General features: G+C 46.5%; 45 protein-coding genes (2 of these 45 running past the window's edge). 30 read left to right on the top strand and 15 right to left on the bottom strand.

Annotation, left to right across the window (positions count from 1 at the left end):
* Nucleotides 1-634: the 5' portion of an LbetaH domain-containing protein gene (locus J2736_RS21120; RefSeq protein ID WP_310500555.1), read on the bottom strand. It extends 92 nt beyond the left edge of the window; the window shows 634 of its 726 coding nt (coding positions 1-634); its start codon is at nt 632-634; the stop codon falls past the left edge of the window.
* Between the two features lie 407 nt (nt 635-1,041).
* Between J2736_RS21120 and J2736_RS21115 the strand changes: the two genes are divergently transcribed.
* From J2736_RS21115 to J2736_RS21100, 4 genes are all read left to right on the top strand, one after another.
* A complete protein-coding gene (locus J2736_RS21115) occupies nt 1,042-1,965 on the top strand; it encodes an NAD(P)/FAD-dependent oxidoreductase (RefSeq protein ID WP_310500554.1) in 924 nt (307 codons plus the stop codon).
* Nucleotides 1,966-1,991: 26 nt separating this feature from the next.
* A complete protein-coding gene (locus tag J2736_RS21110; RefSeq protein WP_310500553.1) occupies nt 1,992-2,231 on the top strand; it encodes a glutaredoxin family protein in 240 nt (79 codons plus the stop codon).
* Between the two features lie 31 nt (nt 2,232-2,262).
* Nucleotides 2,263-2,832 (top strand): peroxiredoxin, encoded by a 570-nt coding sequence (locus J2736_RS21105; protein WP_310500552.1) that lies wholly within the window; start codon nt 2,263-2,265, stop codon nt 2,830-2,832.
* 78 nt (nt 2,833-2,910) lie between these two features.
* Nucleotides 2,911-3,213 (top strand): hypothetical protein, encoded by a 303-nt coding sequence (locus J2736_RS21100; protein WP_310500551.1) that lies wholly within the window; start codon nt 2,911-2,913, stop codon nt 3,211-3,213.
* Nucleotides 3,214-3,292: 79 nt separating this feature from the next.
* Here the strand turns inward: J2736_RS21100 and J2736_RS21095 are convergent, their stop codons facing one another.
* Entirely contained in the window at nt 3,293-4,363 is a 1,071-nt protein-coding gene (locus J2736_RS21095; RefSeq protein ID WP_310500550.1) for a LacI family DNA-binding transcriptional regulator, read from the bottom strand.
* Nucleotides 4,364-4,611: 248 nt separating this feature from the next.
* On the opposite strand from J2736_RS21095, the gene J2736_RS21090 reads away from it, so the two are divergent.
* Nucleotides 4,612-7,728: a beta-galactosidase gene (locus J2736_RS21090; protein WP_310500549.1), complete on the top strand. Its 3,117-nt coding sequence runs from the start codon at nt 4,612-4,614 to the stop codon at nt 7,726-7,728.
* Between the two features lie 661 nt (nt 7,729-8,389).
* On the opposite strand, the gene J2736_RS21085 is transcribed toward J2736_RS21090, so the two are convergent.
* A complete protein-coding gene (locus J2736_RS21085; protein WP_310500548.1) occupies nt 8,390-8,626 on the bottom strand; it encodes an AbrB/MazE/SpoVT family DNA-binding domain-containing protein in 237 nt (78 codons plus the stop codon).
* A gap of 277 nt (nt 8,627-8,903) precedes the next feature.
* On the opposite strand from J2736_RS21085, the gene J2736_RS21080 reads away from it, so the two are divergent.
* The 3 genes from J2736_RS21080 to J2736_RS21070 are packed head-to-tail and all read left to right on the top strand — an operon-like array spanning nt 8,904 to nt 11,584.
* Nucleotides 8,904-9,758 (top strand): sugar phosphate isomerase/epimerase family protein, encoded by an 855-nt coding sequence (locus J2736_RS21080; protein ID WP_310500547.1) that lies wholly within the window; start codon nt 8,904-8,906, stop codon nt 9,756-9,758.
* 2 nt (nt 9,759-9,760) lie between these two features.
* Nucleotides 9,761-10,777 (top strand): Gfo/Idh/MocA family protein, encoded by a 1,017-nt coding sequence (locus J2736_RS21075; RefSeq protein WP_310500546.1) that lies wholly within the window; start codon nt 9,761-9,763, stop codon nt 10,775-10,777.
* 18 nt (nt 10,778-10,795) lie between these two features.
* A complete protein-coding gene (locus J2736_RS21070) occupies nt 10,796-11,584 on the top strand; it encodes a glucosamine-6-phosphate deaminase (protein WP_310500545.1) in 789 nt (262 codons plus the stop codon).
* A 24-nt stretch (nt 11,585-11,608) separates the two neighbouring features.
* Here J2736_RS21070 and J2736_RS21065 read toward each other — a convergent pair whose 3' ends face one another.
* Nucleotides 11,609-11,737: a hypothetical protein gene (locus J2736_RS21065; RefSeq protein WP_310500596.1), complete on the bottom strand. Its 129-nt coding sequence runs from the start codon at nt 11,735-11,737 to the stop codon at nt 11,609-11,611.
* Here J2736_RS21065 and J2736_RS21060 point away from each other — a divergent pair.
* From J2736_RS21060 to J2736_RS21045, 4 genes are all read left to right on the top strand, one after another.
* The gene (locus tag J2736_RS21060) at nt 11,718-12,758 is read left to right on the top strand and encodes an N-acetylglucosamine-6-phosphate deacetylase (RefSeq protein ID WP_310500594.1); all 1,041 of its coding nucleotides are present in this window, start codon (nt 11,718-11,720) and stop codon (nt 12,756-12,758) included. The genes J2736_RS21065 and J2736_RS21060 overlap by 20 nt on opposite strands.
* Nucleotides 12,759-12,853: 95 nt before the next feature.
* A complete protein-coding gene (locus J2736_RS21055; protein WP_310500544.1) occupies nt 12,854-13,762 on the top strand; it encodes an AraC family transcriptional regulator in 909 nt (302 codons plus the stop codon).
* Between the two features lie 26 nt (nt 13,763-13,788).
* The gene (locus J2736_RS21050; RefSeq protein WP_310500543.1) at nt 13,789-14,868 is read left to right on the top strand and encodes a Gfo/Idh/MocA family protein; all 1,080 of its coding nucleotides are present in this window, start codon (nt 13,789-13,791) and stop codon (nt 14,866-14,868) included.
* A 359-nt stretch (nt 14,869-15,227) separates the two neighbouring features.
* The gene (locus J2736_RS21045; protein WP_310500542.1) at nt 15,228-16,196 is read left to right on the top strand and encodes a GNAT family N-acetyltransferase; all 969 of its coding nucleotides are present in this window, start codon (nt 15,228-15,230) and stop codon (nt 16,194-16,196) included.
* A gap of 60 nt (nt 16,197-16,256) precedes the next feature.
* Here the strand turns inward: J2736_RS21045 and J2736_RS21040 are convergent, their stop codons facing one another.
* The gene (locus tag J2736_RS21040; protein WP_310500541.1) at nt 16,257-18,530 is read right to left on the bottom strand and encodes a helix-turn-helix domain-containing protein; all 2,274 of its coding nucleotides are present in this window, start codon (nt 18,528-18,530) and stop codon (nt 16,257-16,259) included.
* 336 nt (nt 18,531-18,866) lie between these two features.
* Here J2736_RS21040 and J2736_RS21035 point away from each other — a divergent pair, with 336 nt between their 5' ends.
* The 5 genes from J2736_RS21035 to J2736_RS21015 all read left to right on the top strand — a co-directional run bounded on the left by J2736_RS21035 (nt 18,867) and on the right by J2736_RS21015 (nt 28,501).
* Nucleotides 18,867-19,772 carry an ABC transporter permease gene (locus J2736_RS21035; protein WP_310500540.1) on the top strand — a complete coding sequence of 302 codons (906 nt, stop codon included), beginning with the start codon at nt 18,867-18,869 and terminating at the stop codon, nt 19,770-19,772.
* 18 nt (nt 19,773-19,790) lie between these two features.
* On the top strand, nt 19,791-20,651 hold the full coding sequence (locus J2736_RS21030) for a carbohydrate ABC transporter permease (protein WP_310500539.1): 861 nt from the start codon (nt 19,791-19,793) through the stop codon (nt 20,649-20,651).
* Between the two features lie 93 nt (nt 20,652-20,744).
* On the top strand, nt 20,745-22,295 hold the full coding sequence (locus J2736_RS21025) for an extracellular solute-binding protein (RefSeq protein WP_310500538.1): 1,551 nt from the start codon (nt 20,745-20,747) through the stop codon (nt 22,293-22,295).
* A gap of 72 nt (nt 22,296-22,367) precedes the next feature.
* Nucleotides 22,368-27,755: a cadherin-like beta sandwich domain-containing protein gene (locus J2736_RS21020; protein ID WP_310500537.1), complete on the top strand. Its 5,388-nt coding sequence runs from the start codon at nt 22,368-22,370 to the stop codon at nt 27,753-27,755.
* Nucleotides 27,756-27,778: 23 nt separating this feature from the next.
* Entirely contained in the window at nt 27,779-28,501 is a 723-nt protein-coding gene (locus J2736_RS21015) for an S-layer homology domain-containing protein (protein WP_310500536.1), read from the top strand.
* Nucleotides 28,502-28,782: 281 nt separating this feature from the next.
* Here J2736_RS21015 and J2736_RS21010 read toward each other — a convergent pair whose 3' ends face one another.
* Nucleotides 28,783-30,030, bottom strand: coding sequence for a carbohydrate-binding protein (locus tag J2736_RS21010; protein ID WP_310500535.1), 1,248 nt, complete (start codon nt 30,028-30,030; stop codon nt 28,783-28,785).
* A gap of 301 nt (nt 30,031-30,331) precedes the next feature.
* Here J2736_RS21010 and J2736_RS21005 point away from each other — a divergent pair, with 301 nt between their 5' ends.
* The 3 genes from J2736_RS21005 to J2736_RS20995 all read left to right on the top strand — a co-directional run bounded on the left by J2736_RS21005 (nt 30,332) and on the right by J2736_RS20995 (nt 34,330).
* Nucleotides 30,332-31,522 carry a GNAT family N-acetyltransferase gene (locus J2736_RS21005; protein ID WP_310500534.1) on the top strand — a complete coding sequence of 397 codons (1,191 nt, stop codon included), beginning with the start codon at nt 30,332-30,334 and terminating at the stop codon, nt 31,520-31,522.
* A 301-nt stretch (nt 31,523-31,823) separates the two neighbouring features.
* Complete coding sequence (locus tag J2736_RS21000) at nt 31,824-32,537, top strand: MOSC domain-containing protein (protein WP_310500533.1); 714 nt, start codon at nt 31,824-31,826, stop codon at nt 32,535-32,537.
* 221 nt (nt 32,538-32,758) lie between these two features.
* Complete coding sequence (locus tag J2736_RS20995) at nt 32,759-34,330, top strand: type 2 periplasmic-binding domain-containing protein (protein ID WP_310500532.1); 1,572 nt, start codon at nt 32,759-32,761, stop codon at nt 34,328-34,330.
* A gap of 125 nt (nt 34,331-34,455) precedes the next feature.
* On the opposite strand, the gene J2736_RS20990 is transcribed toward J2736_RS20995, so the two are convergent.
* Genes J2736_RS20990 through J2736_RS20980 form a run of 3 tightly spaced genes read right to left on the bottom strand, consistent with a single transcriptional unit; the run spans nt 34,456 to nt 37,764 of the window.
* Nucleotides 34,456-35,319, bottom strand: coding sequence for a transglutaminase family protein (locus tag J2736_RS20990; RefSeq protein WP_310500531.1), 864 nt, complete (start codon nt 35,317-35,319; stop codon nt 34,456-34,458).
* Nucleotides 35,316-36,275, bottom strand: coding sequence for an alpha-E domain-containing protein (locus J2736_RS20985; protein WP_310500530.1), 960 nt, complete (start codon nt 36,273-36,275; stop codon nt 35,316-35,318). The genes J2736_RS20990 and J2736_RS20985 overlap by 4 nt, the downstream gene beginning before the upstream one ends.
* Nucleotides 36,276-36,309: 34 nt before the next feature.
* Nucleotides 36,310-37,764, bottom strand: a complete 1,455-nt coding sequence (locus tag J2736_RS20980) for a circularly permuted type 2 ATP-grasp protein (RefSeq protein WP_310500529.1) — start codon at nt 37,762-37,764, stop codon at nt 36,310-36,312.
* Between the two features lie 345 nt (nt 37,765-38,109).
* Here J2736_RS20980 and J2736_RS20975 point away from each other — a divergent pair, with 345 nt between their 5' ends.
* Nucleotides 38,110-40,323, top strand: a complete 2,214-nt coding sequence (locus J2736_RS20975) for a methyl-accepting chemotaxis protein (RefSeq protein WP_310500528.1) — start codon at nt 38,110-38,112, stop codon at nt 40,321-40,323.
* Nucleotides 40,324-40,473: 150 nt separating this feature from the next.
* Entirely contained in the window at nt 40,474-41,016 is a 543-nt protein-coding gene (locus J2736_RS20970) for a hemerythrin domain-containing protein (protein ID WP_310500527.1), read from the top strand.
* A gap of 247 nt (nt 41,017-41,263) precedes the next feature.
* On the opposite strand, the gene trhO is transcribed toward J2736_RS20970, so the two are convergent.
* Nucleotides 41,264-42,169 carry an oxygen-dependent tRNA uridine(34) hydroxylase TrhO gene (trhO, locus tag J2736_RS20965; RefSeq protein ID WP_310500526.1) on the bottom strand — a complete coding sequence of 302 codons (906 nt, stop codon included), beginning with the start codon at nt 42,167-42,169 and terminating at the stop codon, nt 41,264-41,266.
* Nucleotides 42,170-42,251: 82 nt separating this feature from the next.
* Nucleotides 42,252-46,043 carry a response regulator gene (locus tag J2736_RS20960; RefSeq protein ID WP_310500525.1) on the bottom strand — a complete coding sequence of 1,264 codons (3,792 nt, stop codon included), beginning with the start codon at nt 46,041-46,043 and terminating at the stop codon, nt 42,252-42,254.
* A 160-nt stretch (nt 46,044-46,203) separates the two neighbouring features.
* Here J2736_RS20960 and J2736_RS20955 point away from each other — a divergent pair, with 160 nt between their 5' ends.
* The 6 genes from J2736_RS20955 (at nt 46,204) to J2736_RS20930 (ending at nt 52,823) form a co-directional block, all read left to right on the top strand.
* The gene (locus J2736_RS20955) at nt 46,204-47,907 is read left to right on the top strand and encodes a methyl-accepting chemotaxis protein (protein ID WP_310500524.1); all 1,704 of its coding nucleotides are present in this window, start codon (nt 46,204-46,206) and stop codon (nt 47,905-47,907) included.
* Between the two features lie 111 nt (nt 47,908-48,018).
* The gene (locus J2736_RS20950) at nt 48,019-49,137 is read left to right on the top strand and encodes a stalk domain-containing protein (protein WP_310500523.1); all 1,119 of its coding nucleotides are present in this window, start codon (nt 48,019-48,021) and stop codon (nt 49,135-49,137) included.
* Between the two features lie 138 nt (nt 49,138-49,275).
* A complete protein-coding gene (locus J2736_RS20945) occupies nt 49,276-49,596 on the top strand; it encodes an SPW repeat domain-containing protein (RefSeq protein ID WP_310500522.1) in 321 nt (106 codons plus the stop codon).
* A gap of 190 nt (nt 49,597-49,786) precedes the next feature.
* On the top strand, nt 49,787-50,335 hold the full coding sequence (locus tag J2736_RS20940) for a cysteine hydrolase family protein (RefSeq protein ID WP_310500521.1): 549 nt from the start codon (nt 49,787-49,789) through the stop codon (nt 50,333-50,335).
* 39 nt (nt 50,336-50,374) lie between these two features.
* Complete coding sequence (locus J2736_RS20935; RefSeq protein ID WP_397341212.1) at nt 50,375-51,844, top strand: nicotinate phosphoribosyltransferase; 1,470 nt, start codon at nt 50,375-50,377, stop codon at nt 51,842-51,844.
* A 199-nt stretch (nt 51,845-52,043) separates the two neighbouring features.
* A complete protein-coding gene (locus J2736_RS20930; RefSeq protein WP_310500592.1) occupies nt 52,044-52,823 on the top strand; it encodes an aldo/keto reductase in 780 nt (259 codons plus the stop codon).
* 129 nt (nt 52,824-52,952) lie between these two features.
* Here the strand turns inward: J2736_RS20930 and J2736_RS20925 are convergent, their stop codons facing one another.
* Together J2736_RS20925 and J2736_RS20920 are read right to left on the bottom strand one after the other, a co-directional pair.
* Nucleotides 52,953-53,753 carry a hypothetical protein gene (locus J2736_RS20925; protein WP_310500520.1) on the bottom strand — a complete coding sequence of 267 codons (801 nt, stop codon included), beginning with the start codon at nt 53,751-53,753 and terminating at the stop codon, nt 52,953-52,955.
* A 160-nt stretch (nt 53,754-53,913) separates the two neighbouring features.
* Nucleotides 53,914-54,126 (bottom strand): hypothetical protein, encoded by a 213-nt coding sequence (locus J2736_RS20920; RefSeq protein ID WP_173111184.1) that lies wholly within the window; start codon nt 54,124-54,126, stop codon nt 53,914-53,916.
* Between the two features lie 245 nt (nt 54,127-54,371).
* Here J2736_RS20920 and J2736_RS20915 point away from each other — a divergent pair, with 245 nt between their 5' ends.
* The gene (locus J2736_RS20915) at nt 54,372-55,319 is read left to right on the top strand and encodes an ABC transporter ATP-binding protein (RefSeq protein WP_310500519.1); all 948 of its coding nucleotides are present in this window, start codon (nt 54,372-54,374) and stop codon (nt 55,317-55,319) included.
* Complete coding sequence (locus J2736_RS20910; protein WP_310500518.1) at nt 55,316-56,419, top strand: ABC transporter permease; 1,104 nt, start codon at nt 55,316-55,318, stop codon at nt 56,417-56,419. The genes J2736_RS20915 and J2736_RS20910 overlap by 4 nt, the downstream gene beginning before the upstream one ends.
* Nucleotides 56,420-56,542: 123 nt before the next feature.
* Here J2736_RS20910 and J2736_RS20905 read toward each other — a convergent pair whose 3' ends face one another.
* Nucleotides 56,543-56,719, bottom strand: a complete 177-nt coding sequence (locus tag J2736_RS20905; protein ID WP_310500517.1) for a YjfB family protein — start codon at nt 56,717-56,719, stop codon at nt 56,543-56,545.
* A gap of 105 nt (nt 56,720-56,824) precedes the next feature.
* Nucleotides 56,825-57,671 carry the 3' portion of a SpoVR family protein gene (locus J2736_RS20900; RefSeq protein ID WP_310500516.1) on the bottom strand. Its footprint extends 587 nt past the window's final position, so 847 of the gene's 1,434 nt are visible here — the last part of the coding sequence; the start codon falls outside the window, past its right edge; it ends in the stop codon at nt 56,825-56,827.

Below are 57,671 nucleotides of genomic sequence, written 5' to 3'. Positions count from 1 at the left end.
AAACACGGATAACCTGTTGGGCTAACTCTTCAGAATCCTTGGGTACTGTGCTAAGTGAATCGGCTTTAGCCTGGGTGTCAATATGCGCACCTGGCGGTACAAACATGTTGGGGGCAAGCCGGACTCCATTGGTCAAAAGCGCATCATTCGAAATATAGGAGCCTCGGCCAACATACGCATTAAAGACAATAGCCTTGAAGCCGACGAATGCATCATCTTCAATCAGGCAAGGACCGTGAATAATGGCCCCATGTGCAATAGAGACTCTGTTGCCAATGAAGATGGAATACGGCTTGTTGACCACCTGAATATTTTGATTGGCTAATCCGTGCAAAATCACGCCGTCCTGAACGTTAGAGCTCGAGCCGATAAAGAATGGCGTTCCTTCATCGGCGCGAAGCGATGCGCTTGGCGCAACAAACACGTGGTCAGAGATACGCACATCGCCGATAACACTGGTGAACGGACCAAGAAAAGCCGTTGGATGGATGGAAGGAAACCGCGGAACGGTATTCGCCGCTGTTATAGGATTGGGGCCAATAAACCTTGCGAATAGATTAACAGGACCTCTCGGAAGAGGATCGTGACCTTGCTGCCAGGTGTCGCCCCGGATAAACGAATGGTAGAATGCCATTTTAAAGTCTCCTTGTTAACGTTTTGGGAATGCTCTTGGTACTAAGGTATTCCGCATATAGGCAAATGTCACTATAGGTGGGCAACAGAAAAGTATACAACTCAAATCATATAGTTATTAAAGCAACAAGGCACCTAAAGGACTGGAAAACATCCTTGTAGGTGCCCTTTTATTATTAGCATATCTCATCATTAAACTATAAGCATCACGCTGCATCGTTAGACTTTTATGTAGGCACTTTTTTGTCGTTTATGTAGGAACATTTGTGTCGTTATTAGTTAGAATATTTATTAATTAGAATTATTATAAATAAGGTTGACTTTGTCTCTATTTTATTTATAATAATTATTATCTGATATCAATTATCAATGAAAAAAGACAGGCCGTAAGGAAGGAGTGCATCACCGATGTATGATGTCATTATTGTTGGAGCCGGTCCCGCAGGAGCTTCGGCGGCGATTTATACAGCAAGAGGGAATTTAAAAACGTTAGTTATTGATAAAGCACCGAATACAGGAGCACTCGCCATTACGCACAAAATTGCGAACTACCCCGGTGTCATTGGTGAATTATCAGGCAAAGATTTGCTAGATACGATGCGCGACCAAGCCAAGAGCTTCGGCGCTGAGTTCATCCAGACGACCATTACGGATGTCGATGTAGAAGGCGAGACAAAGTATGTGTTTACTGCAGATGGGATGTATGAGGGCAAGTCGATCATCATTGCAACTGGCTCTAAAGGACGCAATCGTATGCTGCCAGGTGAGGAAAATCTGATGGGGCGCGGCGTAAGCACGTGTGCGACTTGTGATGGTGCTTTTTTTGAAGGGAAGACGGTCGCTGTAATCGGTGATTCTGAAGAGGCATTGGAAGAAGCACAAGCGTTGAGCAAGTTTACTAAATCCATCCATTTCGTTGTTCCTCGACCTGAATTGCAAGGTGTTCATCACGTTCCAGATCTGAAAGGTACGAACATTCTTTACAAAACGAAGCCCCTTGAGGTGCTGGGAGATAAGCAAGTACAAGGTCTCCGAATTCGTACAAGCTCTGGTGGCGAGGAAGTGCTGGATGTGGATGGCGTCTTCGTTTTCTTATCTGGCAGTAAGCCAGGCACAGATTTCTTACAGGATCAAGTTCCTCTTGATGAGGAAGGCTTTATGATTTTGGATAGCTCCATGCAGTCTCCAGTTGCAGGTGTGTTCGGGGCTGGCGAAGTAAGACGCACACCGGTTAAGCAAGCAGTTGTTGCCGCTGCGGATGGTGCGATTGCCGCTATGGCAGTCGATAAATTTATTAATAAACGGGCTCAATTGATCCCGCAATATAAATAATTCTACTTATTAGGAGATGACCAACTATGTCTAATGTAATCGTATATTCCAGTACCAACTGCCCTTATTGTGTGCAATTAAAGAAATATTTAACGGAGCAACAAGTCGGTTTTGAAGAAAGAAACATTGATTTAAATGACCAATTCGGACAAGAGCTGCATGATATGGGCCTCATGTCACTACCTGTTACTGTCATCGGTGAGCACAAAATTCTTGGCCTCAATGTCACTAAACTCAAAAAAGCACTAGCCGAAATCGCTAGCTAAACTATACTAACACTCAAAGGAGAATCACATCATGACACAACAACTAACCGTTCAATCACCTGCTACTTTTGCTAAAATAGGGCTGCCAGCTCCAAGTTTTTCCCTGCTCTCTACAAAAAATATGGAAACGCTCGAGGAAAAAATCTCGCTAGAAGATTACCGCGGCAGATGGCTCGTATTCTTTTTCTGGCCATTCGACTTCACTTTTGTGTGTCCGACAGAAATCACAGCATTCAGTGACAATTATGAACAGTTCCTTGACCTAGACTGTGATATTGTAGGTGCGTCTGTAGACAGTGTCTACACGCATCGTGCTTGGACACAAACACCGCGCGATCAAAGCGGCATCGGCCCTGTGAAGTTCCCATTGGTGAGTGATTTCTCCAAAGAAACAGCACGTGCCTATGGCGTCCTAGATGATGAGACAGGTGCGGCGCATCGCGGCTTGTTCATCATTGATCCGGATGGCGTGCTGCGCTACCAAGTAGTGACGGACATGAATGTAGGACGTTCCGTTGACGAGACACTTCGTGTGCTACAAGCGCTGCAAGCAGGCGGGCTATGCCCAGCTAACTGGAAGCCCGGCGATCGCACACTATAAGCGAGATGAAGTAAGGAAGTCCCAATCGACATGTTGTCGATTGGGACTTCCTGTATTCTGTTCACCTTTTGAAGTATAATGAAGAAATTACAGTTAGATAGTGAGGTTGAGTGCAGCATGGCGTCCATTGCGGACAAGGTATTTATGGGTTCTTTAATTTTGATGATGGTAGCGGTTGTCGTTAGCGGGGTTGGCTTCCAATTCATTAATTGGAAATCGCAAGTGAACAATGAGCTTGAAGAAGAAACGAAGACGAGCAGCAATCGCAAGAAATCCGTTATGGATCGACAAGATAAAAGTCTCAAACGAATCGGGCGCTCTTACTTATTTTGGATTGCGGTAGCGGGCATGTTGATTTCGATAGGGTTAAGTTATTTATAATGTGTCTGTTAAAATAGGCATACAAAAAAGCACGCCGAATGCGGTGTGCTTTTTTGTCATGGTCAAGCTTATCTCTGAATTAGCCAGAATCCCGCGCAATAAACCGTGAGGACAGCACGACTTTCTCCACTTGTCTGCCCGGGTGCTGAAGGCGGTAAAGCAGCGTTTCAACAGCTCGAATGCCTAGCGCTTCCTTGCCGAGCTCGATGGTGCTTAGGGCTGGAGTCGCGTAGGCGGCTGCTTCAATGTTGTCTAGTCCGATGACCTTTACCTGACTCGGTACCTCGAGACCATGCCGTTTCAAAATAGGCAGCAGCGCTAGAGCAAGGTGATCATTGGCGCAAACAAAACCATCTGGCATGGTTTCCGGGGTCAAGGCCGCTACTTTGCGATCCAACTGGTGAAGCATGTGTGGGTGGGAGTAGGCTATTTGCCATTTCTTCAAATGGTAGTGCTCAGCAGGTCCAGCCATATCCTCGAGTGCCATGCGGCAGCCCCACCAACGCTCTTTGAAGCTTACGGCGAATTGATCATCGCCAATGAAAATAACACGCTTCGCGGCAGTGGAGAGCAAGCGTTGACATGCCATTTTGCCAGCATCCAAATTATTATTAAGCACACTATCTACTTCGATTAGCGGCTCATTATGGTCGATGAGGACGAGTGGAATCCCACTCTGCTTTAATGAAACGACGGATTGCGTTGGAAAAGTTCCTGCTAACAGCTGGCCAATACAATGCGAAAGATCAATATAGGATGGGATCTGCAGTTGGGGCTGGTGATTAGGTGCGATGGGGACGATCAGATGCTCATAGCCTAGCTCTTTACTGGCCGTGGCGATACCCGTGAGAACCTTTCCCCAGAAAGGGTTGTCCTGCAAATAGGTAGACTGAATCCACACCAAAATATAGGGAGTGAATTCGGTTGTCGTGTGCGCACCCTCAATGGCAGTAAGTTTGACGGCTTGATGAGTTGATGAGCGTGCAGTTTGAGTTTGCTGGAGGGTATAGCCCATCGCTTTCGCAGTCTCTTGAATACGAAGCCGGTTCTCTTCACTAACGCCTGATTTACCTGATAACGCTTGGGAAACCGTATATTTAGACATGCCGAGTCGGTCGGCGATTTGCTGCATGGATACTTTTTTGCTCATGAGAGACATCCTTTATATTGAAAATACGTTATGTACCTCGTTCGTTCGGAACCTAACAAATCTATTGTTCCTGATTATGTAGGAATTGTCAATGCAGCCGATCTACTAGGTTTACGCAAAAAAAAGATTGACCGCACCTAAGAAAGTGAGTAAATTATGCTCATGAATAAATATTGTTAGCCTAACAAAAATAACAAAATAAACAATAAGACATTGAAGAAACACACACCGACTTGGAGGATGAAAGCATGCTTACTACCATCATTTTTTACGATCCCAGATTTCCGTATGAAGGGAATCGGCCAGACAATAAAGCGGTTGCACAGCTAGGAGAAATAGGAAGAGTAGTTGGAGCCGAGGGGCTGGCAGATGCGCTGCAGCAGGGGGCAGATAATTTCATTCATCTACATGGACGTTATTTTCCGAAATCAGCGTGGCAGGCAATCGTTACTCATGCGCGTAAAGGCAAAGGTTTTGTACATCTAGGAAGCGCGCCATTCCGAGTACCTGCCTATCTAGGTGCAGAAGGCTGGGAGCTGGAAATAGAGCAAACAACGTATCACCAGGAGCTTCAAATTCATGAAATTCTGTCCGTGGACGACGCTCTCATCGTCAGTTATGCCGCACATTCCGAGTTACCATTGCTGGCAGGTAAAGAAGATCTATTTGCCATTCAGCCAACCGTTGGATTCGCACTGCATGTGACACGGACCGATGATCATCCAGGTCAAATTGGTTCCAGTGGTCCGATGGATGCTCATTTCACGCCGCTGCTGAAGGGGATTTCAAAGGATGGACGTGAAGTTGCAGCACCGATCGTACTTCTTGAGAATACGAAGGGGGCATTCGCGGGTGGCCGTTGGATTTTTGCCAATGTGGTCACGGATGAAACGTTCTGGAGCAATGGAGGAGTCTCGATAATCGCCGATTTGGCTGCATACACGAAGCGAGGCGTGACGGAAATTTGGTTCAAGCCTAATTACGCCTGTTATGATCCGGGCGACCGTGCAGCTTTGACAGTTCAATTGCAGACACTTGCGAATCGTACAGGTGCCGTGTCAGAGAATGCATCATGGACATTCCACGTTCAAGTAACGAAAGCGGGGCAGTCGGAGCCGATCTGGACGACGAAATTCGTGATGAATGCGTCGCGAGAGCTCTCTTTTAAAAAGGTAAACATGCCCATTGATATCGAAGCCGGTTACTATACAGCGGTGTGTAAAGCCGTAGCGAATACGGGGGAGACGCGCACGTTTAACCAAGGTTTCTGGGGGTATGATGCAGACTTGCTGCGCGAAGGGACGCCGATGTCTTGTGATCGCGACTACTTCTGGAAGGATGGACGTCCGCTTCCGATTGTTGGGATGACGTATATGACGAGCGATGTGGCGAGGAAGTTTTTGTTCTTGCCGAACGTTTCCGTGTGGGACCGAGATATTACGCAAATGGTCAAAGCGGGCATTAACCTGTTGCGTACAGGCGTCTGGTCGGCATGGCGTCAAATTATGTTCGTGGATGGACATCCCTATGAGGAAGTGCTGCGCAGCATCGATGCGTTCATTTTGACTTGTAAAAGACACGGCATTGAAGTCACGTTCAATTTCTTCTCGTTTACACCAGAGCTGTGGGAGGGCGTGAATCCATATTTGGATCCCCGCAGTGTGGAGGCGCAGAAGCGGTTTATTTCTTCCGTGGTGTCCAGACATAAGGAAACGACGAACGTGCATTGGGATCTGATTAATGAGCCGTCGATGTTTAATCCGAGCAAGCCTTTTGCTGGGCCGCAGTCGGCACATGATTCTTTCGAGCACGAGGCTTATGTGGCTTGGCTGGAGGAGCGTCATGGGGATATTCGCAAGCTGCAAGAGCGGTGGAATATGTCTCCAACGGAGCTGCCGAGCTTCGCTAGCGTCCGATTGTTGGATCCATCCGAGGTGAACATGAGTACGACGGAGACTGTGGAGAAAAAAGGTTCCCCATGGCTGGACTACACCCTATTCACCATGGACATGCACAATCGCTGGGCGAAGGAACTCATCGCGACGATTCGCAGTATTAACCCAGCCCAACTGGCTACAGTCGGGCAAGATGAGGGCTTAGGCGCGCAGCGGCCATCCCCATTCTTTTACGCAGAAGCTGTGGATTATACGACGGTGCATACATGGTGGTTGATGGATCAACTGGTGTGGGACGGGATTTTCTCCAAGGCGCCAACGAAGCCAAGTTTGATTCAAGAGACGGGCATTATGTACGTGGAGACGGCGGATGGTCGTGCGAAGCGTTCGGAATATGAGCTGCGTAATATTTTGGAGCGAAAATATGCTTATGCGTTCTCCACAGGTGGAGCAGGTGCTGTTCAGTGGATTTGGAATATCAATTTCTATATGAACAACATCAATGAGTCGCATATTGGGGCGCTGCGGGCAGATGGGACAGAGAAGCCGGAAGCTGATGTTTCTTATGATTTCGGGTCGTTCATGGCAGAGATTCGCGATCTCTTTGTAGGACGCAAACTAGAGGATGTCGTGGCTGTATTCCCGTATTCGAATGATTTCTCCACGCGCAAATTAGCCGGTGATGCAACGGCGAAGTTAACTCGCACACTGGCTTATGGGATGAATGTACCGTTCCGCGGCTTGAGCGAGTACCATTTGGAAGCTCTGGCGTCGGATCAGCCGAAGCTGATTATCGTGCCGAGCGCACATAACTTCAGTGATGCTGCTTTGGATAAGTTAACATCGCATGTGCGTGAGAATGGCGGAACACTGCTCTTTACCGGGCCGCTTGGTTTGAATGAATACTGGGCGCCGGTCGCTCGGTTGACCGATATCGTAGGTGAAACCGTGCTCAGCAACATTGTGCGCGAAGAGGCGATGGTGTTGGACGATGAGATGGTTCCTGTTTCTTTCGGTGGAGCGCGGATCGCTCAGCTGAACAAGGAAGTCGCGCTTGCAGGTGATGGCGGCTGGAACTCACAGCATGGTGTTGTTCGCAGTTACGAGCTGGGCAAAGGGCAGCTGATCTGGTGTCCACTCCCAGTGGAGTTAGGTGAGCGGAGCGATGTGTTGGAGAAGCTGTACACGTATGCGCTTAAATCAGCTAGTGTTGAGGCGGAACTGAACTGGGTCAAAGGCGGACAGTTGCCAGGGGTTTATGGGCGGAAGCTGAGCTTTGATAGCGGCGCGTTGTTTATCTTTGTCTCGGAGTTTGGCGTGGACACGCAGATCGAAGTAACCGATCCGGCAACGGGCCGGAGCTACGCGTTCGAGCTGGAAGCTGAGCGAACGGTCATGTTCGCCGCGAACTCAGCGGGCGAGTTGTTGGCGGTGTATCGACCTGAACAGGTGCAGGTTGAAGTGAAGTAACAATTGGCGTCAGGAACGCTATCACAAAAGACCTTAAATGACGCAACTACTTTAAACAACGTTACGGGAAAATGCTAATCCGTGCAAATGGACGATGGGCTGAACAATAACGTTATGCGATAATACTAAAAGCTCCAAAATCGAAGTTTCCTGCGTATTTCAACACTTTAGCGTTATACCATCACTTTATTTCCAGTAAAAATGACAAAACACGCAAGATAAGATGATGCCATCACCTTACCTTGCGTGGTCTTCCGAGAAGCGGAAACTAAAAGGAACTTAGCAGGTACAAGTACCAACCGCTAAGTTCCTTTTTCATATCCCTATTTACTTTTCCAGCGTATATATTTGCCTCGATCATTAACCTAACTTACTTCTGGGACAGACCTTTTTGCGCGTGGAGGGAGTAAGTAGGGATGCGTTAGGTGGGAACGCTGGGGTAGGAGTAGGGAAGTCAATTAGGTAGAATGAATGGTTTGTTAGATTCAGAAGGTATTAACTGCATGAAATCCATCTATTCGTTCTTATTACACAATATAGGTGAAAATAACTATATCGCATACATGTAAATGTGTTTTGAACATCAGACAGAATGGTGGGGGTCAAACTATCAAACCCCCTCAGTGTTTTTCACTGAGGGGGCTAGTGCCACGCTATATAATTATGTAATTTGATCAATACAGTTACTGCAAACGAGCTTCCCTTTGAAATACGTCATATCCTCGAAATTACCACAAAATACGCAGGCAGGCATATACTTTTTTAATGTGATTCGCTCAGGATCCACGTAAACTTCAATAGCGTCACCGATTTCAATGTGCAGCGTCCGACGCAGCTCAATAGGTAAAACAATCCGTCCCAGCTCGTCCACTTTTCTTACAATTCCCGTCGACTTCATACAACAACCTCCCTTTTTTTATGAACCAACGAACTACTTCATCTAGTTACAAAGACTCATATTCTGTATATACATCTATTCCACATATGCACTCAAATCCCTTTTATTTACTGATTGAGTTTTCGATAAAGTTGACAATTTCTTCAAACCTCATGCAAACCGAAAAAAATGTAAACTTAGTTCGATAGAAACGTCAACTTTCCCCAAGACAATCTTGTTATAGTTAAGAAAATAAGAATAATAAAACGAAACCATAAGCGAAGGTGGAGGTTTTTCATTGATTTGGAACCGATTAGGTGTATTAACGGATGAAGTATCTGCTGATTTCGAAAAAGCGGTAAAGTGGGCTGCCGAACAGGGCTTACGACATGTCGAAGTAAGAGTTGTGAATGGCGTCAATGTTGCGGAACTGGGAAATGCTCAGCTCATCGACATCCGCAAATTAGTGGAAGATCACGGATTATACGTGTCAGCAATTGCCTCTCCTTTGTTCAAATGCGCACTAGATCCGCAGCGATTGGTTGAATCAGGAGATACGTTTGGGCAGAAGGAACAGAGTGTGGAGGAACATTTTAAAAAACTTCATAGGGTTATTGAGATTGCGAAGCTGCTCGGGACATCTCGTATCCGGATTTTCTCGTTTTGGCGGGAGCTTGATCCACAAAAACATCGAAATGAGGTTATTCATCATCTAAAAAGAGCAGGAGACATCGCCGAGAGAGAAGGCGTGATGTTGCTGTTAGAGAATGAGCCATCTTGCAATGGAGGCTTTGCTGAGGAAGTCGCTTCGCTTGTTTCTGGTATTGATTCCCCAGCGGTTAGGGGGCTATGGGATCCAGGGAATGAAGCGTACGGGGCGAAGGAGGCATTCCCGAGAGGCTACCAATTCATGAAAAAAAGTTTAGCACATGTCCATCTAAAGGATGCTTATATTCGTCATGATGGAACGCCCAAATGTGTGCCTCTTGGCTCTGGTAATGTGTCAATAACCGCTCAGATTAAGGCGCTCGAAGCAGATGGGTACACAGGTTTATATACAATAGAAACGCATTTTGTCCCAGATAGCGGCAGTCAGCTGACAGGCACGCGCATGACGCTAGATGCACTTCGCGCTTTATTAGAGGAGGTGTAGCATTGGCTAACTGGAAATTTGGCATCATAGGTTGCGGTTCGGTGGCAGATTTTCATATCGAGGCTATCCGGCAAATTGAAGAGGCAAGCCTGGTTGCGGTAGCCAGTCGTACGGGGGCGAAGGCGCAAGCCATCGCTGAGCGTGAGGGATGCGCTTGGACGACGGATTATCGTGAGCTTCTTGCCAGGAACGATGTTGATATTGTGTGTGTTACAACCCCAAGCGGCAGCCATGCGACGATCGGGCTGGAGGTCGTGAATGCGGGCAAGCATTTGATTATTGAGAAGCCAATTAGCATGAATGTGGCGGACGCTGAGCGGCTAGTCCAAGCGGCACGAGCGAAGAACGTGACACTCTCTGTCATCTCACAGCGTCGATTCGAGGCGCAGAATCAAGCGATCAAACGGGTACTAGACGAAGGGGCTCTCGGTAAACTCTTGCTAGTCGAGGTATCACTGCCCTTCCATCGATCTCAGTCTTATTACGACAGCGCGCAGTGGCGCGGAACGATCGCAGAAGATGGCGGTGCCCTGATGAATCAAGGGATTCACTGCTTAGATTTGCTGTTATGGTTCGCAGGTGAAGTTCACACGGTTTTCGGCAAAGTCGCGACGCAGACGCACGAGATGGAAGCTGAGGATTTAGGTCTGGCCATTTTGCAATTTAAAAATGGGGCATTTGGGACGATCATGGCATCGACCAGCATTCGTCCAGGCTTCGCCGCAACCATCCATTTGTACGGGGAGAAAGGGACGATTAAGCTGGAGGGCTCGACGATTGTCCATTGGACGGTGCCAGGTCGAAGTGAACCGACTTGGACAGAAGAAGGAGCCTATGGCGGTATTACGGATCCACGCAGCATTGCATCGGATTTTCATCAAAGCCAGTTGTTGGATGTCATGGCTTCTATCGAAGCCGGCGAAGAGCCGCTGGTTACGGGGGAAGCTGGGCTGCGAGCAGTGCGGCTAGTTGAACAGATTTATAAGAGCGCGGCGGAAGGTCGGCAGTTAACTTTATAGTACTGGAGGAACTTAACTATGCAGGAGCCACAATCACAGGTGCAACCACAACCAGTCAGCCAAGTACAAATCGATGAGTTGCAGGTTAATGTATATCAGAACCGGAAAGCATTGGGGCAAGCTGCGGGATTAGATGCAGCCACAAGGATCAAATCGCTGCTTGCAGAGAAAGCGGCAGTTCGCATTATTTTCGCGGCAGCGCCTTCGCAGAATGAAATGCTCGAAACGCTGGCACAGGATGAAGCCATCGATTGGTCGCGGATCACCGTGTTCCACATGGATGAGTACATCGGACTCAGTGAGGAAGCGCCGCAGAGATTTGGAAGGTTTTTAACCGATCGTTTATTCCATCTAGTTAATCCGGGCACCGTTCACCTCATCAATAGCTCGAATGAAGCGGAGGACGAGTGCAGACGGTATAGCGCACTTTTGGAAGAGGCTCCGATCGATGTGGTATGCCTCGGTATTGGTGAGAACGGTCACATTGCCTTCAATGACCCCCCTGTTGCTGATTTTGCTGATCCGTTGTGGATCAAGCGTGTAGAGCTGGATGATATTTGCCTGCAGCAGCAGGTGAATGATGGATGTTTCGACCGTATTGCAGAGGTGCCTACGCATGCGTTAACCCTGACCATCCCAGCGCTGATGTCGGGTGCACATTTGTTCTGCTCTGTACCTGGTGTTACGAAACATCAGGCAGTTCAACGCACATTGAGCGGATCCATCTCAACCGAGTGTCCTTCGACGATTCTCCGCAGGCATCCGGACTGCACGATGTATCTGGACCTAGATTCCTATGGCCGATAGTACGAACGTTATTCATGCGCGCCATTATGTTACAGGAGCACCTGTCGCGATGACCGTCCGCGATGGACGGATTGCGAATGTGGAACCGCTTGCTGCATCTGAATCGGTAGATCTGCCGATTGTCGCGCCTGGCTTGGTTGATCTGCAGATCAATGGCTATGCGGGAAGCGACTTCAACACATTGCCGCTTGAAGCGGAGACGGTCAGTGGCATCGTTCGCATGCTATGGCGGGAAGGGGTAACTGCTAGTTACCCCACCGTCATTACGAGCAGCCCCGAGGCGATCGCAAGCGCGCTCGGCAGCATAGCTAGCGCCTGCGAAGCGGACCCTGCGACGGAGCAAGGCATTGCGGGCATTCACTTGGAAGGCCCGTTCATTTCGCTCGACGACGGGGCACGCGGAGCACACCCGCGTGATGCCGTAAGGCCGCCGGATTGGGACCTCTTCTGCCGCTGGCAGGAAGCGGCTGGCGGCCGCATCAAGCTTGTGACGCTGTCGCCGGAATGGCCGGACAGCGCCACATTCATCAAGCGCTGCGTCGATAGCGGCGTGATCGTGTCCATCGGCCACACGGCAGCAGACGCTTCGCAGATAGGGGAAGCCGTCGCGGCAGGCGCTCGGATGTCGACGCATCTGGGGAATGGGGCGCATCTGATGCTTCCGCGCCATCCGAATTATCTGTGGGAGCAGTTGGCGCAGGATGAACTGTGGAGCTGTGTCATTGCCGACGGCTTTCATTTACCGGACCAAGTGCTGAAGGTTGTGCTGAAAGTGAAGGGCGAGCAAGCGCTGCTAGTTAGTGATGCTGTAGCGATCAGTGGTCTTGAACCTGGCGTCTACAAAACGCACATCGGAGGCGACGTTGTGCTTACCTCAGAAGGCAAGCTTCACCTTGCTGCTGATCCTCGTCTCCTAGCGGGCTCCGCTCAGATGCTGCTGTGGGGCATTGCCCATTTGAATCGACGGGGGCTGGCCGATTTCCCAACAGCGTGGGAAATGGCATCGACACGCCCGGCTCGTTTGATGGGTTTGCCTGTCGCAGAGGGCTTATCGATTGGGGCACCGGCCGATTTCGTCCTCCTGGACAGCATGCAAGCTGACGGCCGCATCCCACTGAGGCAGACCTACAAAGCTGGCAAGATCGTCTATGATCGAAGCCAGCAGAGCTTATAAACATACTATTTTGCGCGTCTGCACAGAAGGGTTGTTCTATTCCGTTAATTGACATATGCTTGAATGAAATATGGCATCGGATAGGTGGTAATCGTATGAGCATGGAGAAGGGAATGTCCTATTTTCAAAGCAAATCCACACTGAAAAAGGAATTTCCTTTTAAAATATTCCGCTACTCCAGCCTAGCGCTGAAGCAGCCCTTGCATATCCACGACTATACGCAGATTGCTTATGTGCTCAAAGGGGTGTGCAACCATCAGCTGCGCGGCAAATCGCTGAATGTCAGCAGAGGGGATATGTTCATCATATCGCCTGGGGTGGAGCACAGCTTGAGCGCGATTGAGGAACGGGAGTTCGAGGTGGTGCTGATTGATTTCCTCCCTTATTTGGTGAGGGAGCAGTTGAAGCCTTTCTCGGATACCTTGCAGCCCTTTCTGCACAATACGGTTGACGAAATGCCAGAGTTAGGGACCATGCCACAGCCGTGGCTGCATATCGCCAAGCCAAAGCAACTGCTAGTGGAGCAGCTTCTGCAAGATATACAGGATGAATTTGAGCATCGTGAAGCGGGTTATGAATATGCCATCTGTACGAGTCTAGTCAAGCTGCTCATCCTTATGGATCGCGAATATCGCAGGGCTCGGCGTAAGCAAAGTGTAAAGTCGACGTCCACGAGCCAGCATCCGATCGAAGAAGTAAAACGATTCATTCATGACAATTACAGTCAGGATATTCCCCTTGAGCAAGGGGCATTTCTAGCCAATATGGCTCCAGCTTATTTCAGCACGATTTTCAAAAAAGAAACAGGCCAGAACTTCGTCGATTATGTCAATGAGGTACGCATTGAAAGAGCGATGGAGCTCATTCAACGGAATATGCATACCATTACGCAAATTGGCTTTCAGGTTGGGTTTCATCATCTCAGTCATTTCATCCGAACATTCAAAAAACGAACCGGCATCACGCCTACTGAATATAAGAAAACGTTTGGAAATACCCCCTAAATGGATAAAGGAAAGAGGGAATCACGATGACTAAGAAAATAGTGAAGGTTGGTATTATTGGGCAAGGGCGCAGCGGGCGCGACATCCACGGTAATTTGCTTGTGCAGCTTCCTGAGCATTACCGCATTACAGCGGTTGCAGACTCCATAGCAGAGCGTCAGGAGCTTGCGAAACAAGAATATGGCTGCACAGCGTACGCATCTTGGGAGGAAATGGTGACGAATGAGGAGCTGGATTTGATTGTGAATGCTTCTCCGAGCCATCAGCATTTTCCGATCACATTGGAGCTGCTTAATCGCGGACTGGATGTCTTGTGCGAGAAGCCGTTGGCGAAGACAACGGAGGAAGTCGATCAGTTGATTGCAGCGTCCGAGCGAACAGGAGCTGTTTTGGCCGTATTCCAGCAATCCCGTTACCAGCCGGCTTTCGTCCAGCTGAGTAAAGTGATCGAATCAGGCGTGCTAGGGCGCATCGTGCAGATCGATTTCAGCCTGAACGGCTTTGCACGCCGCTGGGATTGGCAAACGCTGCAAAGCAATAATGGCGGAAGCTTAATGAATACGGGACCTCACCCGTTGGATCAGGCGCTGCAGCTATTTGGGGCGGATGCGCAGCCAGAAGTCATGTGTATCATGGACAGAACAAATACCTTTGGTGATGCGGAGGATTATGTGAAGCTGATGCTGCGCGGAAAAGGAAGACCTACCATTGATCTGGAAATTTCATCCAGTTGCGCCTTCCCACATGAACAGTTCAACATTCAAGGAACGAATGGCGGCCTTCACGGAACAGGGAACAAGCTGGAGTGGAAATATTTTAAGCCGGAAGAAGCGCCTGAACAGAAGTTAATCCGTGAACCGTTATTCTCAGCGGAAGGGAAACCTGCGTATTGCAGTGAAACGCTGCCATGGCAAACAGATAGCTGGGAGGTTGCGATTGCAGACGGGAAGTCAGCTTTCGAACATATGACAGAGAAGCTGTATCTGATGTTGTATGAGACCCTCACCGAGGGCAAAGAACTGGAAATTACGCCTCAGCAGGTGCGCAGGCAGCTATGGGTCATAGAGGAGTGCCAACGCCAGAATCCGCATATCTACGCGCAGTAAATGATAGGCAAGCCCCGATCTCGCGTGTTGGCGGGGGAGGGGCTTTTTGTGTAGTGGCGGAGGCAGGAGTATGGAGAAGAGCGTGGGTATAGTCGGTAAAAGCGACTAACTCGGGAGCGAGTGGGGTCTAAGGCGTGGAGATAGTCGGTGAAACCGACTATCTCGAGTGAGATCGAGGCCCAGCGCGTGCAACTAGCCAACAAAACCGACTATCATAATTGGGGTAAGCACCAAGATAGTCTCTAAGGTTAATGAATTCTTATCATCAAGCAACATTCAAAAGATTTACTTATTTGCGTAATCGCCAGGATGCCCTATATTTTTCATAGTGGATTACACGTATTTAAAGGAGGAGCACGATGAGCATTAGTTACAACCAGTTGGAAGCATCACACTTGAGTGAAATCCTTGCGCTATGGAATAAGGAACTGTCCGATTTGTTTCCAATGAGACTTAGATTGCTGCAGCAAAATATCGTAGAAGATCAGCTGTGGCTGCGCGAGGGTTCATGGGTGGCTGTGGAGCAATCGTCAGGGCGAGTGGTTGGGTTCGCTGTTGCCAAAATCGCGTCTGCAGCAACGGAGGGTTTCGGTATTCCTCGTGACTTGGGATGGATTCATGCCCTCATGGTCGACGGTTCGTACAGGCGGAGCGGAATCGGGACAGCCCTTCTTCGCAAAGCTGAGGAGGCGCTCCTGAACGCAGGAGCCAAACGGGTCATGCTCGGTAACGACCTACACCGTCGCCTGTTTCCAGGAATTCCCGCTCAGCTTGAGGAAACGAGACAGTGGTTCGAGAAGAGAACTTACACGTTCAAGGAGATCTCTTACGACCTGATGAACGATTACGGAGACGATCAAGTCGTCACGTTGCCCACAGTCCATGAGGCAACATTCCGGCTCGCAAATCCTAGCGACAGAGAAGCCTTAACAGCTTTCATGCATCGCTGCTTCCCTGGCAAATGGGATTACCAGCATCGCAACTATTGGGAGCGCGGTGGAACAGGAAGAGAATTCGTCCTGCTTGAGCGGGACGACGCAATCATTGGGTTTTGCCGGATGAATGATGCCGAGTCCCCATTACTGGCGCAGAACATCTATTGGTCAGGCCTCTTTGAAGGTGAGTTAGGCGGTTTGGGTCCGCTGGGAATTGATGAGAGCTTCCGGGGGCATAAGTACGGGATCTCGATTGTACAAGCAGCGATTCATTATTTATTGCAACGTGGCGTACGTAACGTGGTGATTGATACGACACCTTTCGTAGATTTCTACGGAAAGCTGGGCTATCAGACTTGGAAGAGTTATGCGAGATATGCCAAGGATCTATAAGGTTCATAACCAAGAGGGAGCAACTACGTCATCAAGACGTAAATGCTCCCTCTTTCTCATTTAGTTCTTATTATTCAGCCTACGGAATTCGCTTGGTGTAATTCCTGTATGCCGTTTGAAAACGCGATTGAACGAGGCCGCCGTAAAGTAGCCAACAAGCGATGCAATCTCCTGCACCTTCAAATCGGTATCCCGCAGCATCTCAATCGATTTATTCATTCGGACGGTAAAGATGTAATCGCTGAAATTGGTACCTGTTTTTTCTTTAAAGTAAGTGGACAGATACGGCCCTGTGATCCCCAACTTGGCAGATATAGCTTCCAGTGACAGGTCATCTCCGAAATTCGACTCCACATATTCCATAACGAATTTGGTCATGACGTCGGTTTCGGATTTTTTCTCTCTAATGGCTGCAGCAGATTGCGCAAGGAACCAATGTAAAAACGCTTTGTATTGTTCTAAGGTATGACAAGCCTTCAATAGATCATAAGGAGACCCTCTGTCTGAGAACGTATGAATGGAAATATTTTGCGCATACATGCTCTTCAATGCTTTGTTGACGATATCTTTGGTAAAGTCTTGGAACTGCTGGGCGAGTGCGCCAGCTTTGGCAAGTTGATCGAGAAGCTTGTCAGCTAATGGAATTGTGACTGCATCAGAACCGGCGTGCAGATTGACGGTTAGCTCATTCTCCTCCGATGGCGTAGGAATCAGTAAAGCAGGCTGTGGCAGCCATTCTGTGATGATCTGAACACCTTCGCCCAACCGTCGCTGTTTGATCAGATCCAGCGCGTTCTGGTAGGTCTCGACGAAGTCAGACGAATGCTTGTGAATAGGGCTTGGTGCAATCGTGAAGTTGCCATATGTCGCATCGATATCCAGCATTTGCACAAGTCGTTCTAGATCGTCAGAACGTGCTTCTTCCTGCTCATTTTCGACAAAAATAATGGATAAGATCTGATCCTTTTCTAATTGGAAGGTCAACGAATCTGTGTATAGGCTCGAGAAATGGGCATCGATTAACTCTTTATAGGTGTTAAATGTGCGCTGATGCGCGTTTGTAATCTCTGTGAGGAATTTATCATTAAAATCAATCTGAATCAGCACGAGCTTGTAAGGCTTGTTCGAGTCGATCAAGGTGTGTAGCTGGGAGCCCTTTCCATCAAGTTTTTTTAAGCGTGTCATGTATGCGAATTGCTGTAATAGGGTGTTTTTGGAGCGAAGGTCGTTATGGAATTCTTGATTGGAACGGGATAGATTATTGAGTGTGTTGTGCAGCACATTGAATTCTCTAATTCGACTATTTTTAATCCCTTGTAAACCAATTGGATTATAAGATTCCAGTGAACGAAGCATGTTCGCTAACGGATTATGGAATCGCTTGGCAATCAGATAGGATACAGCGAGTGAAATGAACAAAGACAAGATGATAAGCGCAAGCATATTCAAGTTAAGCCTGTGAATTTGTTGCGTTAGTCCTTTATCGGAAACAATCTCGATGTATGTGAGGCCGGTCTCTGCACTGGTACGGTAGAAATAATAGGTATTCTTGATACGCGTGTAACCACTACCTGTTATTCCTTTGATTTCTTCGGGCAATTCCGATTCCACGGAAGAGAAAACAAGGTTGTGAGTGCCATCCACGATCATTAGGCTGCTTTCAGGCTGCGATTGGTGAAACGCTTCAAACACCTTCGAGCTCTTCATAAAGACGATAAAAGCAAAATTCGTATCATAGGCATTCTTAATCATGATGGGCATAAGGCTGCCGATTGGCTTATGTTCAAATGCGGTGAGAGAGTTAAAAATGGCAGAAGGATAAATTTTGAAACTCTGTGAGCTTTCAATTTCCTTCTTCCAGAAATCGACGGTGTAAGCAGATTGGGCATAAAACTTGTTGAACATGGTCTCGGCATTCCGGGTGCCATCTTTTTCAATGATGAAACGACTATCTTTGAAGTAATAGATGATGTTGTCTAAATAGAGCAAGGAATTGTTAAGCGAGTACTGTAAGTCATTTTGCGCTTTAATCACAATATCGTAGTGGGATAAGGGGTTCCCATTTTTAAGTAATTCTGTCTCATTGCTGAACAGATAACCAACCATGATACTGCGAATCAGCTTAATATGTTTCTCATAATTAGCGAATGTTGTGTTCAAATTCAGACCGCTATTGACGATAATCTCATCCTTAATCCGATCGCGAAAGAAGGAATAGGACCACGCATTAATGGAAACGAGCAATAGAATAATCGCGATGAAGCTGCAGAACAAGGTGTAGAACAGTGATACTTGATTTTGAATTTTTGTCGAAAATCGTGCTATCCACTTCATCGTGTCATTCCTTTCTTTACGAGAGATTAACAATATTGAGTATAGCATGGAGGAGTAGGAGGGGTTCAATACTCTGACCTTTAAAAAGTTATCCATTTTCATGATTCAGGCATTATAGGGTGTATGTAAGAGGGAGATTGGTGACAGATCATGGATGAGATTGTGGAATTTTCCAATGGAACTGGAAGGAGGTATCTTCACCTTCCTTAAGATAATACGTCATTTTGGGGGAATGCAGAAAATAGTGAGGAATCGAAATTATGACTCATTGCCCGGTATTCACCGTTCCTTTAAAGTTGGATGCATAGACAGGATAATCAGACAGGAGGTCAAGGGATGCATCCATTCCTAAAGAGATGGCATAACAGCAAGTATCTCATGCTTTTGTTTTTGCCGGCTCTTATTTACTACGTATTATTTAAGTATGTGCCGATGTTTGGGATTTTGATTTCGTTTAAGGACTATAACACCTTCAAAGGGGTGTGGGCGAGTGAATGGGTCGGTATAAAATACTATTCGTTGTTTTTCCATAGTCCTGATTTTCTGAAGTTGCTGAAAAACACAGTGCTCCTAGGGGTGTACAAAATTATTTTCGGGTTCCCTGCACCTGTTATTTTAGCTCTCTTATTAAATGAAGTGCGCAAGGCGACATTAAAACGTTTTGTTCAATCGGTTAGTTATTTACCTCACTTTATTTCCAATGTAGTTGTTGTGAGTATGATGTTCTTATTTCTCTCGCCAACGAGTGGATTAGTCAATAAAGTGATCCAGTGGTTCGGATATGATGCCATGAACTTTATGCAAAATGAAAGTTATTTTCGAGCAATCTACATATTATCAGAGATTTGGCAGCATGTCGGTTGGGAAACGATCATTTATTTAGCAGCTCTAAGTGCAATTGATCCTCAATTGTATGAGGCAGCAAGAGTGGATGGTGCGAATCGCAGACACCAATTGCTTCATATTACAATTCCGGGCATTATGCCGGCGATTATTATTCTGTTTATTTTGAACATCGGACATGTCCTAGATATCGGTTTCGAGAAAGTGCTATTGATGTTGAATCCTTCCATCTATTCGACTGCCGACGTACTATCTACCTACGTGTATCGGACGGGTATACAGTCATTGAACTACAGCTATGCGACAGCCATTGATTTATTCAGCTCTATCATTAACCTCATCTTCATTCTGACTGCCAATTGGATTAGCCGCAGAACGAGCGAGACAAGCTTATGGTAACGAAGGGAGTGCACGAGTATGAAAAGAAAATTTGGTCTCTTTGATGTTGTTTTATTTGTGAGTTTGCTAGGCGTGGTCGTATCGGCGCTGTATCCCTTCGTTTATATGATAGCGGTTTCGTTCAGTGGCGTTGTTCCTGTCCTTAAGGGGCAAGTCTTCCTATGGCCAAAAGAGTTTAATTTGAACACGTATGTCTCCGTTTTTGAAAAACCAGAAATTGGAAGAGCTTACCTCAATACGATCTTGTATACCGTACTAGGTACGACGCTTTCCTTGGTCGTTAGCGCAGCAGCTGCTTATGCCCTTTCGAAGAAACATATGTTGTTTCATCGTGGCTTCATGATCATGATTGTCATTACGCTATTCTTCAGCGGTGGCTTGATTCCGACGTTCCTAGTCGTCAAGAGCTATCATCTTATTGATACGATTTGGGCCATGATTCTGCCGACGTTGGTAAGTTCTTGGAACCTCATTGTGATGAGGACATTCTTTGCAGGCATGCCGCAAGAGGTTGAGGAATCTGGCAAAATGGATGGACTTACGGACATCGGCATCTTTTTCCGACTTGTATTACCACTATCTAAAGCAATTCTGGCGACGATTGGCCTATTCTACGGCGTTGCCATCTGGAACAATTTCTTCTCTGCACTTTTATATTTGCGAGATGCCGACTTGTTCCCTTTGCAAATCATCGTCCGCAACATGGTGCTGCAAGGACAAGGCACCGGCGCTGGAAATATCGGCGGCGACAGCATGATTGTGGATGAATCCATAAAGTATGCAACCATTATCATTACAACGGTTCCCATCCTGATGATCTACCCGTTCCTGCAGAAGTATTTTGCTAAAGGAGCGCTAATTGGGTCGATCAAAGGTTAATATAGAGGTACAAGAACAATGGGATGTAAGAAAAGTATGGCAAGCGAGACATGGCAAGCAAATTCAAGGAAATTAGGGAGAGTGGGTCAACGTATGAAGAAAAAGTCAGTCGTGATGTTAGCAACAATTTTGAGCATGAGTTTCGTTATGGGTGCATGTTCCAAAGAAAGCAGTGTAGCAACGCCATCCGCAGCATCGACAGCCGCAACCTCATCGTCATCTGTACCAAAAGCACAAACCTTTAAGTTTCTAGACTATAGCAACCCAAGTTGGCCGTATGATGCGAATTGGAAAGTATGGAGCTATCTGACGGAGAAAACGGGCGTGAAGCTGGATATCCAATTGCCGCCAGGAAACCTGCTGGAGGATGCGCTCGCAATGACTGTTGCTTCTGGTGATATGCCGGATCTGATGTGGACACAGACGAAAGCGATAGCGGATAAATTTGGTCAGCAAGGTGCCCTGGTCAACATTCTTGATTATGTAAAGGACATGCCGAACCTGAAGGCTTGGATGGAGAAGTACCCAACAGAAGCACAGAACGTCCTCTCATCTGATGGCAAAATGTATGTGTTCCCTAACCAAGGTTTAGGTGAATCTAACCGTCGTACCTGGATGTATCGGGAAGATGTATTCAAGAAGCTCGGCTTAGCCGCACCAACAAACTGGGATGAATTGTATGAGACGTTGAAAAAGTTGAAAACCGCCTATCCGGACAGCTATCCGTTGACATTCCGTAATGGCTTGCGTTATATGTACGATTTCGGAGCGGGCTTCAATGTACCTGCAGAAGTAGAGAAACGTAAAGCGTCCGTGTTCTTTGACAGCGCATCTAAAGATTGGAAGTATGCACCGATCCAGAACGAATACAAGACACTCTTGACGTATATGAACAAGTTCTACAAAGAGAGCTTGATCCCGAAAGATTTCTTAACGATTGATACGAAAATGTGGCAGGATATCGTGTCTACAAATCGTGCATTCGTGACACTTGATTACATGGGACGTATTGACTTCTATAACAGCGCATTACGTAAAGACAATCCGCAGTTCACAATGAATTATATGGCGCCGCCAGCAGGTTGGGCAGGTGGACCTCGTAAGACTGCCTTTACAGCTGTCACAGAAGAAGGCTTCATGGTTTCCTCCAAGTCGAAACAAATCAAAGAAGTCATGAAGTATCTGGATTTCTTCTACTCAGAAGAAGGGAAGAAGCTCGTTTCCTGGGGGAAAGAAGGAGAAACAGTTAATGGCAATGCGTTCACAACGAAGTATGCGGACATTGCAGATTTGAGAAAGAAAACCGGCTTGTCCACAGATGGTGCTTATACTTGGTTTGATTTTAATGCACATATTTCCGTATCTTCACCAGAGTTGCAAGCGGCTTATAAAGAAGCACCTAAGTATGATGGCGAGAAAAATGGTACGCTTTCTTTCACGCTGGAGGAGCAACAAATCTTGGATACGAAGGGTGATTCCTTGAACGCTAATCGTGATGAGAATTTCTCCAAATTCATCATGGGTTCACGTAACTTCAGCGAGTGGGATAAGTTCGTTGAAGAGCAGAAGAAGCTTGGTTACGAGGATATCGTGAATATTTATAGAAATGCGGACAAACGCGCGAAAGCAGCAGTGAAAAAATAAGTCTTTACCAATCAAAGCCCCGCCTGCTAGAGCGGGGCTTTGTATTATCTCGCGATAGAGAGGAAGATACAAATGGCTATTCATTCGTTTAAGAAAAGGTTATCAACGATACTGACAGCACTGCTCCTTGTAAGCATGATTCCTTTATTCGTAGCACCACCAGTAGTGGATGCTGCGGTTGCTCCTTTTCCAATTTCGCAACAACTCAACAATATGGATTCAGCGACGAATGCAACGGGCGATACAGTAGGTACCTCAGGAGTGGCAGTTATTGCGAATACGGATTCGCAATATATTAAGGAAGGCACAGGCTCGAAGAAGTGGCTATTAGCTTTTAACAATGGCACTATAGATGTTGCAGGCTCGGCTCTCATGTATCCTAAAGCCGCACCAACTGTTGATTTGAGGGGCTATAGCACACTTAAAGTGTGGGCCTATTCCGTTAAAGCTAGAACGGGGGACCAAGCGGATAAGCCAATTCAGATTCGATTTTTCATGAAAGGGGATACAAGTAATTATTATTACTACAGAGTCCCATTGGATTGGACGGGATGGAAAGAAATTGAGGTTCCGCTAAGTACTGTCCAAACTCAGAAAAGCATTGATTCATTAAATAATTGGGGACCTTTGGATTATGTACGATTCGATCAAGCTGCGGTTTCAGGAACAACACTTGATTTAGGTTTGCAAATCTACTTAGATGATCTTCGGTTAACGAATACGGCAACCGTTATGCCAGCCCTAGCTGACAAACCGTCCGGTGAATATGTCAACAAAGTAATGGTTAGTTTAACTAGCCAATCTACTCCAGCACTACTGGCCAAAACGTATTACAAAAGAGTGGGCATTGATAGTGTTTTTCAACTCTATACGACTCCTATCACGCTTACATCCGATGTTACACTTATTACTAAATCATCCATTTCGAATGTAGATAGCGAAGAAACAACGTATAATTACACATTCGTCTATCGCGATTTTGTTGAAAATGTAGTTGCAAATCCACCTGCAGGAACGTATGCAGAAGTAAAGAACGTTACATTGACCTCTGAAACCGCAGGTTCAGCGATCTATTATAAAGTGGAAGGCGTAGATGCATCTTACAAGCTGTACACGGCACCGATCTTGGTTGATCAATCACAGACGATTATGACCAAAGCGGAATTTGATGGCAAAGCGAGTGAAGTGACGAGCCAAGCGTACAATATTGATCTATCTGGCAGCTCGAGTACGCCAATCGGGAATATGGAGACGTTTACTGGGTGGACGAATACAACAGCAAGTTCGACCATTGCTGTGCAAGGACTGAAGTCGGGCCAATGGACGAACCCAGCAACAGCCATTAACATCGCGGGTCTTACAGCACCATGGAGCCAGAATGACCAGATCGAATTCTGGTTGTATTCAGAGAAGGCATCGAATAAAAAGGTGTATTTTATCTTAGACGCTAACATCGCATCTACACCTAGCTTCGATTATTTCATGTCCACGTTCTATGTGGATTGGACAGGATGGAAGAAGGTTGAAATTCCATTTAACAAAATGCTGAACTCTACGGGATCAGCCAACTTGGCTAATTTTAACCAGATTATAATTCACCCTAAATGGTATGATTCAGATCCAGCACCAGATCCGACAGATAAGCTGTATTGGGATGGCTTCGCCTTGGCTAAGAACGCGGTTGAACCTTCTATTAAGCAAATTGATAAAGCTGCGTTGCCAGACAGCACGTTGCACTATACATTCTCACTCAAGAATATCAGTAACGTAGATACAACTTATCAAATTACACCGAAAGCGGCGTTTGGTGCGGGCTATAACGTAACGCTAACAGGAACTACGCCTATTGTCGCGCAAGGTGCTGAAACGGATGTAGATATCGAAGTAAAAGTACCTGCCTCTGCACAAGCGGGCGAGACAAAGAAAGCGATATACACCGTCAAGCCTTTGGCAGGTGGTAAGGAAATAAATATTGAGTTAAACATCAAAGTAGGCGCATCTCGTGTACCTACGAAGCAACATCCTTATATCATGACATCGCAAACTCAACTGGACGAGGCAAAAGCTAAGATTCAGTCCTTTGGTTGGGCTGAGGATTACCTAGATGCGATAAAGGTGAAGGCGGATAGCTGGTTGACTAAGACTGTATATTATCCATCCAAACCAGCAGGCGAGAGTGGGAAATTCGTCTGCGGGGATACGCCACTTGTATTTAATTATGAAAGTCCTAATGCTCATTTGTGTCCGACGAACAACCAAGTGTACACAGGCGCGGATATCGATGGTGGCTGGCGGTTTACGGCGCATACAGTGAATATTGAAGCGGTACGCAATCTTGCACTAACGTATGCGTTAAGTGGAGAAACGAAGTACGCACAGAAAGCCAAAGATATGCTGCTCCATTATGCGGAACTGTATCCAAGCTACGCTTTGCAGGCGCAGAACGGCAGACTATATTACCAATCGCTAGATGAGGCAGTTCAAATGATTATGCTGGTTCAAGCCTTCGATTTGGTTGAACCTAGCGGATTGTTTAATGCTGCTGAGAAATACAATATGGAGCAAAATTTGTTCGCTCCATCAGCGAAGACGTTGCAAGGTTATGACGTGGGTAAATCCAACTGGCAAACATGGCACAACGCTGCAATTGGCGCTGTCGGGGCTTTGTTGGAAAATAAAACTCTGATGGATTTCTCTGTCCTAGGACGTAGTGGATTCAATTTCCAAATGGCGAATAGCGTATTGTCTGATGGCTTCTGGTATGAAGGTGCAATTGGGTATCATTTCTATGCACAGTCCGCATTATTTTTCCACGCACAGGCCTTGAAGAATATGGGATATGATCTGTTTGCTAGTCCGAACTTTAAGAAAACATTCGATGTAACGCTGCAATACGCATTCCCAGATCTCGGCATCATTAACAGCAACGATTCTGGTAAATATCCAACGAATTTAGGGGCGCCAGGAAGAGTCGTGCCTATAGATTACGAAAGCGTGTATGCGCAGTACAATGATGCAGCTTACGGAACGTTGTTAAGTATTTTGTATAATGACAGGCAGCGGGCTAGAGGCGGATTTATTGTGCCAGGCAATACAAACTCAGGGATTGTTGGCGAACAGGCCGTTTTCTATGGGAAGACTGTCATTCCAACTGGAGGCACATTGCCGTCTGAAAGCATGAATTTCACAGGACTCGGGCATTCTGTTTTGCGAGCGGGTAGTGGAGATGAGCAAAACTTCGCGCTCGTTGATTACGGTGTGCATGGCGGTTATCACGGTCATCCGGATAAGCTGCATTTAGAGGTATTCGGGAAAGGTGAGCGTCTGGCTCCCGATCTGGGGATTCCTCCTTACAGTAATTCCATGTACACCTCTTATTACAAAACAACATTTGCTCATAACACCGTCATGGTTAATGGTGATACACAGGCCATTCCGTTGGTGAACAATGTGGAAGTGTACGAACCAACAAAATTATTTATGCAATCTGAGCCCTTCAATATTATGACGAACACATCAAGCAAAGCGTATGCGGGCATGAATCGCTATGAGCGAACAGTGGCTGTGACGAAGGATTACTTGATCGATCTCTTCACACTGGAATCGGCAGTTAGCCGTCAGTATGATTGGTTGCTGCATGGCATTGGTTCGTTCACACCTGGCACGACAATGGGTACTTTCGCAGGTCCACTGGGTACAAAGGATTCGACGCCTTTCTTCCGCAATGGCACCTCTAAGGAGCTAACGGGCAATTGGGAAGGCACATGGCATACCGTTAATGGAAATGGCTTGAAGTTATTTAGCTTAACGAGCTCACCAAGCGTGCCGTCTACCATGATCGTTGGCGAAGCACCTGGGCCAGGCAATGATACTGCGGCTTATACCCCTACGGTGGTCAATCGGGTGTATGGCAATAATGCGCAGTTTGTTAGCGTGCTTGAGCCATTCAAAGGAGCTAGTAACATTGAGAATGTGCGCAGATCGGATGCCACGCACCTAGTGGTGGACATGAAAGATGGTCGTAAGCAATTATTTTATGCCAATAGCGAGAAGGAAACGGTTGGGCAGCTGCAATATTATTTTGTAGACGGTGAGCAACAAACAGCTGAAAATGTAGAGATCACAATTGGTGTGAATGCAAACGAGTTGCAGCTGTCTGTTAATGAGCTGTCAGGAGTTAGCAGTGTGACAACGGTTACTTATGCGCCAACGACTACGAGCGTGTTGTGGAACGGCAGTGAAGTACCATTTACAAAGAATAATGGGTTTGTAATGGTAAGTGTCGAACGACTAACGCCACCAGTGTTAGCAGCTGATGTGACGTCGAACGATACATTGCGACTAATTGACATTACATTCCCCGAGGATGGGGCATGGAGAAGTGCCATAACGACTGTGAAAGATGGGGCAACAACGTTGTCACCGACGAATTATACAATTGAATCAGGAAAGATTACGATACATGCAGGTGTGTTGAGCGAGGGCAGTCATACGATAACGATTAAAGCGTCGAATTATCAGGATGCTGTGGTTACACAAGTGGTCACGTTAGGTGTTCCTTTAAGTAGCGATGCCATGCTTGCAAATTTGGCGGTAGATCAAGGTTCCATAACGTTCGATCCTGCGATACCGTCCTATAGCGTGAACCTTCTGAAAAGCGTTAGCAGTCTCAATCTGACTGTAAACAAAGGGAATCTTAAACAGACACTCACCGTTACGGGGGCGACGTATAGCTCAGTATCGGGCAATGTGTACACGTATAACGTGAGCAACTTGCAAGTAGGATCTAACCTTGTCGCCGTTAACGTCACTGCGGAAGATGGTAATGCCATAAATACCTATCAACTTACGGTGAATCGAGATGAACCTGCGCCAGTTTTGAGCAGCAATGCAGACTTGAGGGGAATCATATTATCATCCGGCGTCATTTCACCTGCCTTTACAGCGGGGACGACGTCGTATAGCTCGCTAGTAGGTTATCAGGTATCGCGTGTATCGGTAACGGCGAGTGTGTATGACAGTCATGCGACGATGACCGTGAATGACGTTTTAACGCCAAGCGGTCAAGCGAGCTCGTTCGCTAACTTACAAGTAGGTGCTAATCTAATTACGATCGTGGTGACTGCACAGAACGGCAGTACTAAAACGTATAAAGTTACCGTAACACGCGAAGCAGATAGTGGTAGTTATAGTTATACGCCTCCTCCAACTTCTAGTAACCTGCCAGTTATTTCGAAAGATGGTACGTTGACATTGCCAGTAGGTAAGACGGGCGAGGTTAGTTTGAACAATGAGGTGAAGATTACAATTCCGGCTGATGCTTCGGCTAAAGAACTGAAGGTTACGATCGACAAAGTGTTGGATACGCAAAAGTTGATCTCACAGCGTGAGGCATTAGCAAGTCCAATATTTGAAATTTTGAAGAATTTCTCTGAGAGCTTCAGCAAGCAATCACACTGACGTTTACTTTTGATCTTTCAAGTGTGAAAGCTGACCAGAAGGCAGTCGTGTTCTATTTTGACGAAGCGAAAAACGTATGGGTCGAGATCCCTGGCGGCAAGGTAAATGGGGATCAGATCACCGTCGATGTGGACCATTTTACGAAGTTTGCGGTTTTCGCTGTGAACCAAATGTCAGTTGTAGAAGAGCAAACAGCAAAGCTTAGTGATATCGCTGGCCACTGGGCAGAGCTGGATATTCGAGCAGCGCTGAAAGTAGACATTGTGGATGGCTATGAAGATGGTACATTTAAGCCAAATCAGTTTGTTTCACGCGCAGAATTCGTCGTTATGCTGATGAACGGGCTGCATCCGAAGGCGGGAGCAGAGCAGCTGCCTAATTACTCGGATGCTGCAGCCATCGGCGAATGGGCGAAGGGCGCGATTGCCTTGGCCGCCAAAGATAGGCTCGTGCAAGGCTATGAGGACGGCAGCTTCCGACCTGGCGCTGAGTTGACGAGAGCGCAGCTAGCCGTTGTGCTGGCGAACGCGCTTGGCGCTTCGTCTGCAGGAGATGGCGGTTCCGCAGTGACCTTCGCGGATGCTGCTGACATCCCTGCGTGGGCCTCCGATGCCGTAGGCATCGTGGCAAAAGCAGGGGTGATGCAAGGTTACGCAGCGAACCGCTTCGCACCAATGGGCACGGTTTCCCGTGCTGAGGCGATCACGGTGATTAATCGCTTGCTGCGGATGCAACCGCAGAAATAACAATAAACCCGAAAGATGGACGCTGGAATATCAGCGTGTGTCTCTCGGGTTTTGTTGTTCAGTAGTTTGAAATTGCCGAGCTAATTTCACTGTTAGCGCCAGCAATTCGTGATTAGTCATAAAACGCCGAACTAAATCGCCTAAATCCACCCGAACGCGAGAAAAAAGGGCAAATAGTTCGTTAAATCCGAACTACTTGCCCGCTCTCGAGCAGAATCCTTGATATAGTTCGGAAAAATCGAACTATATCAAGATCCTTCCTTTTTTCACTCACTCACTAACTAATACAACTTCGTAATCTTCCACCAATTAATATCAAACCCACCAGTCGCAGCATACAGTCCAAACTGGTGCGTGCCCGCCGGAATCTGAACCTGATGCGACACGGTACGGTAAGTCGAAAAACTGCCCGTATTCGGCACATCGATCTGACCTAATACGGTCGCGCCAGCATTCAGATCCAAGGAAATCTTCCCACCATTGTTCGGCGATGCGACGCGATATTCAACTAAATAGGTACCCGCCGTAGGGATATTCACATTGGTAAAAGCAATCCAATCGGTGCTGTCGATGCCGCCGACATTTTGCCCGCCACCTGTATCCGGCGTGGTTTCAGTGATGACGCCGCTCATGGCGTTATAGCTTTCCGCTTGGAACGTGCGGTTATAGCAGCCGCCTACAGCGAGCTCGCAGATTTCTGCTTTGTTCGTGGAAACTTTCAGGTCGTCGTACCAGATGTAAGAGTCGTTTTGCGGAGCGAAGGCAGAAGTAGCGCCGCCGAAGAAGGAGGAGAAGTATGCTTTGTCAACCAAATCCGTGTTGCGTACGAAGCGAAGGCCGGTGATGTTGGCTGCGGAGATACCGTTATACCAAATTTGAATCTCCCCATCGGGATTCGCATTCCCTGCAGTAACGGTGTTGACCTTCAGACGTTGTACGATGTTCACCCATGTGCCTTTGGGGTAATAAATATCGACGCCGTTATTTTTCAGAATCGCATAGTCTCCGTATTGGCCAGCATTGCCCATATGATAGTAATAAATGGCAGCCTGCCCGCTGGAACGCCAGATCATCCGCGAGCTAAACCCATTGTAGCCGGTACATTCCTGCCCGCCAGAGCAAGCAGCGCCGCCTGCGAGACCAAGTCCCAGCTTGCCGGCATTTTCAGTCGAACCCCAACTGAAATCGCTGCTAAAGCGAACCCAATAGGACAAGTAGTATTCCTGACCAGGTGTAACGATAAACGGCGCTTGTGCCCCCGAGTTTTGCGGGTCGATCTGCCCTTGCGGATAGAACACGCGAAGAGACTGGCCGCCGGAGTGGTTAAAGTTATAGCCGTCGATCCAAGTTCGGGTGCTCATCCCGAGATCCCAAGGGGCACTCCAACCATCAACTCCCCATTGCGCTAATGTGTAAGCGCTTCCTCTTGCAGGCCGCTCAAACGTATTCACTTTCGGTGCAGCATAAGCAACGACCGTTCCCATCGTCATGAAGAACACGAGGACAAGCAGTAATACTTTCTTTTTCATAACATACCTCCAGTTTAAAAGATAGATGCCTTGTTTCGGAATGAATGACTCCCTTCTGCAAAGGATTCATGCTGATCTTTGGCTTTTGTAATCGCAACGTTGCGGTTTTCATCACCTTCTTTCTTATTTCCATTGTAGGCGCCCGCAGGAAAATGAACTATTGTCTGTATTTCGAAAAATAGCCATCCTTATGCCTCTAGGGAGGAACAGGGTTATCACTTTTTAAGAAAATTGATGATTATGGGGATTGTATGGCGGTGGCATGTTAAAATAAAAACAAATGACAGTATTAGGAGGCACTATGGATCCCATTCGCTTGTTACAACAGGAAGATTTTAACGACAGTCTTGCCTTGTCAGAGTTCGCTTTTCAACAAACGTTATCGCCAGAGGAGCGAGAAGCACGCTTAGCGGTTATGAAGACTGAGGAGATTTGGGGATTTTTTGACGAAAATCGATTAGCTGCCAAGTTAATGGTTATAAATTTGAATACTTGGATTAATGGCCAATTGTTTCAGATGGGCGGCATCGCCTCGGTTGCGACTTGGCCTGAATATCGCCGTCAGGGTATGGTCGGCCAACTGCTGTCCCATTCGCTGAATGTAATGAAGGAAGCTGGGCAAGTCTTATCCTTCCTAGCGCCGTTTTCCTTTCCCTTTTATCGTAAATACGGCTGGGAAGGTTATAGCGACTATTTGCGTTACGAGATTGCAGCCAACCAACTTCCCAAGCCTGAGGTTGCTGAAGGAAGCCTACTACGACGGATTGAAGCGGACGCAGCGGTGCTGAATCCGATTTACGAGGCGTATGCGCAGCGTTTTAACGGGATGCTTCTTCGTACTGAGGTTTGGTGGAGACGAGTGTTTAATAGAAAGCAAGGAATCGTCACGTTGTATCTGAATCCTGCTGGCGAGCCGGAAGGCTATATCATTTATCAGGTGAAAGAACGCGTACTCACGGTTCATGAAATGGTTCCCCTCACAGATGATGCTCATCGTGCGCTTTGGAGGCTTATCGCCAATCACGATTCCATGATCGAGAAAGTGGTATGTCAGGCGCCTGTTGGCGACTTGCTGCCTTCTATGCTGGCGGATCCGCGAATTAAGCAGGAGGTTGTGCCATATTTTATGGCACGAATCGTCGATGCGGAGGCGTTTTTACGGTTGTATCCTTTTCAGACAGTTGCAGACGGAGCTGCAGGGGACAAGCCCTTGTATCTTCAGCTGCGTGATCAACATGCGGAATGGAATAACGGAACTTTCCGAGTGCAACCGGGGAATGTGGAGGGGAACGATGTACGCAAGCTAGATGAAGCGGAAGCGGGACAGGCCGTTATTTCGAGCGATATCCAGACGCTAGCGGCACTGTTGATGGGCTACAAGCGTGCGTCCCTGCTGCAACGCATCGGTCGTTTGCAAGGCGACGCAGCCGAGATCGCGAGATTGGAGCGTTTCATTCCGGAGAGAACCACGTATCTGACGGATTTCTTTTAAATCGAAAAAAGGCAAGGATCTCGGGATCTGTGCCTTTTTTTGTTAGTTAAATGTTTCCAAATTAAGAAATCTTGTCATATAATCTATTAATCTTGAAACGAATGGTTCCGTACCATCAACAGGTATTGTACCGAACGGGACATTGGACGGTAACAATCAAATGTTCCATACAGTTGCGGGGAATGTACCTGAGCTGAAGTTCGATGTCGAGGTAGCCCATCGTTCGATTTACTTGATAAGTAAGACTTCTCCATTTAGTATAGTTAATACCTAAGTTTAACCACGTGGAGGCGAAATAATATTGCTTGTAGGGGAAATTAGTGAAATAATTCGCTATCCTGTTAAATCTTTTGCGGGAGAAAATTTGGAAGCTTGCATAGTGGATACTTACGGGTTGCACGGTGATCGGATTTGCGCATTCTATGATGAAACAAAAGAAGGTTGGAATCGTTATATAACTGCTAGAGATATACCTAATATGATCGGTTATTCAGCCAAACTAGTTGATAACGAAGTAAGCGTTACATCGCCAAACGGAGAAGTGTTTAGTTGGAATGAAGTTCTTTTAAATGAAATTCAAAGATATTCCAGTAGGAAACTATCAATGGCGGACTATAAAGCACCGAACCCTGAAGATCCCGACCTTATGGCTGTTGACGTTGCTAGTATTCTTCTTATTACGGATTCCTCGTTACGCAGACTTGAATCGATATGGGGAAAGAAATTAGATAAACGGAGGTTTAGAGCTAACATTATAGTGTCATTAAATGAGAACACAATTGACGAAACTTCTTGGATAGGAAAGAAATTATCTTTTGGAGATTCAGAATTAATGGTTGAATCTAATTGTGAGCGGTGTTTAATAATTACGCTTAATCCTGATACGTTTGAACGGGATGCCACTCTGCTAAAAACAGTTAATGAGCAAATGGATTTATGTTTTGGCTTATATGCATCTGTTATCAAGCCAGGGCAATTTCGTGTTGGTCAGAAAGTGTATCTACATAATAATTAGGGAGTGGCCCGCCTCGCGGCAGCTGCTCCTTTTTTATTAAATCCTTCATAGTGTCACGCTGAGAAATCGCAGAAATATTGTAGAAATGAGGTTAAGACCTAAAAAAAACACTCCAACAGCTAAAGTTATTCCATAGTCTGGAATTATCTGTATGGATTAAGATGAGATCAACATAATTTGATAACGCTTACAAATATAAACTTATGGGATGAGGGATTTCTATGAGAAAGCGAAATTGGATGGCCAGTACAATGGCGGTTGTATTAAGCATTGGTGTAATCGGTTGTTCGAATACGACTGACACGAAGCCTGCAGAATCGGCTAAGCCCGCAGCAGAGACGCCGAAAGCGCAGCAAGGTCCAACGAAGTTTAGTATCTCGATGCGTACGCTGAACTTTGACTATGTAGAAAAAGCGGCCAACTTGAACGATGACAAATGGGTGAAAGAACTCGAGAAAAAGACGAATACCGACCTTGATATTCAATTGGTCCCTCATGCCGAATTTGAAAAGAAAATGGTCCAAATGTTTGCCACAGGCGACATCCCGGATGTTGTGCAAGCAGGTGCTGGCACAAGCGGGAAAGAGCTAGCAGGCTCCGTACAAGCGGGCATATTCCTGGAGCTGAATGATCTGATTAAGCAGCATGCGCCGAATTTGATGAAGGTGATTCCGCAAGCGGCTTGGGATGAAGTAACGCTTAACGGCAAAATTTACGCGATTCCTGAATTTATTTCTCAGCCATCCCGCAGAGCGACGTGGGTACGAGAAGATTTAATGAAGAAGGCAGGTATTACGAAGGATCCGAAAACGGTTGACGAATATCTCGAAATGCTGCGCGCCTTCAAGAAGATTGGCGTCGAGCATCCGTTTATGGGACGTCAAGATTTTAAATACGCCGATATCTTCTTTGGATCTTACGATGTATATCCGTATTCGAGCCAATATGAAGTCGTTGATGGCAAAGTTCAGCCGAAATTTTTCGATACTGAGAACATGCAAAAGGCTTTGACAACGTATAAAACGATGTTTGACGAAGGGCTGATCAACAAAGAATTTGCAACGATCAATCCGACAAATTTCAAAAATCTTATTTTGGCTGGTAAAGCAGGCATGTGGGAAATGAATGCTCAGGAGCTCATTCAATGGGAAACACAATTGAAGGCAACTGTGCCTGATGCGAAAATTAAAATTATTCCTTCCCCAGTAGGAACAGACAGCAAGGGTGGTGGTTACCTATACTCCTCTGGTGCGCGTGCCTACTTTATTAACTCCAAAATCAACAAAGATAAAATTCCGGGCATTTTGAAGTTCTTTGAATGGCAAGTATCGGAAGAAGCGGACAAATGGTTCGACACGACATTGCCGATTAATCCGAAAACGGATGCGGAAGTTTCCGAGCAACGCTATTTGAGCGGATTCCTGCATATGGTGAAGGATGATGCTTACCGTAAGCAAATTTTGAATGCAACCCCAGAAGGTCAATCATTACTTAAAACGTTCGAAACGATTTTGCCGAATGAAGGACGCGGAGGTCTTGAGTTCGATACAGCTCTCCCTGCAATGGTGAAAAATCCGGATATTGCCTCTTTGTCTGATACGGCAGCTCCAGTGCTCATTGGTCACATGGTCAAAATGGTGTATGGCAAAGAGCCGATCTCGGATTGGCCGAAGGTCATCGAAGAGTGGAAGAGTAAAGGCGGTAACGATGCATTGAAGGAAGCGAATGATGTATACCAAAAGAAAAACGGTTACAAGCTGCGCGGTCCAGAAGCGCAAAGGTGGAAGCAATAAGTTGAATACAAGCCAGCACTTCTAGAGCTGAGAGTCGATAATAAGTGTCTCTTCGGCATTCCAATCCATAACTACCTAATGAGGCAGCCACCGTGAAAACAAGTGGCTGCCTCATTAGCTTCTCATCACTCCACCAACTTCACATCAACAATCACTTCCAGATCCTGCGCCCCCGATCCGCGATAGACGCCTTTAACTGGCACGATGTCGTTGTAGTCTCGCCCATGTCCAAGCTTGATATAGCGCCAATTGACTTCGCAATTGTTGGTCGGATCATATCCGAACCAGCCTGCGCCTGGGATCAGGCATTCCACCCATGCGTGGGAGGCTTGCGTGAAGTCGGCGCTGCCCCCCTGCAAATCGCCTACGAAGTGGTACCCGCTCACGTATCTGGCGGGGATACCTTTTTCACGGCAGATGGTGATCATGAAATGAGAGTAGTCCTGACAAACACCGCGCCGCAGCTGCAGCGTTTCGCCTACCGTTGTTTGGACGGAGGTGGCGGACACGTCGTAAGTAAAATCGCGGTTTATGGTCGTATAGATCGTCTTGAGTAGATCGTATAACGGCACTCCATCATCCGTGATGGCATCTGCGTATACCTTGAGCTCCGGGGTTAGACCGGTGTAGCTTGTCGGCAATAAGTATTCGGCATACTCATTCTGGAAGTCATCGCCGTATCTAGCCGCTTTCTCCTCATAGGGAGAGCTGATGGAATCTAGTTTGTTATCATTTTCATGCGTGACGACGGTGGATACCATCTTAATAGTAAGCTCGCGATGGAGCTTGTTAACGGTAAAAGCATGTACGCGATTATGAAAATAATCCGAATAAGTAAAGAAGGCCGACACAGGCTCCGTTGTGATCGTATGATGATAACAGGATTGCCGATTGTCCGTTAACGGCGTGAGCCGAACCTCATTGACACTGTCCTGCGCGGAGTCGGTGTACGAATAGCGAGTAATGTGTGTGATCTCCAACTTTTTCATGCGATAACCTCCTCCCGAGAGGGAAAAAAGACCTTCGACATTTTAGCCCCCATCCCATTGCAGGAGTCGAGTAATGTGTGTAATGTCGTTTCTAATTTGCCAGATTTCAAATCTTCCTCATCCATGCAGGCCAAATTCGCTTTCACTTTCCCAGCCAGTTTGGCTAATTTATGCACGGCGTTGTTAAGCTCGGGATCATCTAATTGAATTCCCTTGAACGAGCGTTCCAAAGCATGGATAGAGAAGGAGACAGAACGCGGGAAGGTCTCATTTAACAGCAAAAATTTGATGATGTTCGTCAGATTTACCGTGTCCGCATATTCTTTTCGATACGATTCGTATCCACTGACCGATTTCAAAACTGCAAGCATCAGTGGATAGGACGAGAAGTCATCCTTGGCATATTCGGAACAGAGAGACTGAATTAAGCGAAGTAAATTCTCTGCCCGTTCTAGATAGCGCCCAGCCTCGACGAAATGCCACTCATTCTGACGAGGCATGACCGAAGTTGCCGCGCCTTGAAACATGGATAGCGTGTCGCGAATAAAGCGGTAGAACAGATGAGGCGAATCATTCGTAATATCGCGGACTTCTTTTTCTTTTAGCCACAAATAGAGTCCATTCAAAATATCCCACAACTCGGAAGGCATTTTCTCCCGAATATTTCGTAGATTAGCACGTGCGTGGTTTGTGCAGGCGAGTAGCGAGTTGGCATTATTTTTATCAAGTGTAATGTATTGAAGCACATGCTGCTCGGTGAAACTGCCGTACTGCTCGATGAAAACAGAGCGATCCCCGATGGTATCAATCAGCCTGCTCCATGATTGACTGCCGCTGGCCTCTCTGTCCTCGCGGATATGATAATACACATCGATCAGCCTAGCGTGATTCTCCGTTCTTTCCGAATACCTACCGATCCAGAATAAAGCTTCCGCTGTTCGTCCCATCATTACCATATCCCTTAGCCTCCATTCAAATTGTAAGTCGTGTTTAGCGAACAACCCACGTATCTTTACATCCTCCGCCTTGCGAAGAATTTACCACGAGAGAGCCTTCTTTCAACGCAACACGCGTGAGTCCACCTGGAATGACTTGAATGTCTTCACCTGCAATGACAAAAGCACGCAAATCAATGTGCCTAGCAGCCATCTGTCCATCCATCATGACAGGAGCTCTGGATAATTGGATGGTTGGTTGTGCGATATAGCGATCAGGGTTAGCGAGAATTTTGAGTCGGAAATCAGCGATTTCACTCTCAGAAGCAGAAGGTCCAATCAGCATGCCGTAGCCGCCTGACAGGGAGGTTTCTTTGACAACCATTTCGTGCAAATGCGCCAGAACATGCTCTCGCTCATCAGGACGGGAAAGAATATATGTCGGTATGTTGTTTAAAACGGGTTCTTCATTTAAATAGTAACGAATCATATCGGGTACGTAGGCGTAGATGGCTTTGTCATCGGCTACACCTGTACCTGGGGCGTTTACGATGTTGATATTACCCGCGCGATAAGCGTTCATTATGCCAGCAACACCAAGCATGGAGTTCGGATCGAAAGCAAGAGGATCCAAGAAATCATCATCGATCCGGCGGTAGAGAACATCGATTTGGCGAAGCCCTTTGATGCCACGAATATACACTTTATGGTCGATAACCACGAGATCGTGCCCTTCAACGAGCTCTAATCCCATTTGCTGAGCAAGGAATGTATGCTCGAAATAGGCGGAGTTATAGCAGCCAGGTGTCAACAAACCGATAACAGGATCTGACTTACCAGAAGGACTCAACTTGCGAAGTGCGGTTAAAAACACATTTAAGCTATGCTCGATATCTTGAATGGAATGACTGAATACGAGTTCAGGGAATAAATGCGTCATAATCGATCTGCTTTTAAATAAGTAAGAGAAGCCAGAAGGAGAACGAAGATTATCTTCAAGAACGAAATATTCACCATGTTCATCTCGAATCAAGTCAATACCAGAGGCTGTCACGTAGACATCATTTGGAATCGAAAGGCGCATCATCTCAGGTCGGAAATAACAATTCGAAAGCACCATTTTCCTAGGAATAATCCCATCCTTGAGAATAGCCTGATCATGATAAATATCTTTGAGAAACAGATTAAGTGCCTTAACCCGCTGCTTAAGTCCCCGCTCAAGCTTCATCCATTCGTCCTGCGGAATAATCCTAGGGATTGGATCAAAAGGGAGTGTGCGTTCAAGTGCCTCCGTCTGATCAGGACTGTAAAGAGTGAAAGTAATGCCTTCTTCCATCATTCTTTTCATCGTAGCGGTCTGGCGCTTGTTTAAATGACCTGTCTTCATCGACATGAATTGAAGGAATGTACTTTGATAATGAGGGCGAACCGAGTATGCGTTCATAAACATCTCATCAAAAAAAGGACGAGGATCATAAGGGGTAGTGACCAGATTCTCAGGTTTGGACATCGCAGCTCCCTGGTTTCATCATTATGCTTTCGGAAGCTACAAGAAGCTAAGGGCCCGAAGCAGAAACCAGGCCTCCTTTCTGATCTAAGTTCTCTTTGTTAGATAAAATAACACTGAATAATTGGTGTGAGGTGGTTTTTCTTTTATTGTAGATTTTTCAGAAAATTATGTCAATATAACTGACAAGTAAAAATACTGACATTCCTCATGAATTTTTTGTGAATGTTCGGAAATTTACTGGAAATTCAGTTATTTGTCTTGCTTTACATTGAAAATCACTATAAAATTGTCGGATAAGAGAATGTTAAATAAAGTCACAGTACATGTGATAAAGGGGTGTTGGATATGTTTGATTGGCTGGGATTTAAGAAGGGTCTGCCTTTGTGGTGGTCTTACCGCCTGAATCGTCATATCAAGGAAGATGTGGAGCATATTTTTGAAGGCATTGCTCACACAAGAACGGAAATTTTACGTGGTTGGGCCCTTGCTTACTGGTCCAATTTGGATCGTTTGCTTGAACAGTTGCAGTTATCAGGAACGGAATGGTTGACGGGGCCGGTTTCGAAGGATTCATCTGTAGTAGAAAGAATGCTGGCCGCGACCATGAAGAGTGGTGCAGATTTCTCTGAGGTATTCATTTTGAATGAGAAAGCTTCTGTCGTATACTCCACACATCAAGCTCATATAGGAAGATCTTATGCGGGAGGCGGTGTATTAGGGAAAGGGCTGGAGGAATCACGCAAAGGTGTGAAATGCCTATTCGGACCGTTCTCTGACCCGCTTACATTGCAAATCGGACCGAGCACCTCACCCTTCCATGATGCGATGACGATTGCTTTTATTGCACCTATTATGGAAAATGGGGAATGGAAAGGAGCGGTGTGCGGCCGTGTGCCAAACGATGTGCTGGGAGATTTGATTCAACGGGAATCAGGACATGTGTATCCAGACTCAGGTGATAATTATTTATTCATGGCGAAGCCCCTGTTAAATAAACAGATTATTCCTGGAACAGCCCTTTCGCGAAGTCGATTCGAAGATTTGACCTTTACCCATGGGGATAATTTAAAAGATGGCGTTCGCACTGATTTTGGTATCGTTGGTGTCAAAGAGCACACGGAGTTGGAACTTGTTTTTACAGATCCTGCGACAGGACAACTGCATCCAGGCGTTGCGGGAACCATTGCTAAGGGAAATAATTTATTCGTTGAATACCCCGGTTATTCCGATTATCGTCATATTTCAGTTATTGGAAAAGGGGTAACCTTCCAGCTGCCTCATTGTCCCGATGTATGGGGGATGATGTGCGAAGGAGATTTGGAAGAAGTGTATCGCATACGTTCGATTGATTGGAAAATGTTCAGTCTACAAATGAGATTTATTGCACTTTACATACTTCTATCCGCAGGCGGCTTCTGGTTGTTAAATGGGCATGTATCCAATGTTGTCGGCGCTGCTATTATGGCAGGGATCAGTTTTTTCTTCGGCGGGATTGGCGCAAGCTTGATTAGGCGCAAGGGGAGTAAGCCAATTGCCAGGCAGCTTGCACAAATCAATAAATTTATCCGAATTAACGCAGAGGGAAAAGGGGATTTGACACAGCGTCTGAAGGTGGATGAATTTGCTGGAGATGAGACACGGGATTTGGCCAAATGGATCAATAATATGATCGATTCCTTGGAAGGAATTATGCTGCAAGTAAAGCAAGCGGCAGCGGAGGTTCAGGTTAGCCAAGAACGGATGAACGACTCGACGGGTTCTACTGAGCATTCAACAGGACGCATGAGTACGAAGATTCATGACATGATTCGCTCATTGCGTGGTCAGCTGAAGGACATTGATGTCGCAAAGGATGTAACGCTTAATATGAGCGGAACCCTGCGCGAACTTGAGATGAAGGCATCTGGGCAGATCGCCGTCGCACAAGACGAAGTCGAACGGATTGGTCAGAAGATGACGGATATTTCGGCGAAGGTGGAAGAAACGAATCAAACAATCCAAACCTTTTTACATACAACGCAAGAGATTCCGAAGCTGCTGAAAGTCATTGAAGAAATTTCTGCACAGACGAATTTACTTTCTTTAAATGCTTCCATTGAAGCCGCGCGTGTTGGTGAGCATGGCAAAGGCTTTGCCGTCGTTGCTGGTGAGATTCGCAAGCTGGCAGATTTGACTAAGAAATCAACCACAGAGATCAATGAGACGATCGAACATATTGAACGACATGCGAATGAAGCTTTCATTTCCATGGAAGAAGGCACGAAGGTCGTTCTTGAAGGGACACAGATTGTGGCTGCGGCGTCTGAAATTCTTAGCTCGGCAAACGCGCACGATACGATGAAAACCCAGGTCGTGGAGGAAGTAGTCGCACTCATGGAGAAGATTGCAGCGGTGAGCAAAGAGAACCGTCTCATCTCTGCAGAGGTTGAGCAGACGGTGAAGGAGCTGCTGCAGGACATGCATCATGTGCGTCAAACCACAGGTGATGTGGGCGCAATCACACATTCCATGCTGCTGCTTGTGAATCAATTTCATTTGACGGAAAGCCGAATTCGATAGGAACGAATATTAGACATTCTTTCGCATGATAACAGCCCCATGCCGCATACAATGATAATGCGGTATGGGGTTTTTGCTGTGCGCATGAATAGATGCAGCTATCTACTTACGAAGAAAGTTTTCATATGAAAACTCGGAGGAGGATGTCGAATGAGTGACCGTTTGAGCATTCAAACGAATCGGGCAAATAATGTAAATCCTAGTGAATTTAGAATGCTAGCCCAGCGTTTGAAGGAGGAGCATGTGCAAATGCGTGAGCAGCTCTCCGATATTCGAACGTTAGCTGCAGCTTTGTACACCCTTGATGATTGCTCAATTGGAATGTGTCGTCTGATCGAACTTCAGGATGGCATTCTATCCTTGGTGGAGGAGTTGGAGCAGCATTCGGAATGGGAAGAGCAAGTCTTATTCCCGAGCCTGCAAACTTATTTACATCCGACGATGGCTATCTCGGTGTCGCGGTCCATGCATGTGTTGGAGCAGGATCATGATTTGGCCAAAAAAGTCGTACAGTCATACGTCAACGGTGTCAATGCCATGAGCGTCCCAATCGATATGGACTTCGTCCATGTCATGGCCTCTGAGCTGCTGACAGCCTGTCTCATTCTGCTGAAGCATTTCACATTGGAAGAGGAGCTTGTCTACCCCTTAATTGATCGAATTATGGATGGGATAGAGGATCAGACTGGCTAGAGGCAGGCACGATTGCATTCGCAGCCACTTGTATAGTTAACTGTAAAACTTACAGCTATTTCGGGTCGATTCGCCTGATTTAAGCGAATAACTGTAAAAACTCCAGCTAATTTCAGCCCTTTGACCGCTTATCGCGAAAAAGGTGAAATTTAACTGGAGTTTTTCCATGTATATGGCTTGTTCAGCTGATTGTTGCGAAATTAGCTGTAGGTTTGCCAGCTAAACGCGACTGGTGGTGTTCAGGCTACTAAGCCTCCAACGAGCTCAACGTTTTCTCCTCGCATTCCTTGGAACAGAAGCTGTCATGCTCCTCTTCACAAGCCTCGCAGCAAACATGTTTCAAGTGGCAAAGGTCGTTCGCACAGTTAATATAGCGATCCTCTGCGGTGCCGCAGTGATAACATTTGCCGACAACGATGTCCTCGTCAGTTCGGTTAATCGGTACGGAGATGCGCTCATCGAATACATAGCATTTCCCGTCGAATAAACGACCTTGGACCTCTTCGTCTTTGCCGTAGGTGACGATCCCGCCATCGAGCTGATACACGTCGGTGAAGCCTTCGTTAATCAAGAAACCAGATAATTTCTCACAACGGATGCCGCCTGTGCAGTAAGTGAGGATGGGTTTGTTTTTATACTCCTGCAGATTGTTGCGAATCCACTCCGGGAATTCCTTGGTCGTCTCGACTTCAGGGCGAATAGCACCACGGAAATGTCCGATATCGTACTCATAATGATTACGGCCATCAAGGACGATGACATCTTCATTTTGGAGCTTCTCATAAAATTCCTTCGGCTTCAAATGCGTCCCTGTCAGCTCATTCGGATTCACGTCTTCTTCAAGACGGAAGGTAACCAGTTCCTTCTTCGGACGGACAAATAGCTTTTTGAAGGCATGTCCTTCGTGCTCGTCGATCTTGTAAACCATATCTTTAAACAATGGCATGAGATTCATCATGGCCATGTAGGCTTCCGTTTGCTCTACGGTCCCGGAAAGAGTACCGTTAATCCCTTCAGGAGCAATCAGAATGCGTCCTTTTACACCGAGCTTTTTGCAATAAGCCAGATGTTCTCGCGCCAATGCTTCATGATCAGCTACAGCAACGAATTTATAGTACAACAAGATGCGATATGGAGCGCCATGTTCAGTCATAACAATTTAACCACCTATACGTATAAAATGACACGCTCTTAAAGGGAGCATACGCATATAGTGACATAAATTCACGTTTTTTTCAATCAAGTAACAATTTTTGGATCGTTTGATAAACAGCCTGCAGCTCTAACGTTAACGTTTGAAGTAATTGCATCATGCCAGCTACGTCTCGATCTGCTGCTTGCAGCCCCGCTTGTGCCTTCACAACATCCTCCAAATGGCTTGCCGCGGCAAACACAAGATAAGCCGATAGGTTGCTGGAAGAACCTCGAATACCATGAAGTAAATCAAGCGCTCGTTCGAGATTTTGCGTCTCGATAGCCACTTGCAATTGCGCCATAATGGGGTTGGTCTGAGTTTGGAATTTGCGGAGCATTTCACGATAAATCTCGGTTTTTCCTCCAATGCGTTGGAGCGCCTCTGCGATATGAAGATGTGGCAGGGTCCTCTCCTCCTTATGCAGCTGGAGTGTGGTCTCGATGGCAGCTTGCAGCCGTTCTGGAATGATGGGCTTAGAGATCATCTCACTCATGCCTGCCTCCAAGCAGGCCATCCGATTATCCAGCGTTGAATCAGCTGTAATGGCAATGATCGGAATGTGAGCCCACTTCGGTTCATTTCGTATAAGCTTGGTTGTTTCAATGCCATCTAGCTCAGGCAAATGGATATCCATCAGGATTAAATCATAGGTATGTTTCTCCAAATCATGTAAAGCTTCGAATCCATTTCCAGCTAATTGGATGTGACAATGCATCATGTTCTCCAGTAAGGAGCGTGCTACGGTTTGGTTAATCTCGTTATCCTCGACAATTAGAATGCGCAGCGGAACTTCGTCCGTGAAGACCGGCTTGCTGGTCAACTCCGGCGCACTCACTTGAGGAGGCTTCTCCTTCATAAGAGTGGGAACAGACTCCCTATCCGCATGAAGCGCAGCAAGTGTCCTGTACAACAGACTTCGCGAGATAGGCTTAACCAGAATGGCATCGGGCGATGAGTCAATTGGAAGTTGCTCAAGCGCATCTCTTCCCGATAAGGAGGTGTAAACAATCGTCGAGATCCCTTGTCTTTTGCAGGAGCTCAGCATAGTTAACCACACCTCTTCTCCATACATATCATCTGCTTCCATATCCAACAGCAAAATATCGAACGCAATATGATCAAGGAGTTGAAGAGCCTCTTTCCACGAGTAGACACCTGCTGCATCCATGCACATGGATTGAAGGTTCTGGACAAGCACCTGGTTGAGCGCTGGATGATCTTCGACGACAAGCGTAGTAAGCGGTAATGGCAAGTAGACATGCTGTGTTGGTAAATACAAGGTAAAGGTGAGAAGGACAAGAAATTCACTCCCCACACCTTGTGTGCTGGAGACGGAGATCGAACCCCCCATATTTTCAATAATATTTTTGGAAATGACCAGTCCAAGCCCAGTCCCGCCATATTTACGGCTCGTGACTTCGTCACCTTGGATAAAAGGTTGAAACAAATTAGCTAACTGCTTCTCGTCCATGCCGATGCCAGTGTCCGTGACTGCGAAGCGGAGCGTCACTTCATTCTCGACAATCTGATCAATTCGCACCCGAAGTGTGACGGTTCCCTGCTCGGTGAATTTAATCGCATTGCTGGAGAGATTCAGAAGCACTTGATAGAGCCGTAGGGAATCCCCAATCAATCCAACCGGAACTTGATCAGGAATATCGCAAATGAAATCTACAGGTTTATGCCCTAGCAGTACACTCAGCGTTTCACACACACGATCAATGGTCTCATCGAGCTGGAAAGGGTGATGTTCAATCACAAGTTTATCTACTTCCAGTTTAGAGAAATCTAGAATGTCGTTGATGATATGGGAAAGAGAGCGCGCGGAACGCGAAATTTTGCGCATATAATCGGTTTGCAATTCGGTCATCGGGGTTTTCTCCAGCAAGTGAGAAAGTCCCACGATCCCATTAAGCGGCGTACGTATTTCATGGCTCATCCGGGCAAGGAACACGCCTTTGGCCAAGTTGGCATCATCCGCTTCTTGTTTGGCTAGGATAAGCGCCTCCTTGGCGTTGACTTGATCTGTAATATCTCTCGTGATCGCCGAGAAATACAGCTCACCGTTATTGAGGGGAAAGTGAGGAACAATGACGAGCGAAACGATGATATTGTGATGTTTCTTGGTCCTAACTTCAGCTTCGAATTCCCAGAATCCCTCGCGGATTGCAGTTTGAAGTCCTTCCTCAAAATTAATGTCATTCAGAATTTCCACAAACTCATGGAAATGCGCGCGCGTATAGTTGGCCCCCTCTAAGCCCATGGAATGGATGCCGGCAGGATTGATATAGAAGATGTAACCGTCTTGATCAAAAGTCAGAATGGCATCCCGTGCACTCTCAACAATCGTGAACAGCCGTTCCTTGGTCTCATTACTTTCCTTAATATCACTGATATCGCGCGCAATGAGCACATACCCTTTCAGTTCGCCATTCGGATGTGTGATGCAGCTAACACTCGCCTGTACATAGAGTCGGGTTCCATCTTTGTGATACCAAGTCCACTCCAAATCCTCCTTCAGATGTCGTAAAGATCGAATCACAAGTGTCGTACAGTCCGCGGGAATCATCTCGCCGAGTTCAGCCGAATATTGAATCGCACGTTCACGTAGCTGTTGTTGATCTAACCAGATTAGGGGTGAGGCAATTTTATGTACTTCTTCTAATGAATACCCAAGCATCTGCGTAGCTCTGCTATTGAGGTGGTTAATCATGAAATTCGGATCCAACACGATCATGGCATATTGATTATGACGAATAAAAGCTTCAAAGGGCTCGAAGAGTTCACGGATATTTTCCATCATTCCGTTGACAGAAAGGGCGAGTGCGCCTAATTCATCTTTACTTGTAAACACGATGGGCCTCGTGTGGAAGTTCCCAGCCGCAACGGCCTCCGTGACTTGGAGGATTTGTTTAATTCTTTTGATAATCAGCTGATTCGTTGTGAAGTAAATAAGCATGTAAATGATCACAGCGGCCATCGCGATTAATCCCACCGTCCACCACAGTAGAGCGCTCGTAGGGGCTTCGATATCCTTGATCGGCATGGAATAAGCAAGAAACCAATCGAGATGGGGAATACGAGCGTAGAACCATCTGATCTTATTACCCGTGATAACGGATTCGTCAACAAAGCCAATTCTATCGCGTACAGCTTGTTGAAAAGCGGGTCTAAGTTCCGGGAAATCGTTCAAAATATTCAACTTAAGAATAGCGTTAGGATCGGTATCATAAATAATGAGTCCTTCCCGGTTGACGATTAACAGATCTCCGTTGTTCAACGGAGCAAGGAGATGTTCATGAAATAAAGGTGCTGCTTCTAATGAAACATCAATAAGACTGACGACCTTTTGTTGATCATCAAAGATGGGCGCCGTAATAGAGATAACGTAAATGCCCTTCATTTTGCTTAGATGCGGATCGGAAATATAGGTTTTTCCATGCAGAGCTTGCTGAAAGCGAAGCTCATCGGCGATGGAAATCTTTGTGCCGGATGTAAATTCCATATTACCTGCCAAATCGACAATAGCCATAGCATGGTAGTGATTTCGATCTGATTGTAGTTCATGTCTCAAGAAATTCAGGCGCTCGGCTTGTGTACCTTGTTTCATAATACTTACACGACTGATGAGCTCGACCTCTGCCAATCGAATAGACAAGAAATCATACAAGTTCCGAGCGGAATTCGAGACTGAACTAAGGGATTGCTCGTTCATTTTCTGCAATAGCTTATTGCTTGAAAGTTTATAGTTGGTAAACCCTACCACGGCGAGGGAGATGGATGTAATGAGAACAAGCCAGGCAACGAGTTTGAAACGCAAAGATGATGACATGAACAGCCTCCTGATGCAATCAAATTGTTAAAAAACCTCATAGTTTAAACATGTTTAGAACAGAAGAAACTTAATGAATTTAATCTATGATATATCCAACAGGGGAAAGACGTATACACAAGCCCTTAGGAATTACACATTTAATAGGGGGAAATAGGTCATGCAAATGAACGTTCGCACCAAATTAATCATGGTATTTGCAATTATTTTAATCATGGTAGGGGCAATAAGCTGGACAGATATGAGTAGAATGGGAGCCCTGAAAGAAAGCAATCGAACGCTTGTACAGAACTGGATGAAGGGCATTGAAACGATCGAGGAGATTCATTACAACTCGGAACATTTGCTAACGGTGTATTATAAAAAAAAGCTGGAGCCTGATGTGACGAAGCATGCGCCAATGGACGCTGATCTAAATGCAACCATTACACAAATCGACAACTTGTTAGGAAAATATAAGGAAACTGTTGCAAATACAGAAGATATTACCCTCGCAGATGAGCTTTCAGAGAAGTGGGACAGCTTCAAGAAAGCGTTTCTAGCCAATAAGCAATTAGCGAGTGATCCGACGAGCAAAGCTGCGCAAGATAGCCTGACAGCTATGTCAACTGCTTTTGCGGCGGCACAAAAGACAATGTCAGATATGGTCATCTACAATCAACAAGGTGGAATACTAGCTGAGGCGAATAGCCAGAAAGTGTACAGAGAAAGTGTAACGATGTCAGTCACGGTGCTGTCTGTCATCATCTTATTCATGATCGCAACCTGCTACGTGCTCGTTCGCATCATTTCGGTTCCTGTACGCAAAGCCTCATTAGCACTAAATCGTATTGCGAATGGTGATCTAACGGTTGAGCCGATTAGGGTTACCAATAAAGATGAAATTGGGCAGCTCGTTGGGGCTGTGAATCAAATGGTGAATCATCTGCGTCATTCTGTTGAACAAATGCAGCTAGCTTCAACAAGCGTTGCAGCCTCGTCCCAGCAGCTATTCGCCAGCGCTGAGCAGAATACCTCAGCTTCGCAGCATGTTGCGGTATCGGTGCAGGATTTTGCCAATGGCGCAGATACACAAGCCCAAAGCTCTGTTGAATGTGGGAGAGCGATGGAGGAAATGGCAGCAGGGATCTCGCGTATTGCAGAAACGACCTCCGATGTATCCGAGTTGTCTATGACGGCTACGAACATTGCTGAACAAGGTACGCATGCTATGGGTCGTGTTGTGAATAAAATGCAAGCAGTCAGCACCTCGGTTGATGCAGCGAATCAGGTCATTCAAGAGCTCGAGAAACATTCCCAAAGCATCGGCCAAATTACCACTTTAATCGGAAATATTGCTTCGCAAACGAATTTACTTGCGCTGAATGCCGCGATTGAAGCTGCGCGTGCAGGTGAAAGTGGCAAAGGTTTTGCGGTGGTTGCTGGGGAGGTTCGCAAGTTGTCTTCACAAACCGATGATTCTGTTCGCGAAATCTCTGATCTGATTAGTTCGATTCAACGGGACTCAGCGCTGGCTGTAGGCGTAATGAACAAGGGCAGAACGGAAGTGCAAGAAGGACTTCATGAGGTCGGTATTGCTGAGCAAGCGTTCGGTCAAATCGTACAAGCATCGCAAGAAGTAGCGAGCAAAATTCAAGAAACAGCGGCAGCTGCTGAACAGATGGCTGCAAGTTCAGAAGAAGTGGCAGCGACAGTAGCACAAGTAGGTTTCGTTGCACAGCAAACCTCAGGTACAGCGCAATCTGTCGCAGCAGTGACGGAGGAGCAACTCGCCTCTGCTGAAGAAATCACAGCCTCTGCCAAAAATCTTTCTGGCATTGCCACAGATCTGAATCAAGTAGTAGGTACGTTCCGACTCACTTAATTGTGAACAAATTGCGTCTGTCGGACTTTTTCGCAAGCTGGTACGTCTTAGTTATCGTGAAGGTTAGAACAAACGTTACAAACACGATAACTCAGAAGGAGTGAATAGGAAATGAAAAGAAATCCATGGAACATGTTGAAAATCGGTGTTGTTGGTTGTGCGGTGCTTGTAGGTGTAAGTGCTTCGGCATGGACCGTTTCTGGTGTTGCTTCGGCAGATACGGTTACAGGCATATCAGCAACAACATCATCTACACCATCAGCACCAGTGGTCATTAAAGAAGTGGTGTTAACGTCCAAGAGCACGGATTTAACGACGAATATTAAAGTTCCTCAACTGACAGGTATGCTTGATACGAAATATCAAGATGAACTGAACGACATCATCCTTTCACATGCGAATAAAGATTTAGCGAACTGGGAGAAGACAGCTTCGGAGGATGCAGAAGCAGCCAAAGAAAAGGGATATACATACCGCCCGTATGAGCTTACAATTGTCTACACATTAAAATCAGATGGCACAAGAAATCCTTCAGGCGTTGTTTCCCTCACCGTTACTACGTACGGACAAACGGGTGGTACAGGGATGCCGAGAGTGGATACCTATAATGTGTTGAATGCGGCAGCTGCGCAACGTGTAACGCTTCTGGATCTACTCGGCACGGATTACAAGGCAACGATCGATGCAGGTGTTATTGCCAAAATCGACGAGAATCCGCAATATTTCTTTAAGGATCAATTTAAAGGCATTAGCGCAGATCAAGGCTTTTTTGTAGAAAAAGGGGATGCAGTTATGGTGTTCCCGAAATACGCGATCGCAGCTGGTGTGGCAGGAAGTCCAGAATTCCGCTTTAGCTTGCCTAACAATTTGGTCATCCAACCGAATCCTACTCCGCTGCCTGACAAAGTGAAAGTGGAATTGGGAACGGGTGATGTCGAACAGAATGCAGATGGCGTTTCCCTTGTTCCTTTCCGTAAAGTAGCAGAAGGTCTGGGTTACACGGTGAAATGGAATCAAGAAACGTATGCTGCTGAACTCTCGAAAGGCGCGCAGTGGACGAGTGTGAGTGTGGGGAAAGATAGCTATTTCTTTGCCAAAATGGCACCAGTTGCGCTAGGAGCGGCTCCGGTCATTCTCAACGATACGCTTTATGTGCCTACTAAATTCGTGTCTGACATTCTAAAGGCCGAAGTGACAATTGATTCTAAAGGGATTCATATCGAACAATAACCGAATAAATAACAGGAATATTCAGTAAAAATATGCCTTCAGTTGCCGATTCAGGTGATCTGAAGGCTTTTCGACTAACACGTTACTGAAAGCGTTTGCATATACTGTAACATCCCGCATGTAGGAGGTGTGATCGGTATGTATCTCAAAAATAGTTTATCAGCACTCATGGGTCTTTGGTTTTTGATGACTCCTTGGGTGTTTGGATTTGGAGATGTAACGAATGCGCTTTTCACCTGTGCTCTGTTCGGAAGTCTGCAATTTGTAAGTTCGATGTTAGCTTTAGGAAAAACAGGAAAACATATGTGGCAGAACTGGGTTTGTGTGGCCACAGGCACTGTATTCATTGTATTTCCTAATGTCTTCCATTTATCTTTCATGGCGTTTTTCTCATTCGTTGCCCTTGGATTTATGACGATTCTCATTAATTACGCCAACCTATATCCGGACTCCCAATAACGACAAAAATACCTATTGATAATTCGAATCAAACATGTCATAATGATAATATCAAAATGAATTAATGAAATGAATGACTCCGTTTGCGATCAAGCGCCTCAGCTGTCATTATGAAGTTAGGCTTCTCTTTTTGCTGATTGATAAAGTCATTATAATAATATTAGATATACAATATAAGGAGTTGAGGTATATGAAAGCTTTTATTGTGATTGATTATACGGTGGATTTTGTAATTGGAAAGCTGCCTTGCGGCGATCCTGCGGTTGCCATTGAGGCGCGGATTTGCAAGCTTGCTAATCGCTTTCTTGCCCATCAGGATTTTGTTGTGATGGCTGTAGATTTGCATGAGGAAGGAGATCCGTTTCACCCGGAAACGGCCTTGTTTCCACCCCACAATATACGTGATACCGAGGGTAGAGAGCTTTTTGGCGAGTTAAAAGAAGTGCATGAAGCGCATAGATCAGATATCTATTGGATGGACAAAACGAGATACAGTGCTTTTTGCGGGACAGATTTGGAGCTGCAGCTTAGAGCTAGAGGTATTCAGGAGCTTCATCTCGTGGGCGTGTGTACAGATATTTGTGTCTTACATACAGCGGTGGATGCGTATAATAAAGGTTTTTCCCTGATCATCCATGAGGATGCGGTCGCTAGCTTTGATGCAGTAGGTCATGACTGGGCATTGCGTCATTTTACTAGTACACTAGGGGCTAAGGTTGTTCGGGATTGGAAAAATTAAGGGAAGAAGCATTAGATGAGCTAATGCGCGATGGAAAGGATGAATACAATGAAATGGCACGCCATGGATGCGGTGACTAACTTAACATTACACACGGATAAATATCAGATTAATATGATGTATGCCCACTGGTTAAAAGGGACACATACAGAGAGGGCTGTGTTTGAGGTGTATTTCCGCAAGCTGCCATTTGACGGAGGATATGCCGTCTCCGCTGGGCTGGAACGAGTCATTCATTACGTGCAAAACCTGCATTTCGGTGAGGAAGAAATCGCTTATTTGCGTGAGCAAGAGGAGAACTATAAGGAAGAGTTCCTGGATGAACTTCGTGCTTTTACCTTCAATGGGGATATTCAAGCCGTACCCGAGGGAACACTTGTTTTTCCGAATGTGCCGCTTGTACGTGTGGTTGGCCGTATTTTTGAAGCACAGCTCGTGGAGACGGCGATTCTCAACTTCGTAAATTTCCAGACGCTCATTGCGACAAAAGCCTCGCGTATGAAAGGCGTTGCTCCACACGATGTGCTGATGGAGTTCGGCACACGCCGCGCCCAAGAGGCTGACGCCGCCATTTGGGGCGCAAGAGCCGCTTATATCGCGGGGTTCCACGCGACATCCAACTTGCGAGCCGGGATGCTGTTCGGCATCCCGACGAAAGGCACCCACGCGCACGCATGGGTGCAGGCCCACGACACGGAGGCGGAAGCCTTCCGTGCGTATGCTGAGGCCCTGCCCGAGCAGGTGACGCTGCTCGTGGACACCTACGACACGCTGCGCAGCGGCGTGCCGAACGCTATTGCTACGGCGCGGCTGCTCGCGAGCCGCGGCAAGCGCTTGAACGCCATTCGCCTCGACAGCGGCGATTTGGCGTACTTATCCCAGCAGGCGCGGCGCATGCTGGATGAGGCGGGCTTTCCGGAGGTGAAGATTGTGGCATCCAATGACTTGGATGAGCACATCATCGCCGGGCTGAAAGCCCAGGGGGCTAAGATCGACAGCTGGGGCATCGGGACCCAGCTGATTACAGCGGCAGACCAGCCCGCGCTGGGCGGGGTGTATAAGCTCGTTGCCCGTGAGAAGGACGGCACGCTGGTGCCGGTCATTAAGATATCGGGCAACCCGGAGAAAGTGACGAATCCAGGCTTCAAGGAAGCCTACCGGATTATGAATAAGGCGACGGGCAAAGCAGAGGCTGATTATTTGGCTTTACAAGATGAGGTGGATATTCGGGAAGGACAGCGAATCAAGTTGTTCGACCCCATCCATCCGTATCTGTTCAAATTTATTGAGGATTATGAGGCGATTCCGTTGTTGAAACCGATTTTCGAGGGTGGCAAGCTAGTCTATGAGCTTCCTACCTTGGAAAGGATTCGCGATTATCATGCTGAGCAAATGCAGACCGTTTGGCCGCAATATCTACGGATGCTAAATCCTGAAGGTTATCGTGTCAATTTGAGTACTGCGTTATGGCAGTTGAAAATGGATCTAATCCACGCTCATCAAAACTAAGCAGATCGTTAATGAACTGCTGGTGTCCGTCTCATTTTCGCACAAATTGTGCTATATCCGACTTCGATGGTATGATTAATGGGAGCTACACGGTAAAGATGCGCTCATACTAATCTTATTCCGATGGAGGTTGTTAGCATTGTCAACACAATCGAATCAAGCATTCACAGCTGGAGTTACGCTCAATAATGGTGTACATATGCCTTGGCTGGGGCTCGGTGTTTATAAAAGCAAAGAAGGTCAAGAGGTCATTGGAGCGGTTCAAACTGCCCTACAATTAGGCTATCGAAGCATTGATACAGCTGCTGTCTATCGCAACGAAGAAGGCGTTGGACAGGGATTGCGCCAAAGTGGTGTGCCGCGTGAGGATATTTTCATCACGACGAAAGTGTGGAATGCAGATCAAGGCTACGAGTCTACGCTGCAAGCATTTGAAGCAAGCCGCAAGCGACTCGGTTTGGAGACGATTGATCTTTACTTGGTCCACTGGGCCGTGTCCGCCACGTACCGTGAGACTTGGAAAGCGCTCGTCCACCTCTACAAGGAGGGGCATGTTCGCGCGATTGGCGTGAGCAACTTCCAAATCTCTCATTTGGAACATGTGATAGAGGATACGGGGGTTGTTCCTGCGGTGAATCAAGTGGAGTATCATCCGGAGCTATCGCAAAAGGAGCTGCTCACGTTCACACGTGATCGGGGTATTCAACTAGAAGCGTGGAGCCCGCTTATGCAGGGGAAGCTGAATCAGCCTGAATTGGCGCAGCTTGCTGCTAAATACGGCAAATCAGCCGCACAAATCGTGCTGCGCTGGGACATTCAGCACGGTGTTGTGACGATTCCGAAGTCGGTCACAGAGCATCGGATTCGGGAGAATGCGGACATTTTCGATTTTGAGCTGAGCGCAGAAGATATAGCTCTGATTGATGCGTTGAATATCAACAAGCGTATTGGTCCGGATCCGGATCATGTAACGTTCTAGTATGTTATTAATTAGCAAGAGGAAACGCCCGTTTGTGCGGGGTTTCCTCTTTTTTTTCGTATCTGGTGGGGGGATTAGGAGTCTGAGCGCGCACTTTTCGACGTCTCAAATTCAGCCGCCCCCCTCCCCTTACTGCAATAAAGCAATCATTTGATATACCTCGCGGTGATCACCTGGCAATAAGTAATTCGCAACCTTCAGTTGTGAAGAACCATCTCCGTCAAGGAAAAGCCCGTCCACCAATTGCTTCTCGCCTACTTGTTCTTGCACCGCTGTTCGGAACTCTTCGCCTGTACAAGGGGTAGGCGCGACGACGAGATACACGTTGTTCATTCGATCATACACGATGCCGGATCGCATGCGCTTTTCGTTGATGACAGGCATTTCTTCCGAGATCGCCTGATCTGCCCAGCCCAATGGATTCGTAAGCCCCATGCTGACACCTCCCTGCGCCCAATATCGGGTGCGATCCATGACCTTGAGTTCACTTGCATTTTCGACGACTTGGACGGTAAAAGTTTGCGCCTTCTCATCCCACACCAACGTCCCTCGTTTGCGATCCGTATTGTACCAGCCTGAGCCATAATCGCCAGGTTGGCCTTTCACTGGGAGATCATTGGTTACAGCGATGCTGAGCAAGTACCCTTGCCAGAAGAACCCGCCATTAATCCCATTGTCAGCTCGTTCGGTCACATTGGCTTGGATAGCTTTGAGCCCAATGTTCTCTGGGGAGGTTTGAATGACGTGAAGGCTCACACCATTCGTTGCAGGTTTGATGCTATACGCGGCAGTTGTCTTTGGAGGAAGCGGTTGGGTAGTGCTCTGAAAGTGAAGCCCCCAGATTAAGGTCCATACGAAACTGATAATGACGATAAGTAGATAGATTAGTAGCTGAGCAGCATGTGCTTTGAAAAGGCGGATAAGGTACATAGCGTTCTCCATCCCAGCTGTAATGGTGTTGTTTCTATTAGTCTATGAAAAATGGAGAGAGGATATGCCTAGTTAGGCTATTAGTCTACGAAAAAAAACACCTCCGAAGGAATCTACCATTCGGGGGTGTTGACCTTAAACCATCTATGTATGCCAAAGATTAGAAAATTGGAATACGAGCCTTATTTCCATCTTTAGCATATAAAATCGCTTCAGAGCTAAATAAATCTACTCGCTCTAACGAGTTAACTAAATTCATGGTGGTGAATTTGTTATGGCGAAGTGCGTTGATCAAAGAAGGAATTAACTTGTGGTCGGTGCCGACAAAATTAACAGAAATCGGCTTCTTATTAAATAAAATGTTCATTCTCACTACAACACATCTCCTTCTGGTTCGTATTCAGATATAGGTTATCTTATTAAGTAGAAATTAAGATTATCACACCTTTCTCAATAAGTTCGTCGATTGACGGTGTCGGAATTCCACTAGTTCTGTCAGTAGATATTTCATGTAGGTGTCCAAGCGTTGAACTATAAATGAGAAAGTGCAACTGCGCATGCATTTGGTATATGATAGGTTAAGTTAAGCAAAATTTGGAAGCGGAGGGGGCTAGCGTTATGGAGTCTTCACAGATTGTTATTGAAGCGGATGGTTTAATTAAAAACTATGGAACCTTCCAAGCTGTGCGAGGGGTTAATTTTCAAGTTTTTCAAGGCGAGGTATTTGGCTTGCTCGGTCCTAATGGTGCTGGAAAAACGACGACGATGGAGATGATTGAAGGGCTGCGGAAGCCTGACGGCGGTCGTGCGATTGTAGCGGGTTTTGATACGCAGAAGGATTTGAACAAGGTGAAGGAAGTCATAGGTGTTCAATTGCAATCCACTTCCCTATTCGAGTTGTTGACGGTTGAGGAAATTATGCGCATGTATGCCAGCTTCTACCCGAGCTCGGTTCCGATTAAGCCGCTGTTAGAAGATATGACGTTGACGGATAAAAAGAATGGTCGTGTCAAGCATTTATCTGGTGGGCAGAAGCAGAGACTTGCCATTGGGCTTGCCCTTCTGAATGATCCTAAGGTTATTTTCTTAGACGAACCGACAACCGGGTTGGACCCGACAGCAAGACGAACGCTATGGGAGATTATTCTTAAGCTGAAGGAGCGAGGTAAGACGATTGTGCTCTCCACGCATTATATGGAAGAAGCGCACGTGCTTTGCGATCGTATTTGTTTAATGGATCAAGGGAAAGTGGTTGCGCTGGATACACCGCGTAATTTAGTGAGCAGCTTGCAGTCGGACAGCGCGATCGAGTTCAGCCTTCAAGACTTGGCGGAGACCGATAAGGCTTCGGTTCTTCAGGAGCTGCACACGGTTCGTGAAGTTAAGGGAATTGATGTTCGGAAGGACGTGTTCGTCCTCTACACAGATAAGCTGCAGGAATCATTGATAGATCTAATCGAAAAAAGCGCTGGCGGTCGCTGGCAATTGACAAACTTGCAGACGCGTACAGCTACGTTGGAAGATGTGTTTATTTCCATGACCGGAAGGAGTTTGAAAGAGGAATGAATGCTTATATCCAATTAACGTTAAGTCAGCTTCGTTTTTTTGTACGCAACCGACAAGTGCTCATATTCACCTTATTTATGCCGTTATTCTTTATGATTATGCTTGGCTCCTTTCTGGGCAAAGGGAATGAAATCATCGTTGATGGCGTCGTTATTGACCAGGATCAGAGTGCGGAATCTAGGATCATGGTTGAGGCACTTCAGACGAATAGCATTCTGAAGCTGAAGTCGTCGGATGACATGGATAAGTCATTAGAGCAGCTGAAGCACGGTGATCAGAAGCTCGTTGTGATTATTCAGAAAAATTACGGTGAGGCTGTAGCTAAAAAAGGAGCAGATAGCTCCAAGGCAAGCTTCTTGCAAGTCTATTATGATCAGACGAACCAACAGAGTGCGCAGATTGGTCTTCAAACGATCAGTCAGGTGGCAGATACGGTTTCCAAGCAAATATCTAACTACATTCCGGTCGTAAAAATTGAACCTGTTGGCGTGCAGGCATTGCAGCTCCGTTATATCGATTTCTTGGTGCCGGGCATTTTGGCGATGATGATTATGACCAACAACTTGAACGGCGTCTCGGGGCAAATTGCTTCCTGGCGGGAGCGTGGTGTGTTGCGACGGATGCAAAGTACACCGCTGACATCGTCCACCTTCATTGCCGCACAGATTACCGCACGCCTTATCATGAACACAGCACAAGCCCTAATCGTGTTGCTGGTAGGTGCTTTAATTTTTGGGACACAAGTGAACGGCTCGTGGTGGCTGCTCTTGTTGTTTATCGTCATGGGTACATTGACGTTCATGTCCATCGGTTTTATCATCGCTGGCGTGGCCAAAACCCCAGAGAGCGTCGGTCCGATCTCCGGGCTGATCTCATTCCCGCTGATGTTCTTAGGCGGCGTGTTTTTCGCCGTATCCAGCATGCCAGAGTTCTTGCAGCCGATCGTGAAATCGATCCCGATTACCCAGCTCAGTACAGCTCTCCGACAAATTATGAACGTGGGTGCAGGTATCGGCGATCTTTGGCAGGAAGGTCTTATGCTAGCCATCTGGTTAGTCGTATCGTTCATCGTGGCGACGTTCACATTTAAGTGGGAGTAGCGCTAGTTTGCAAGCTATGAGTCTTCTAGAAGTAGAAAGCCCAACCTCTGCAAGGGAGAGGTTGGGCTTATTGTGATAGGAATATAGGCAGGATTAATCTAGCAGCCTATTTATTACCCTATTTTAAACACGTATATCCAGATTTCCGCCTAAATTCGGCTGTACAGAACGTTCTAACATTTGAATCATTTGCTGGCTTTGATCGGTAAACTGATCCTTGGCCATTTTCATAACACTGATCCCTACAGCTTGGGAAAGATTATTGTGAGCAAGAATGACTGATGCAGCTGAAATGTCCATGAAGTCCCTCCTTATAAGTGTGAGTATCCAACATTTGTTATATCGGTATATGAGTTAGCAATGCTTAGGGCAAAAAAGCCCAACCCTCCCGGGTTAGGCTTTCGATCACAAAAACCGACGATGATGCTTCTTCCCATCAAAACTAAACAATACCGGCTTATCCTCTACTACCGTATGCATATGAATGGTCTTGCCCCACAGTTTATAGATGTATGGCAGCGTCCGTTCGACATATTTCAAATCAAGCTCGACACCTTCGAAGGCATGCTTCAAATACAACTCGCCGTTACGCTGGTAATCCCCATCCTCCACGACAATGTAAGGGAAGCCGCCATTCACTCTGGAATAAATCAGCTGATCGCGTGTATTTTCCCACGTTTTATCTGTGATTTTCCACTCAGGCCCTTTCTTCTCAAACACATACAGGTCTAATTCTTCCACCAGCGGTTTATTCAAATAGTTGCGGATAAAAGAGGTATCAGACTCGTATTCCCGCACCTCGAAAATCTTCTTCCTGCCTTGACCAGGCGTTCGCCCGAATTTGCGAATTTCTTCATCTGTCGGCGCATCCCAGCGCTTCTCGATGTCCTCAAATATTTTGACGCCTAAATAATAAGGATTCAGCGAGTGGCGAGAAGGAACGACGACAGAGGAGTTCAGTTTGGAGTATTCAATCGTTTCTTCCTCGGTCAGATCCATTTCACGCAGGATGTGTTGATGCCAGTAGGAAGCCCAGCCTTCGTTCATGATTTTGGTCTCGAGTTGCGGCCAGAAGTAGAGCATTTCATCACGCAGCATGGTCAGGATATCCCTTTGCCAGTCTTCCATGTAAGGAGCATGTTCCTCTATAAAAAGAAGAATATCCTTCTCCGGCTTCGGTGGAAAACGCTTCGTCTCTTCTTTATCCAAGGAGACATGTGGCTTATTACGACTATCTAAGTCCCATAAATCT

The sequence above is a fragment of the Paenibacillus qinlingensis genome, from assembly GCF_031455095.1.
In the GTDB taxonomy this organism is placed as follows: domain Bacteria; phylum Bacillota; class Bacilli; order Paenibacillales; family NBRC-103111; genus Paenibacillus_E; species Paenibacillus_E qinlingensis_A.
This window is presented reverse-complemented; position numbering and strand designations above follow the sequence as displayed.

Excerpts from the sequence above, each read along its gene's own strand:
- J2736_RS21045 (WP_310500542.1), top strand. The coding sequence starts at position 15,228 with ATGAGCATTAGTTACAACCAGTTGGAAGCATCACACTTGAGTGAAATC.
- J2736_RS21050 (WP_310500543.1), top strand. The coding sequence starts at position 13,789 with ATGACTAAGAAAATAGTGAAGGTTGGTATTATTGGGCAAGGGCGCAGC.
- J2736_RS20990 (WP_310500531.1), bottom strand. The coding sequence starts at position 35,319 with ATGAAAAAGTTGGAGATCACACACATTACTCGCTATTCGTACACCGAC.
- J2736_RS21110 (WP_310500553.1), top strand. The coding sequence starts at position 1,992 with ATGTCTAATGTAATCGTATATTCCAGTACCAACTGCCCTTATTGTGTG.
- J2736_RS20905 (WP_310500517.1), bottom strand. The coding sequence starts at position 56,719 with ATGGACATTTCAGCTGCATCAGTCATTCTTGCTCACAATAATCTTTCC.
- J2736_RS21100 (WP_310500551.1), top strand. The coding sequence starts at position 2,911 with ATGAAGAAATTACAGTTAGATAGTGAGGTTGAGTGCAGCATGGCGTCC.
- J2736_RS20955 (WP_310500524.1), top strand. The coding sequence starts at position 46,204 with ATGCAAATGAACGTTCGCACCAAATTAATCATGGTATTTGCAATTATT.
- J2736_RS21035 (WP_310500540.1), top strand. The coding sequence starts at position 18,867 with ATGCATCCATTCCTAAAGAGATGGCATAACAGCAAGTATCTCATGCTT.
- J2736_RS21070 (WP_310500545.1), top strand. The coding sequence starts at position 10,796 with ATGCAGGAGCCACAATCACAGGTGCAACCACAACCAGTCAGCCAAGTA.
- J2736_RS20960 (WP_310500525.1), bottom strand. The coding sequence starts at position 46,043 with ATGTCATCATCTTTGCGTTTCAAACTCGTTGCCTGGCTTGTTCTCATT.
- J2736_RS20910 (WP_310500518.1), top strand. The coding sequence starts at position 55,316 with ATGAATGCTTATATCCAATTAACGTTAAGTCAGCTTCGTTTTTTTGTA.
- J2736_RS20945 (WP_310500522.1), top strand. The coding sequence starts at position 49,276 with ATGTATCTCAAAAATAGTTTATCAGCACTCATGGGTCTTTGGTTTTTG.
- J2736_RS20975 (WP_310500528.1), top strand. The coding sequence starts at position 38,110 with ATGTTTGATTGGCTGGGATTTAAGAAGGGTCTGCCTTTGTGGTGGTCT.
- J2736_RS20980 (WP_310500529.1), bottom strand. The coding sequence starts at position 37,764 with ATGTCCAAACCTGAGAATCTGGTCACTACCCCTTATGATCCTCGTCCT.
- J2736_RS20930 (WP_310500592.1), top strand. The coding sequence starts at position 52,044 with ATGCCTTGGCTGGGGCTCGGTGTTTATAAAAGCAAAGAAGGTCAAGAG.
- J2736_RS21115 (WP_310500554.1), top strand. The coding sequence starts at position 1,042 with ATGTATGATGTCATTATTGTTGGAGCCGGTCCCGCAGGAGCTTCGGCG.
- J2736_RS20950 (WP_310500523.1), top strand. The coding sequence starts at position 48,019 with ATGAAAAGAAATCCATGGAACATGTTGAAAATCGGTGTTGTTGGTTGT.
- J2736_RS20925 (WP_310500520.1), bottom strand. The coding sequence starts at position 53,753 with ATGTACCTTATCCGCCTTTTCAAAGCACATGCTGCTCAGCTACTAATC.
- J2736_RS20995 (WP_310500532.1), top strand. The coding sequence starts at position 32,759 with ATGAGAAAGCGAAATTGGATGGCCAGTACAATGGCGGTTGTATTAAGC.
- J2736_RS21040 (WP_310500541.1), bottom strand. The coding sequence starts at position 18,530 with ATGAAGTGGATAGCACGATTTTCGACAAAAATTCAAAATCAAGTATCA.
- J2736_RS21010 (WP_310500535.1), bottom strand. The coding sequence starts at position 30,030 with ATGAAAAAGAAAGTATTACTGCTTGTCCTCGTGTTCTTCATGACGATG.
- J2736_RS21005 (WP_310500534.1), top strand. The coding sequence starts at position 30,332 with ATGGATCCCATTCGCTTGTTACAACAGGAAGATTTTAACGACAGTCTT.
- J2736_RS21055 (WP_310500544.1), top strand. The coding sequence starts at position 12,854 with ATGAGCATGGAGAAGGGAATGTCCTATTTTCAAAGCAAATCCACACTG.
- J2736_RS21025 (WP_310500538.1), top strand. The coding sequence starts at position 20,745 with ATGAAGAAAAAGTCAGTCGTGATGTTAGCAACAATTTTGAGCATGAGT.
- J2736_RS20940 (WP_310500521.1), top strand. The coding sequence starts at position 49,787 with ATGAAAGCTTTTATTGTGATTGATTATACGGTGGATTTTGTAATTGGA.
- J2736_RS20915 (WP_310500519.1), top strand. The coding sequence starts at position 54,372 with ATGGAGTCTTCACAGATTGTTATTGAAGCGGATGGTTTAATTAAAAAC.
- J2736_RS20985 (WP_310500530.1), bottom strand. The coding sequence starts at position 36,275 with ATGGTAATGATGGGACGAACAGCGGAAGCTTTATTCTGGATCGGTAGG.
- J2736_RS21085 (WP_310500548.1), bottom strand. The coding sequence starts at position 8,626 with ATGAAGTCGACGGGAATTGTAAGAAAAGTGGACGAGCTGGGACGGATT.
- J2736_RS20935 (WP_397341212.1), top strand. The coding sequence starts at position 50,375 with ATGAATACAATGAAATGGCACGCCATGGATGCGGTGACTAACTTAACA.
- J2736_RS21090 (WP_310500549.1), top strand. The coding sequence starts at position 4,612 with ATGCTTACTACCATCATTTTTTACGATCCCAGATTTCCGTATGAAGGG.
- J2736_RS21030 (WP_310500539.1), top strand. The coding sequence starts at position 19,791 with ATGAAAAGAAAATTTGGTCTCTTTGATGTTGTTTTATTTGTGAGTTTG.
- J2736_RS21105 (WP_310500552.1), top strand. The coding sequence starts at position 2,263 with ATGACACAACAACTAACCGTTCAATCACCTGCTACTTTTGCTAAAATA.
- J2736_RS21095 (WP_310500550.1), bottom strand. The coding sequence starts at position 4,363 with ATGAGCAAAAAAGTATCCATGCAGCAAATCGCCGACCGACTCGGCATG.
- trhO (WP_310500526.1), bottom strand. The coding sequence starts at position 42,169 with ATGACTGAACATGGCGCTCCATATCGCATCTTGTTGTACTATAAATTC.
- J2736_RS21020 (WP_310500537.1), top strand. The coding sequence starts at position 22,368 with ATGGCTATTCATTCGTTTAAGAAAAGGTTATCAACGATACTGACAGCA.
- J2736_RS20970 (WP_310500527.1), top strand. The coding sequence starts at position 40,474 with ATGAGTGACCGTTTGAGCATTCAAACGAATCGGGCAAATAATGTAAAT.